Raw genomic sequence first — 54352 nt, forward strand, 5'->3', positions numbered from 1 at the left:
CATCGCTCGCCGCGCCCGGCGACAACACGCGCATGGTGCTGCTGCTCGAGAACCCGTCCGGCTGGGTCAGCGATGCGCAGCGCAACGCCTTGCTGCTGCAGACCTTGCCGCCGGCGATGCAGGAGCTCACCGCCAAGCTCGGGCCCGACATGGCGGCCTGGAAGTGGGGCGCGCTGCATCGTGCGGAATTCCGGCATCCGCTGGGCGGCGTGGTCGATGCGGCCACGCGCAAGAAGCTGGAGGTCGGCGACTGGCCGATGTCCGGTTCCGCATTCACGCCGATGGCTGCGAGCTACCGTGCCAGCGACTACAAGCTGACATCGGGCGCTTCGTTCCGCATGGTGCTGGACGTGGGCAACTGGGATGCCTCGCGGGTGATCAATACGCCGGGGCAATCGGGGAATCCGGACAGTCCGAACTATCGGGACCTTGCGCCGCTGTGGCTCGAGGGCAAGTACGTGCCGCTGGTCTATAGCCGCGGGGCTGTGGAAAAGGAGACAGTCGAGCGCATTCAACTGACGCCGGCGCGGTAGATAGACGCCTTACCAGTCTTCCTTCACCGCGAGCACCACGTCCTTGCCCGCCGCGGCCCGTCCCGCCAGCCAGGCGGTGACGGTGCCGGCCACCACCACCGCGCCGCACAGCACCACCAGCCTCCCCCAAGGCACCAGCAAATCCATGGTCCAGTGAAAGCTCTGCGGATTGACCACCTTCACCAGTACCACTGAAACCGCCAGCCCGAGCACGAGCCCCGCCACGGCACCGATGGCTGTCCATGCGGCACCTTCACCCGCCACCACGGCCAGCACCTGCCGCCGCGTGAAACCCAGGTGCGCGAGCAGCCCGAACTCCTTGCGTCTTGCCAGCACCTGCGCGCTGAAGCTCGCCGCAATACCGAAGAGCCCGATCGCAATCGCCACGGCCTGAAGCCAGTAGGTCACCGCAAAGCTGCGGTCGAAGATGCGCAGCGAGGTCGCGCGGATCTGCCCGACCGATGAAATCTCGATGCTCGAATCGGACCCGGCGCTTCCGCGGCGTGCCGCCAGCTCGCGGATCGCGGCCTGCACGGTGCTTTCGGACGCGCCCGGCGCAAGCCACAGCGACACATCGCTGACTTCGCGCTCGCCTGTAAGGCGTTCGAAATCGCGCGCGTCCATGGTGATGGCGCCGAACTGCCGCGCGTAGTCGCGCCACACGCCCGCCACGAAGAACCCCGCTGGCCCGGAACCTGCGGTGCCCAATGCAGACGAAAGCGGCGCGAAGAGGGCGCCCGGTTTCGCGCCATACAGCTCCACCATCGGTTCGCTCACGTAGATGCCGATCTGCCCCGCAGGCACCGGTAGCGCGGGGCCCACCAGCGGCAACGCCTGCGCCGCGCCGTCTTCGAGGCTTCGCGCAATCAGCGTGACGGCAGGCTGCGCGGGGTCGAGTTGCAGCGACCGGGTTCGCAGCGTGCCGGTGCGTTCCACGCCGGGCAGTTGCGCCAAGGCCTGCACGAAGGCGGGCGAGAAGGTGGCCGTGTCGCTGCTGCTCTGCGTGCCCGAATTGCCGGAGCGGCCGCTCGACGTGGCGCGAAGATAGAGATCGGCTGGCAGCACCACGTCGAGCCAATGCGTGACCGAATCGCGAAAGCTCGCAACCATGACCGTGAGTGCTACCGCGAGGCTCAGGCTGGCGACCACACCGCTGACCGCCACGGCTGCGGTGCCGCGCATGCGCCTTGCACGCTCGATGGCCAGCATCGGCAGCACGCGCTGCGCAAACGCGGGTGCAATGCGGTCGTACAGCAGCGCAATCAGCCAGGGCAACGCCGTGATGCCGCCCACCAGCAGACAACCCACCGAAAGATATGCCGCCACCGGAATGCCGCCCACAGCGGGCATGTTGGCCAGGGCTGCGCTTGCCGCAATGAGGCCGAGCGCCAGCCAATGGCTTCTGCTTTGCACCGGTGCGGCGCCCAGGCCCTTGAGCGTTTGCGCCTCGGGCAGCGCCTGTGCCGCGCGCGCGGGCCACCAGCCGCCCACCAGCGCCGCAAGCACGCCGAGCCCGCCGTACAGCAAGGCCGAGCCGGTGCTCCAGTGCAGCGTGGGCGCCACGCCCTGGAAATAGCCTCCGCCCAGGTCACCGCCGAGCACGCGCAACGCGAAAGCCGCGAGTGCCGTGCCCAGCGCCAGCCCGGCGGCGCTTCCTATCAGGCCGAGCACGAACGACTCCGCCAGCACCAGGCGCAGCCGCTCGCGCGGCGTCAGGCCCAGCACGCCGAGCAGGGCGAATTGCTGCGCGCGCTTGGCCACGCTGAGCGCCAGCACCGAGAACACCAGAAAAGCGCCGGTGAAGAGTGCCACCAGCGCCAGCACCGTCAGGTTGACACGGTAGGCACGCGAGAGATTGCTTACGCGTTCGGCTGCATCACCCGGTTCGGCAAATTGCAAGGCTGCGGGCCAGCCCGGCGACCGCTGCAGCGACGCGATAAAAGTCGCTCGGTCGGTGCCGGGAGCAAGCCTCAAGTCGACGCGGCTGAGCTGGCCGACCTTGTCGAACAGGTCTTGCGCGGCGCCGATATCCATCACCGCGAGCGCCGTGCCGGTGGCGGCGACGTGGCCCGCGACTTCGAGCCGCTGCCAGGAACCACTGCTGCGCAACTGAACGGTTTCGGCATCACCTTCCACGGCTTCGGTCGCCAGGCCCAGCACGTTGCGCGCCGATGCATTGAGAAACACATGGCCCTGCGCCAACATCGCGAAGCGGTCGGCGTCCTTGCCGAGCTGCGGCATCAGCGCCGGTGCGATGGTCGGCAGCGCCAGCGCGTCGACACCGATCACGCGCATCGGCACTTGCCGCTCGCCGGCCGATGCGAGGCCCTGGAACTCGAGCACCGGGCTCGCCAGCGTTACCTGCGGATGCTGCGCGAGGCGCCCGAACACCGCTTCATCGAAGCTGCCTTGCACGGCGCGCACTTCGAGGTCCGGCTGGCCGTTGACCGATCTCACGGCGCTGGAGAACTCGTCGAGGGCCGAGGCGTTGATGAGTTGCACCGAGAACGCCAGCGCCACGCCCAGCATCACGGCCAATACCGCCGCGGCGTTGCGCCAGGGGTGGTGACGCAGTTCCTGCCAAGAGAAGGTGGTGAGCAAGGCACGCATGCCGCCATTGTGGCCTTTGCCGCAATAGTCGATTCAATGCCATCGCCACCGGCGCTCTGCACCGAAAGAGGATGTTTGTCGCCGACGTCCTGCGCACAAGAGCCAGGCTTTGCGATCAGTGCGTTAGTTCGAAAAGCTGCTGTGCCATCTCGCGGATCTCATCGCGCATCGCGAGTTGTTCAAGCCAGTTCATCGGAATGCCTTGGATGCCGTAGAAGGCGCCTGCGAGTTGTCCGCAGATAGCAGCGGTCGTGTCGGCATCATCCCCGAGGTTGGCCGCTGTGAGCACGGCTTCCTCGAATGAATTCGTGTGCGCGAAGCACCAGAGCGCCGCCTCGAGCGACTCGATGCAGTAGCCCGACCCCTTTATGTGCTCGGGAGACTTCGCCACGTATTCGCCGCGCGCCAAAGCCGAAACCTTGGCGCTCAATGGCTCCAAGGGAGTGGTTGCAAGAATAAGGTCCTTCTCTTGTCCAAGCAGCGCTGCGCGCAATTGCAAGGCAAAGAGGCGAGAGCATTCGATTGCTTCCAGTGCACCGTGCGTGGTTCGTGTGCTCTCCCCGGCCTGCTGCCATGTGGCCTCGGCGCTCGACCTGAAGAACATTGGCACAGGGGCAAGCCGCATCAACGCGCCGTTGCCGGCTGTGCGTGGGTCGGGGTCACCCGCGAACGGTTCGCCCGACACGAGGTAGCGGGTGAGGGCATTCGACACTGTAATTCCGATGTCGAAGCACCGCCCGTTGCTGCTCATGTAGCCTACGTTGCGCCAGTTGCAATAGCGGTTCATCTGATCGACGGCATTGAAGCCGCGACGGTAGATCAGGCTGGCTGCGAGGCACAACGCCATCGAGGTGTCGTCGGTCCATTCACCGGGCTCCAGATCGAAGGGGCCGCCGCCATGCATGCCGGTCACCGGCGCGAAGCTGCCGCGTGGGCTGAACTCGACACTGGTGCCCACGGCATCGCCGCAGGCCAAGCCGAGCAGGCAGCCCTGGTAGCGTGCGGCGCTCACCGTATGGTCCTCAGAACATCGCGCGCCGCCATGAGTGCGAAGCCCAGCAGGTTGAGGCCGCGCCATTCGGGAGGGTTTTGGGCCGCGGGATCGGTGGCGGCGCGACCGATGCCCCAAATGGCGTCGACCGGACTGGCTTCCACCAGCACCTGATGGCCGGTGCCCAGCAGGAAGGCGCCGAGCGCGGCGTTCTGCGAGAACTTCTCGACATTGCCGCGCGTGACGATATCGAAACGTGCTTCGACCCAAGCCGCTTCGTCGAAGTTGTGGATCTCGCGGCCAAGCTTCTTGGCTTCGCCAGGTGTGCGCGCCGCGACGATTTGTTCACAGGTTGCGGTGTCGCCGAACAGGCGTGCCTTGCCGGCCATCATGAAATGCTCCGCCGTGCGATACCTCACGCCGTCGACCGTGAACCCAGCCTCGAACCACTGGCTGAAGCAGCTTCTGTTCACGCCGCTCTTCGGCGCCTGGTGGCCCCAGAACAGCAGGTACTCCGGGCGATAGCCGTGCGCGAAGTACGCTGGCAGGTCCTTAGCGCTACGCGGCGTCATGGATGGATTTGTTGTCATTTTCTTTTCCTCATGGCTCGATGTCGAGCGGATGCTCCACTGGCAATTGCAGTTCGGAGTTGTCGTCTTGCGCCATCGGGCGCTGTGCCTCCACAAAGGCGCGCATGTCGATCACTTCGAGCAGCTCTTCTTTTGCGAACGCCGCAAGCGTACGGCCGCGCAGGCCGAGCTGGATCGCACGGCGTTCCAGCTTGTTGCCGCTCGGCGCATGGTCAGGGTCCCATTGCAGGCGCACCTCGGATCGCTCGACCGCCGCCTGCCACGCCTCGCGGCTCGGGTAGTGCGCGGAGTCGAAGGTCGAAGGCACGGCCTCCCGCACCACCCGCTCGAAGAATGCGCGGCGCAGCCGCAGGCCGAGCGTGACTTGCTGGCCTTCCTTGGTGCCCCAGCCGGAGCGATACATCATCCAGAGGAAGTTGGGCTTGATCCAGCTCATGCGCGAAAGACTGAAGTCCGGTCCGTCCAGGCGGCCGTGCCGGATCGCGTACTCACCGATGGCAGGGCGGTAGGCCTGGTAGACGATGACTGACTGCGCATCGCAATGCGCCAGGATGTGCCTGCCGTTCTGCGGCCAGCGCTCGCGCTGGACCACGTGCCGCTCGGTGGGCAAGGGTGGGGTGGTGTTGTTCATTGTTCTTGGTCCTCTGGTTGTAGTTGTTCTTGAACTTTATTTGTTGCTTTGTGCAACTAATTAAGGGTTGTATAATACAACTAATAAATTCGGAGTCAAGCCACCGTTGTGAATACAGCCAAGCCGAACTTTCCCTCGCTGGACTTTCCCCGTCCGTTGGTCACGGTCGACGTGGTGATGTTCACCGTGCTTGACGATGCGCTGCAGGTCTTGCTAGTGCGTCGGCCCGTCAACACGGCCGAGCCGTTTCCGGGAAAGTGGGCGCTGCCTGGCGGCTTCGTGAATGTCGACGACGATGCGAGCCTGCTCGACTGCGCGCTGCGCAAGCTGCGCGAGAAGACCGGCGTAGTGGCGCCCTATCTCGAACAGCTCGGCAGTTGGGGCGGCGCAGGGCGCGATCCCCGCGGGTGGTCGGCTACGCACTGTTTCTATGCGCTGATTCCGGTGCAGGCGATGCAACTGCGCAGCGGCGCCAACGCCGCGGACGTGGCATGGTTCGAAGTGGAGGCCGCATCGCGCAAGCGGCTGGCTTTCGACCACGGCGAACTGCTTGACGCCGCCATCGCGCGGCTGCGCAGCAAGGTCGAGTACACGTCGCTGCCGGCCTTCCTGCTCGAAGAGCCGTTCACGCTGCCGGCGCTGCAGCACACCTATGAGGTGGTGCTCGGCCGGGGCGTGGACAAGAGCGCCTTTCGCAAGCGCATGCTTGATGGCGGGTTCATGGAAGAGGCGGGCATGCTCACCGGCAGTCTCGGCCGGCCGGCCATGAGCTACCGGCTGCGCGACCGTTCGCAGGCGGCACTGTTTCCGCGGACCTTCAACGCGAAATGACGGCTCGTTCAGAGCCGCTCCGACATCCCGTTGAGATATGCGCGCACGGCCGCGCTCGCGCTCAGGCCGATCGCGCGATCGAAAGCCTGGCGCGCGGCTGCACGTGCGCCGCCGGCCGCGAGCAGATGCCCACGTGCCGCCCAGAAGGGTTGGTAGTTCGCCACCCCGCCGGCCGCAATGGCATCGAGCGCCTGCAGGCCGACATCATGCCCGCGCGCTTTCGCGAGGGCGCAGGCGCGGCTCACCTGGGCGCCGAGGCTGGGGCGCAGCGCCAGCAGGTTGTCGTACAGCGCAACCATCGTTTCGGGCGCCACCGGCGCGCCGACCCGGCGTTCGCAATGGGCCGACTGGATGGCGGCCTCCAACTGGCATGCGCCGGGGCTGTTCATGCTCGTTGCCTGCCGCAGATACTGCTCGGCCTGAGCGAGCAGGTCCGGGTCCCAGCGCGCCATGTCCTGCTGGTCGAGCGGCACATAGGCTCCGGCGTCGTTGAGCCGTGCCCCGGCCCGGCTCTGGCAGAACAGCATCAGCGCGAGCAGGCCCAGTGGCTCGGGCTCGTTCGGCATCAGTGCGCACAGGATGCGGCCGAGCTCGATGGCTTCGGCGGCAAGGCCGCGGGGCCGGATGTCCGCGCCATCCACGTCGTCCCAGCCGTTGCCGTAGGCGGCATGGATGCCTTGGAGCACGTCCTGCAAGCGCTGCGGGAGTTCGCGTACTTCGGGATATTCGAAAGAAACGCCGGCGCTGCGGATGCGCGCCTTGGCCCGTACCAGCCGCTGGCCGAGCGTGGAAGGCGAGGTGAGGAACGCCCCCGCCATGCGGGCGGCATCGAGCCCGAGCACAACCTGGAGCATGAGCGGCGCGCGGGCGGCGGCGTCGATGGCCGGATGCGCGCAAACGAAGAGCAGCCGCAAGCGCTCGTCCGGCACCGCAGCGCCGTCGACCGTGCCCACATCGACCTCGCCGGCCAGCAGCAACAGGGCTTGGGTGGCCGCATCCTGGATGCGGCTGTGGCGCCAGGCGTCGAGCTTGCGGTGCCGCGCCACGCTCAGCAGCCAGGCGTCCGGCTGCTCGGGAATGCCGTCGACGGGCCAGCGTTCGAGAGCCCTTGCAAAGGCTTGGGCGAGTGCGTTTTCCGATGCGGCAATGTCGTGCGTGCGCGCTGAAAGAATCGCGAGCAGCCGCCCATACGATTCACGCGCCGCCCGCTCGGCGGCTCGGGGAGCCGCCGGTTCGTTCACGGTGCGCCCGGAGTTCCAGTTGCACAGAAGCTGAATTGCATGGTGTTCTCCGTCGAGGACAAGCTCGCCGAGCAAGATTGCTCACCACAATGACGGCTCGCAGCCCGTCATTTCGACATGCGTATGGCATGCCGAACGATTAATTCTTTCCCTAAAAATGCGCCGGCGCAATGGCAAAAGCCAAGGGCCGCGCGCCGATGAAGTCCGCAGACCGGCTAGGCAGCCCTAGCTTGTGCGGTGGGCGCAAACATGGCCTCCAGCTCGGCGCGCAGTTGGTAGGCGTGGGTCGATGTGTCCATGGCCACGTCGACCCAGCACAGGCTCTGGCCTTTCTTCACCGCGCGCACCAGCTTGACGTTGTGCGCCAGCCCGAGCGGCAGGCCGCCCAGCCGCATGGAGCGCTCGGCTGGCAGCAGCTTGCCCCAGACGGTGTAGCCGCCTTCGCCGTCGAGCATTTCGCCGGGTGCGAGATCGCGCTTGGCGGTGGCAACCACGTCGGCGTTCCAGCAGGTGGCCACGCCGGTGGGCTCGCCGCGCAAGGCCACGCTGGCCACCGACATGCCGACTTCCAGGCCGATGAGATGCCAGCGCTTGTAGAGCGTGAAGTAGCGGCCGCTCGGGTCGGTGTGGGCGTTGTATTCCTCGAAGCAGTTCTTGATGTAGTCGGTCTCGGCCTCGACCGTGACCCACACGCCCATGCGGATGTCGTAGGGAATCTTCCGGCCATTGGCTTCGAGCGATGAAATCACTTCGACCATGCCCTTGCGCTCCAGCACGCCGCCCTCGCTTTGTGGGCGCGTGACGAAGGGAATGTCTTCCACGCTCGCGGGCGGGTAGAGCAGGCCGTCCGAAGGCACGGTGAGGCCGGTGGCGTTGGCGACGGCCGAGCTTTCTATCGAAGGCTTGGAGCCGTCGAGAAAACTGTTGAACATTTTCGGGTTGAGCCCGCCGCGCAGCGCCTGTTCGGGCGTGAGACCGTAGTTGCCCCACACCGTTTCCGGCGTCGATTCGGTGAAGTGCGGCAGCCACTTGTGGCCGCGACCGGCGGCCACCACCGGAAAGCCGCAGGTGCGCGCCCAGTCGACCAGGTCGCAGATGAGCGCGGGCTGGTCGCCGAAGGCCAGCGAATAGATCACACCCGCCTGCTGCGCCTTGCGCGCGAGCAGCGGGCCGCAGAAGGCGTCGGCTTCAACCGTCACGTTCACCACGTGCTTGCCATGCGCAAAGGCATCCAGGCAATGATCGACCGCCGCGACCGGATTGCCGGTGCATTCGACCACGATGTCGATGGAAGGCTCGCGCGTCACGGCCTGCCAGTCGTCTGTGATCCAGGTGCTTCCGGTCTTCAGCGCTTGCTGTACCGAGCCCGCGGCGGTGCGCTCGGCCTGCCAGCCGACGCGTTCGAGGTTGACGCGTGCGGCGGCGGGCGAGAGGTCGGCAATGGCCACCAGCTGCACCCCGGGCGTGCGCGGAATCTGCGCAAGATACATCGAGCCGAACTTGCCGGCGCCGATCAGGCCGATGCGGACGGGGCGGCCTTCGGCGGCGCGCTGCTGCAGGCGGGTGTAGAGGCTCATGAGATCAGGCCTCCACGGTGTCGAGGGTTTCGAGCGAGGTCTGCAGCGCGCTTTCGGGCAGGCCGTTCTTCCACGGCACCTCGACCGGGTAGGGCTTCAGCAGGCAATCGTCGGGCAGCATCTCGATGGGCGTGAAGTCCCGGTGCGCGATGTACCCGGGCCGCTTGTGGCGCCGGATATGGTTGCTGACGGCGCACAGGCTCAGGTACACCGCCACGCGGTTGAAAGGCGAGAGGTTGCTGCCCGATGCATGCACGAGGCAGCTGTGGAACAGGATCATCGAACCGGCGGGCCCCTTGGGCGAAACGATGCCGCCCTGCTTGCCGCCGGCACGGTCCACCAGCTGGCGGATCAGGTCGTTGTCGACCGTCCAGAGCGGGTAGCTGGTGGTCGTGAGGTCGTGCTTCGCATCGACCACGCCCTTGCGGTGGCTGCCCGGAATGAACATCAGCGGGCCGTTGTGCTCGTTCACATCGTCCAAAAAAATGGCGACGTTCATCGCGCGCTCGGTGGGCATCAGGTCGTCGTTGAGCCAGGTGCCGTAATCCTGGTGCCATTGCCACACGTCGCCCTCGAAAGCCATCTTGCCGTTGATCTTGAACTGGTGCATGTAGACCTGTTCTTCGAACAGATCCATCACCGGCTCCACCATGCGCGGATGGCGCGCCAGCCGCGCGAAGGGTTCGCTGATCAGGTGCGCGGCAAAGTTGGTGCGCACCGCGTCAGAGCCCTTCTCGCGCACGTTGAAGGCCTCGCGCCGGCCGTAGAGCTCGGGCACCGCATCGGTCAGCACCTTCGTCTCTTCTGGTGAAAAATGGCCGGGGAAGAACAGGTAGCCGTCGCGCTCGAATTGCGCGCGCTGGTCGGGGCTCAACTTCATGCCTTGTCTCCTTTGCGGTGGGGGGTGTGATGGGTGATCGATGCGGTGCGCGCCAGCTGCTGCGCGAGCCGCCGGCTCAACGCTTCGCTCGCCTGCGCAACATGTTCTTCGCTCAGTTTCGCGGCACGTTGCTCGTTGCCTGCGGCAATGGCGTCGGCAATGTCTTGGTGCTCGTCCCACAGCGATTCGCGCTGCGGCTCGGCCTGCAGCACGGCGCCCATTGCGCGGCGCAGGTGGCGCCAATGCTGGCCGGCGCTCTGGCCGATGAGCGGATTGCCGGACGCCTCGTAGATGGCTTCATGAAAAGCCATGTCGGCGTCGATCATGGCTTCGACATTGCGCCCTCGCGCCGCGCGGCGGCCACGCTCCATCAGCTTGGGGTCGATGCAAAAACGCTGGCCTGCCGCCAGCCGCGCGGCCAGCACGTCGAGCGCGCCGCGCACCTGGTAGACCTTGCGCATCCACTCGGCATCGAGCGGCGCCACCAGCACGCCGCGGCCCGGCGCATCGAGCACGAAGCCGTCTTTCTTGAGCAAACGCAGCGCCTGCAGCACCGGCTGGCGCGACACCGAGAGGCGCTGCGCGATGTCTTCCTGCGTGATGCGTTCACCGGGCGCGAGCGAGCCGCTGCTGATGGCGCCGAGCAGGGCGCGGTAGACCTGGTCGACGAGGTCGGGCGTGGCTTCGATGCTGACGAGGTGGGCTGGCATGGCTGGCTTTCTCTGAACTCTGTATACAGAATACAAAGATGCGGGCTCGGCGTATCCCGGGTTTTTACCCATCGGCCCTGCAAGAAAACGTAAGGCGCCGCTAAGCTCGGCGCATGCAACTACCCACCTACGACGACGTCATTGCCGCGGCCGCGCGGCTCCAAGGCCACGCCCACCGCACGCCCGTGCTGCGCTCGACCACTGCCGACGAGCGCTGGGGTGCCCGGTTCTTCTTCAAGTGCGAGAACTTCCAGCGCATGGGCGCGTTCAAGTTTCGCGGCGCCTTCAATGCGCTCGCGAAATTCGACGCTACGCAGCGCAAGGGCGGCGTCATCGCGTTCTCGTCGGGCAACCACGCGCAGGCCATCGCGCTGTCGGCGCGGCTGCTGTCGATGCCCGCGGTCATCGTCATGCCCAAGGACGCGCCCACCGCCAAGGTGGCGGCCACGAAGGGCTATGGCGCCGAGGTGGTGATGTACGACCGTTTCACCGAAGACCGCGAGGCGCTGACCAGGCGGCTCGCGCAGGAACGCGGCATGACGATGATTCCGCCCTACGACCATCCCGACGTGCTCACCGGGCAGGGCACGGCGGTGAAGGAGTTGATCGAAGAAACCGGTCCGCTCGACCACTTGTTCGTGTGCCTGGGCGGCGGCGGGTTGTTGTCGGGCTCGGCGTTGTCGGCGCGCGCGCTGTCACCCGATTGCAAGGTCTACGGTGTCGAGCCCGAGGCGGGCAATGACGGCCAGCAGTCGTTCCGCGCGGGAAAGATCGTGCACATCGAAACGCCCAAGACCATCGCCGACGGCGCGCAGACGCAGCACCTGGGCGAATACACGTTCGGCATCATCAAGCGCGACGTGGACGATATCTTCACCGTGACGGACGACCAGCTCGTCGAAGCGATGCGCTTCTTTGCGGAGCGCATGAAGATGGTGGTGGAGCCGACGGGTTGCCTTGCGTTTGCGGGCGCCATTGCGGCGCGCGAGGCCATCGCGGGGCAGCGCGTCGGCATCGTGATCAGCGGCGGCAACGTCGACCTGTCGCGCTACGCGGCCTTGCTCGCCTAGCTCGCTCGCTCAGGCGCGGATTCCTTCGGCGGTCAGGTGCAGCAGCCGGTCTGCGCGGGCCGCGGCGCTTTCGGAGTGCGTGACCAGCACCAGCGAGGCGCCGTGTTCACGCGTCTGGACGATGAGCAGCTCCATCACCTTGGCCGCGGTGGTCGGATCGAGATTGCCCGTGGGCTCGTCGGCCAGCAGCAGGGCGGGGCGGTGCACCAGTGCGCGCGCAATGGCCACGCGCTGCAGCTGCCCGCCTGAAAGCGTTTGCGGCAGCCGCGCGCCCATGCCGGGCAGGCCCACCGCATCGAGCATGTGCGCGACACGGCCTTCATCGCGCTGCTGGCCGAGCAGCATCAGCGGCAGCGACACGTTCTGCGCCACGTCCAGGTGCGGCAGCACGTGGAAGGCCTGGAACACGAAGCCCACATGGCGGCGGCGCCAGAGCGCGCAGGCCTCGCCGTCGAGCGCGCCGATGTCGGTGCCGCCCTGCGTGACGGTGCCCGCGTCCCAGCTGTCGAGCCCGGCCATGCAGTTGAGCAGCGTCGACTTGCCCACGCCCGATTCGCCCACGATGGCGACGAACTCGCCGGGCTCGACAGTGAGCGTCACGTTCTCGAAGACGGGCACGTCGCCGTAGTGCTTGGCAAGGTTGGAAATGCACAGTGTCATGCGGCGGTTGCAATGCGTTGAACGGCGGTGCGCACTGCGTCGGGTGCGTCGCAGGCAATGACGGTGCGCTCAGGCATGCTGCGCAGCCAGGTGATCTGCCGCTTGGCCAACTGGCGCGTGGCGGCAACGCCGCGCTCGCGCAGCTCGGCCATGGCCTTGGGGCCCGGTCTCTCGTTGCCGCAGGCGTCGAGCATTTCCCACGCTTGCCGGTAGCCCACGCAGCGCATCGAAGGAAGCTCGGTTGACAAATCGCCGCGCGCGCGCAGCGCCTCGACCTCGTCGAGAAAGCCGGCGGCGAGCATGGCGTCGAAGCGATCGGCAATGCGCGCATGCAGCCAGGCGCGGTCGGCGGGTTCGAGCGAGAAGAGTGCGCCGCCCGCCAGCCCTTTTGCGGCCTTGTTTTCACCCGCGTGAAAACTGGACAACGGCTGCCCGCTGCTTTCCCACACTTCGAGCGCGCGCTGGATGCGCTGGCTGTCTTGCGGCGCTAGGCGCGCAGCCGTGACGGGATCGACCTGGGCGAGCCGCGCGTGCATGGCGGGCCAGCCGAGCGCCGCGGCTTCGGCGTCGATGCGCGACCGCGCTGCAGGGTCTGCGGCGGGCATGGCGTCGATGCCGTCGAACAAGGCCTTGAAGTACAGCATGGTGCCGCCCACCAGGAGCGGCAGCGCGCCGCGTCCGCGGATCTCTTCGATGAGCCGCGTCGCGTCGGCCACGAAAGCCGCCGCGCTGTAGCTTTCGGCCGGGTCGCGGATATCGATGAGGTGGTGCGGCACGCTGGCTTGTTCGGCCTTGCTCGGCTTGGCCGTGCCGATGTCCATGCCGCGGTAGATCAGCGCGGAATCGACGCTGACGATTTCGACAGGCCGCAGTTGCGCCACCGCGAGCGCCACGGCAGTCTTGCCGGAGGCCGTCGGTCCCGCGAGCGCGATGTATTTCAGTTTTTCAGGAAGGCCGGAAGCGGCAACGGAGGGCGGCATAAGCGCCCGAGGGTAACAACAAAACCGAAGCCGGGACTTTCGCTCAGATGGCCTGCGCGCTCGCCGTGGCCTTGCCGCGCGCTTCTTGCGGCAGCACGGCCGAATCCGGGCGAGGCGCCGCCGGCAGCACAGGCACCGGCTGCGCGCCGCGCACGACGGGCGCGCCCTCCGCCTGCCGGGAAGCAAGGGTGGTCTCGGGCTTCATGCGGAACAGCTGCGAGAGCGCCGAACGGTACTGCGCTTCGCCGACCGAATTGGTGTTGTGGTGCGACCCGCCCTCGACCAGCACAAAGAGCTTGGGCACCGTGGCCGCGTCGTAGAGCTTGCGGCCCAGCGTGGGGTTGATCAGGCTGTCGGCGGTGCCATGCACCACCAGGAGCGGCGCGCCGATGTCCTTGACCCGGTTGATGGCCTCGAAACGCTGCGTGATGAGCGGACCGAACGGCAGCCAGCCCCACTTGAAGCCGCTCACCACGTCCGCAATGGAGGTGAAGGTGCTTTCGACGATGGTGCCGCTCTCGTCCTTGACGTTGGCCGCCAGGTCGATGCCGATGGCACCGCCCAGCGAGTGGCCGAAGATGTAGCGGTGCTGGCGCGGGTGGCGCGCGGCCAGCCACATCCAGGCGGCGCGGGCGTCTTCACGCGCGGATTCTTCCGAGGGCAGGCCCTTGGAGCTCTTGCCGAAACCCCGGTAGTCGATGGCCAGCACCGAAAAGCCCAGTTCGTGCATGCGCTGGATGCGCGGGGCCGAGCCGGCCACGTTGTAGCGGGCGCCATGCAGGTACAGCATCACGGGCCGGTCGGTCGTCTCGGGTTCGCCGCCGAGCCACAGGCCGTGCAGGCGCGCGGATTCGCCGGTGATGGACGACTGGAAGTCGATCCAGACGTCCTGCATGCCCTCGGTCATGGTGGCGGTGTTGCCCCAGCTGCGGTCGCTGGGCTGAAAAATCCATTCGCGCTGCTGTTCGTCGAATGTGGAGCAGCCGGCGGCCAGAAGGGCGCACAGCGAAATAACGGAGGCAAGCAGAGACCAGCGTTTCATGGGCTAGAGGGACAGCGAAGCCGGCAGAAAGTTCATACGCTTTCGACTGAAACGCGCCGACACTGCGTTCCAGAACCTCCTCGTAGTGCCTCAGGTGGCACTTTGTTCTACACATGCAACGCCCGTGCCCGCTTCACGGATGACTTCCAAAAACTCCGTAAAAACCCTCAAAACGCCCGGATTTGCTACCTGCCGCGCATAAAAAGCGCGTCCAACTCGCGAATCGACAGCTGCCGCCACGTCGGGCGGCCATGGTTGCACTGGTCGGAACGCTCGGTTGCCTCCATCTGGCGTAATAAAGCGTTCATTTCGTCGATGGTGAGCTTGCGGTTGGCCCGCACGGCGCCGTGGCAGGCCATGGTTGAAAGCAGCTCGTTCTGTGCCCGCTGCACCACAGTGCTGGCGTCGTGCTGCGCCAGTTCGGCCAGCACGCTGCGGGCGAGCTCCACCGGGTCGCCGTCGGCCAGCGTGCCCGGCACTGCGCGCACCGCAAGGGTGCGCGGCGAAAACGGCGTGATTTCGAGGCCCAGCGTGGGCAGCACCGCGGCGCAGGCCTCGGCCGTGGCAACTTCTTGCGGGGTGGCCGCAAAAGTGGCCGGAATCAGCAGCGGCTGGCTGGTGATGGCGGCGCCGTCGAGCTGCGTCTTAAGGCGCTCGTACACGATGCGCTCGTGCGCCGCGTGCATGTCGACCACGATCAGGCCCTGGCTGTTTTCGGCCAGGATGTAGATGCCGTGCAGCTGGGCCACGGCGCGGCCGAGCGGCCACGCCTCTTCGTTGGTGGCCAGCGGCTCGGCGGGGGCGGGGCTCGCCGCCAAGCCGACAGGCGCCCGGAACGACATGGGCGGGGTGCCGATCACGGGCCAGTGGGAGGTTTCGGCGCCGGAGCGCTCCATTACCGATTCATCGGCCCGCCGCGGCCACATGGCGTCGAAATCGCCCACGCCGCGTTCTGCCGCCACAAAGTTGATGGCCGGCTGCGCCCAGGTGGCTCCCGAGGCAGGCACATTGGGCTTGAAGAAAGGCTGCTGCGCCGCTGCCGGCACGACTGCATCGCCCGCACGCGGCGCGGCCAAGGCGTTCTCGATGGCGTGACGCACCGCTTGGTGCACCTCGCGTCCGTCGCGAAAACGCACCTCGATCTTGGTCGGGTGCACGTTCACATCGACTCGTGACGGATCGATTTCGAGGTAGAGCGCATACACGGGCTGGCGCTGGCCGTGCAGCACGTCTTCGTAGGCGCTGCGCACCGCGTGCGAAAGCACCTTGTCGCGCACGAAGCGGCCGTTGACGTAGAAGAACTGCTGGTCGCCGCGCGACCGCGCCGCATCGGGAATGCCCGCCCGGCCGACCACGCGCACCGCGCCGCCGATGTGATCGACCGCCACGCTCTGCGCCACGAAGTCGTCGCTCAGCGCATCGGCCAGCCGCTGCTCGCGCTTGTCGGCGGCGCGCCATTGCTCCATCAGCTTGCCGTCGTGCCAGACCGAAAAGCCAACCTCGGGCCGTGCCAGCGCATGCCGGCGCACGGCCTCGATGCAGTGGGCCAGCTCGGTGGCGTCGGTCTTCAGGAACTTGCGGCGCGCCGGCGTTGCAAAGAACAGTTCGCGCACTTCCACCGTGGTGCCGACGGCGCGTGCCACCGGGCGCAGTTCGCCGGTGCGCCCGTCGAGCGCAAAGGCGCTGTCGGCGCCGGTAAAGCGCGAAAGAATGCTGAGCTCGGCAATCGCGTTGATTGCCGCGAGCGCCTCGCCGCGAAAGCCCATGGTGCCGACCGTTTCCAGGTCGTTCAGGCTCGCGATCTTGCTGGTGGCGTGGCGGCGCAAAGCCACCGTGAGCTCTTCGCGCGGAATGCCCAGGCCGTCGTCTTCGACCGAAATCAGCCGCACGCCGCCCGAAGCCAGCCGCACCGTGACCTGGCTTGCGCCGGCATCGAGTGCGTTGTCGAGCAACTCGCGCACCACCGAGGCCGGCCGCTCGACCACTTCGCCGGCGGCAATCTGGCTGATCAGCTCGTCGGGGAGTTCGCGGATCGGCCGGCGTTCGAGGGCGGGTATGGAGGAGGGAAGGGCGCTCACGCGAGCATTCTAGAAGCCCTGCCGCGATGTATCGACCTGTCATGGAGCGTGTCCGAATCCGTCACGGGACATCGGTCGGCGTGCAGCACGGATAATCCGCCACCATGGAAATCATCAGCTTTCTCGTCGACTTCATCCTGCACGTCGACAAACACCTCGAGGCCTTCGTCGTCGCTTATGGCCCCTGGGTCTATGCGCTGCTCTTCCTGATCGTGTTCGTGGAGACAGGCGCGGTGGTGATGCCGTTCCTGCCCGGGGACTCGCTGCTCTTCATCGTGGGGGCGCTGTGCGGCGTGGGGCTCATGAGCTATCCGATCGCGTGCGCGGTGCTCATCGTCGCGGCCATTCTGGGCGACCAGTGCAACTACAGCATCGGCCGCTACTTCGGGCCCAAGGTGTTCAAGTGGGAGAACTCGCGCTTCTTCAACCGCAAGGCCTTCGACCAGGCGCATGCGTTCTACGAGCGCTACGGCGGCATCACGATCGTGCTTGCGCGCTTCATGCCGTTCATTCGCACCTTCGCGCCCTTCGTGGCCGGGGTGGCCGAAATGAACCGGGCCAAGTTCACGATGTTCAATGTGGGCGGCGCGCTGCTCTGGGTGCTTGGCATTGCAACGGCGGGTTACTTCTTCGGCAACCTGCCTTTCGTTCGCGAGCATCTCGACAAGATCATCTGGGCGCTGATCATCGTGCCCGGGTTGCTTGCAATCTTCGGCGCATGGCGCGCGTCGCGCGCAGAGAAGGCGCGTGAGCAATTGCCTTCGAAGGCCTGAACACCGCGCCCATGAAAAAAGCGCGCCAGTGATGGCGCGCTTCAACATGGGTTGCCAGAGGGTCAGTAGGTCGGGCCGTTGCGCGGGTAGTAGGTGCCCGGCGGGTAGGCGCGCTGGCTCTCGTAGTAGTTGCGCTGGTTGCGTTCGTCGACACTGCGGCCCACTTGGTTGCCGATCACGCCGCCCACGGCTGCACCGCCCAGGGTACTGGCCGTGTTGCCACCGATGGCGTGGCCGACCGCTGCGCCGCCGAGTGCGCCAACGCCCGTGCCCAGGTTCTGGTTGGGACCGGAAGCGCAACCTGCGAGCGCCATGACCGAAGTCGCTGCTGCAGCGGTAATCCAGATGCGTGCTTTCATGATGTCCACCTTTCTAAAGTGATGCCTCATGATGGGCAAAAGCGGCCCGGCTCCCGTGTAGGAGCCTGCCGCGCCTGACTGTGCGGTGCCACGGGCCGCCCCGCGTGGGACAGCAGGGCGGCGCGCAAGGGTTTAAAGCTGACGGCTGCGCGCGAGCGGCGGGTTCTGCGCAAAGTAGCGCTGGATGCCGCGCATCAGCGCATCGGCAAGGCTTTCCTGGTAGCTCACGCTGCGCAGGTTGGCTTCTTCCTCGGGGTTGCTGATGAACGCGGTCTCGACCAGCACGCTCGGAATATCGGGGGCCTTGAGCACGGCAAAACCCGCCTGCTCGACCTGCGGCTTGTGCAGCCGCGCGCCAATGCCGCGAATTTCGCCGAGCATGGCACCGCCGAGCTTGAGGCTGTCGTTGATCTGCGCCGTGGTGCTCATGTCGAGCAGCGCGCGCTGCACCTGCGCTTCGTGGTTGCCCACGTTCACGCCGCCGACCTTGTCGGCTTCGTTTTCCTTGTTGGCGAGCCAGCGCGCGGCGCTGCTCGAGGCGCCGCTCTGGCTCAGCGCAAAAACGCTCGCGCCGCGCGCGGCGGGCGTGGTGAACGCATCGGCGTGGATGCTCACGAAAAGGTCGGCCTGCACGCGCCGCGCTTTTTGCACGCGCACGCCAAGCGGCACGAAGAAGTCGGCGTCGCGCGTGAGAAATGCGCGCATCGGATTGCCGCCGACGCTGCTGGAATTGATGCGGTCGCGCAGGCGATGCGCGATTTGCAGCACGATGTCTTTCTCGCGCGTGCCGTTCGGGCCGATGGCGCCGGGGTCTTCGCCGCCGTGGCCGGGGTCGAGCGCCACGATGATGATGCGGTCGGTGCGGCTTGCGGTGGCGCCGCTGCGCGAGGCCGGGCCGGGCGCGGGAGGCGGCGCCGCCGCCACGGAAGGTGCCGCGGGCGGTGCTGCGGGAGGTACGACAGGCGCCGGCGGCGCGGCGGGGCCAGGCCGCGTGGCCTGCTGCGCCATCAGCTCGCCCAGCGGATCGGGCGCCGGCGCGGACGGCGGCATGGCCACGGCGGGCGGCCGGGCGGGTGGTGCGGGAGGTGCGATGCTGCCGGGCGTGGGGCGCGGCGCGGGCACGTTGGGCGAGGGCCGCACGAGGATCGGCGGGCCGCCGTCGGGTGCCAGGCGCGAAGAAGGTGCTGCGGGCGGCGGCACCGAGGGCGCGGTGGCCACGGCGGTGTCGTTGCTGCTGCTCCCATTGCTGCGCGGTGCCTCGCGCAGGCGCTCGGTGATCAGCGCTTCCATCGGGTCGATGGCTTTTTCCGGGTAGAGGTCGAGCACCAGCCGGTGCTTGTACGCCGCAATGGGCGCAAGCGAGAAGACCTGCGGCACCACGGCCTGCTTCAGGTCGAACACGATGCGCACGACCTTCGGCGCGTTCTGGCCCACGCGCAGACCGTTGATGTACGGGTCGCCGGGCTTGATCTTGCCGACCAGTTCGCGCAGCTCGGGGTTGAGGTCGATGCCTTCGATGTCCACCGCCAGCCGCGGCGGACTGCCGACCACCAGCTGCTGCGAATGCAGCCGCGCATCGGACTCGATGGTGACGCGCGTGTAGTCGGCCGCGGGCCACACGCGCACGGCAAGGATGGTGGCGCCGCGCGCAATCTGGTGCACGCCGAGCATCAGCGCAATGCTGCCGCCCTGCAGCAGCACACGCCGCTTGAGGCCGCCCGCCTTCATGCGGCGATGTGCGTCAGCAGGTCGCTGCCGCGGGGAGTGTTCGCAAGAAGGGTCACGCTGCGTGTGTCGTCTGTCATTGCTTCTATTTTAATAGCGAGGTCCGCAATTGGTGTGCGGCCCGCAGCGTTTTCTGGCCATTCTGCGAGCTTGAGCCCCGGTCCGGCAAAAATGTCACGGAAGCCGGCGTCGTCCCACTCGCGCGGATCGTTGAATCGATAGAAATCGAAATGGAAGATGGCTAGGCCGTCGGGTGCCTCGTGCGGCTCCACCACGGCATAGGTCGGGCTCTTGATGCGGCCCTGGATGCCGAGCGCGCGCAGCAAGTGGCGCACGAAGGTGGTCTTGCCGGCGCCGAGGTCGCCGTGCAGCGCAATGAAGGCATCGCGCAACGCGGGTGCAGCCGCAAGCGCGCGCGCAAAGGCGTCGGTGTCCTCCTCGCTGCGCCAGCGTAGTGTGCGGCCGGCGTTCTTCGGCGTTTCTACAATCGGCAAGTGATCGTCAGCCATCCACTCGTTGCTCGTATTCAGGCATTGGCCCGGGAACTCGGATTCTCCCAAATCGGAATCGCGGGCGTCGATTTATCGAGCGCCGAGGAAGGTCTGATGCAATGGCTGGCCCATGGGTTCCATGGCGAGATGAAATACATGGCAACGCACGGCACGCGCCGCGCGCGGCCCGCCGAACTGGTGCCGGGCACGGTGAGCGTGATCACCGCGCGCATGGACTACCTGCCGCGGGACACGCGCCTGGACAATTGGCAGACCGTTGAATTCGATCGTCTCACGCGTCCCGGCGAAGCCATCGTCTCCGTCTATGCGCGCGGCCGCGACTATCACAAGGTGCTGCGTGCGCGGCTGGCAAAGTTGGCTGAACGCATCGCCGAGGAGGTAGGCCCCTTCGGCCACCGTGCCTTCACCGATTCGGCGCCCGTGCTCGAAGCCGAGCTGGCATCGCGCAGCGGCCAGGGCTGGCGCGGCAAGCACACGCTGGTGCTGGACCGCAGCGCGGGCTCGATGTTTTTTCTTGGCGAGATCTATGTCGACATGGCGCTGCCCGAGAGCGAGCCGGTCACCGCGCATTGCGGCAGCTGCAGCGCCTGCATCGACGTGTGCCCGACAAAGGCCATCATCGCGCCGCACCGGCTCGACGCACGGCGCTGCATTTCGTACCTCACCATCGAGCACAGCGGGCCGATTCCGCTGGAGCTTCGGCCGCTGATGGCCAACCGCATCTACGGCTGCGACGATTGCCAGCTGATCTGCCCCTGGAACAAGTTTGCGAAGAAGAGCGCGCTGCCCGATTTCGACGCACGCGAAGGGCTCACGGGCCAGGCGCTGGCTTCGCTTTTCGCCTGGACGGAGGCAGATTTCTTGCGCTTCACCGAAGGCAGCCCCATCCGGCGCATCGGGCATGAGCGCTGGCTGCGCAACATCGCCGTGGCGCTGGGCAACGCACTGCGCGCGGGGGAGAGCGGCGCCGCGGAAGCCTTGGCCACGCGGGTATCGGATGCGAGCGAGCTGGTGCGGGAGCACGTGGCGTGGGCGCTGGCGCAGCGCCCGAACGCCGAGCAGCCCTAGCGCGGCAAGGCCAGCGCGAACGGCAGGCTCACCACGCCCAGCAGCGTGGACAGGGTCACGAGTCCAGCCACATACGGTCCGTTGTAGCCCATGCGCGCCGCGAGCACATAGGCGCTCGAGGCCGTAGGCACCGCGGAGAATGCCATCAGCACGGAAGCCTGGGTTGCATCGAGCCCCAGCGCACGAGACAGGCCCCAGGCAACCAGCGGCAGCAACAGGTGCCGGATCGACAACACCGAAACCGCCAGCACCTTGCCGCGCCCCAGCGTGGCGAACTGCATGCCCGCGCCCGCAGCCAGCAGGCCGAGCGCGAGTGAGGCGGCGCCGATTCGCGTGAGCGTCGGCGTGGCCCAGTTCGGAACGGTGAAGCCCAGCAGGTTGGCCAGCAGGCCCGCCAGCGTGGCGACGATCAGCGGGTTGCGCACCAGCTGCCGCGCAAAGCCGCTCTGCGCATGCCGCGCCATGGGCCACACCGCCGCAATGTTGAACATCGGCACGCACACGCCGATCAGCACCGCAATCAGCAACAGGCCCTGCGGCCCGGCCAGCCGTTCGGCAAGCGCAAGGCAGATGAAGGAGTTGAAGCGGAACGCGATCTGCGCGCTCGCCGCATGGTCGCGCCGGTCGATGTGCGAGCGCAGGCCCGGCACGTAGGGCAGGGCATAGGCCAGCGCAATGCCGCTGAGCCCCACGCCGACGCCCGCCGTGAGCAGGCTCGAGGTGGCGCCAAAATCGAGCGGGCTGCGCACGATCGAATGGAACAGCAGCACCGGGAAAAGAAAGTAGTACACCAGGCTCTCGACCTGGTCCCACACGCGGCGGTCGAGCGCGGTGTAGCGGCAGAGCAGCCAACCGATGGCAATGAGCGAAAAATCCGGAAAGAGCAGCTGGGCGAAGTTCACCGCTTCGAGCATAAACCGTCGGCGGCCATGGGTAATCCACAGCACCGCCCAGGCGCGAAGCGGCTAGCATCCGGGGCTTTGCTTTTTCGACATCAGTCAATCAAGGAGTTATAGATGCAACGTCGTCAATGGGGCGCCATGGTGGGTGCCGCCGCGCTGGTCGCGGCCGCGGGCCAGAGCTTCGCGCAGGGCTATCCGAACAAGCCGGTCGAACTGAGCGTGCCCTTTGCACCGGGCGGCACCACGGACATCGTGGCGCGCGTGATTTCCGACCCCCTGGGCAAGGTGCTGGGCCAGCCGGTGGTGGTGATCAACCGCGCCGGTGGCGGCGGCATTGTGGGCGCGGCCGAAACGGCGCGCGCCACGCCCGACGGCTACAAGCTCGGCGTTGCCACGGTCTCGAGCACGGCGGCCAACCCGGCCATCAACCCCAAGGTGCCGTACGACCCGGTCAACGATTTCACGCCGATCATCAACATTGCGGCCACGCCGAACATCATTGCGGTGAACCCGAGCTTCCCGGCCAAGAACTACGCCGAGTTCGTGGCCGAGCTCAAGAAGAACCCCGGCAAGTATTCGTACGCCTCGTCGGGCACGGGCGGCATCGGCCACCTGCTGATGGAGCTCTACAAGAGCCTTACCAACACCTTCGTCACGCACATTCCCTACCGCGGCGCGGGCCCTGCGCTCAACGACGTGGTGGCGGGCCAGGTGCCGATCATGTTCGACAACATTCCGTCGGCCATGCCCTTCATCCAGAGCGGCCGCCTGATCCCCATCGTGGTGTCGGCGCCGCAGCGCCTTGCCGCGCTGCCCAACGTGCCGACCTTCAAGGAAGTGGGGCTCGAGCCGGTCAATCGCATGGCCTACTACGGCATCCTCGGCCCCAAGGGCCTGCCGAAGGAAGTGGTCGACAAGATCAACGCCGGCGTGAAGAAGTCGGTGGAAGACCCGGCCGTGAAGAAGCGCATCGAAGACACCGGCTCGCTGATCGTGGCCAACACGCCTGAGCAGTTTGCCGCGCAGATCAAGGCCGAATACGACGTCTACAAGCAGGTGGTCGCCAAGCAGAAGCTGAAGCTCGACTGATCCTGCTTCTTGCGAACAGGCCGCCCGCGCCACGGGCGGCCTTTTTCTTTGGCAGATCTTCTTTTTGATATCTTGCGAGCATGACCGAGGCGGCCGCCGTACAAACCCCTGAAATCGACGACTTCATCGATGCCCTCTGGCTGGAGGACGGGCTGTCGAAGAACACGCTCGCCGCCTATCGCCGCGACCTGGCATTGTTCGCGCAGTGGCTTCGCAAGGAGCGCAGCGGCGCGGCGCTCGACACCGCGAAGGAAAACGACCTGCAGGCCTACATGGGCGTGCGTCTTTCCACCAAGGGCAAGGCCACGTCGGCCAACCGGCGGCTGACCGTGTTCAAGCGCTATTACCGCTGGGCATTGCGCGAGCGGCGCATTTCGGCCGACCCCAGCCTGCGGCTCGCGCCGGCACGGCAGATGCCACGTGCCATCAAGACCCTGTCGGAAAAGCAGGTGGACGACCTGCTGGCCGCGCCCGATGTGGAAACACCGCTCGGGTTGCGCGACCGCGCCATGCTCGAGCTGATGTATGCGAGCGGGCTGCGCGTGAGCGAACTCGTTTCGCTCAAGGCCATCGACATGAGCCTGAACGACGGCGTGCTGCGCGTGCTGGGCAAGGGCAACAAGGAACGCCTGGTGCCGTTCGGCGGCGAGGCGCGGCGCTGGATCGAGCGCTACCTGGAGGAGTCGCGGCCCGTCATCCTCGATGGGCAGCAGACGCCCGACCTGTTCGTGACCTCGCGCGGCGCGGGCATGACGCGCGTGATGTTCTGGGTCATCGTGAAGAAGCAGGCCGCGGCCGCGGGCATTCACGTGCCGCTGTCGCCGCACACCTTGCGCCATGCGTTTGCCACCCACCTGCTGAACCATGGCGCCGACCTGCGCGCGGTGCAGCTGCTGCTGGGCCATGCCGATATTTCGACGACGACCATCTACACGCACGTGGCGCGCGAGCGGCTCAAGCAGCTGCATTCCCAGCATCATCCGCGGGGCTGAGGGCCGGGCGAATGGACCGCGCAATGCCGCTGCCGCCACTGCACATCGGTTGCGCCGGCTGGAGCCTGCCGCGTGCGTTGTGGCCGGAGTTTCCAGCCGCCGGCTCGCACCTGGAGCGCTATGCCCAACGCTTCGATGCGGTGGAAATCGACACCTCGTTCTACCGGCCGCACCGGCGCGAAACCTACGAGCGCTGGGCCGCGAGCACTCCCGAGGGCTTTCGCTTTGCGGTCAAGCTGCCGCAATCCATCACGCACGAGAAACGGCTGCTCGATGCCATGCCGGAGTTCGATGCTTTTCTCGAACAGGCCGGTGGATTGGGTGCCAAGCTCGGCTGCCTCGTCGTGCAGCTTCCGCCCAGCCTGCCTTTCGATGCCGGCGCGGTGAAGCGTTTTCTTTCGGCGCTGCGGCGGCGGCACCGGGGCGCGGTTGCGCTCGAGCCGCGGCATCGCAGCTGGTTCACGCCGCAGGTGGACGCGTTGCTGTCGCAGTTCCAGGTGGGCCGTGTGCTGGCCGATCCGGTCCTGTTCGACGAGGCGGCGGCTCCGGGCGGGTGGCCGGCGCTGGCGTACCTGCGGCTGCACGGCTCGCCACGGCGGTATTGGTCGGCTTACGACAACGCGCTCCTTGTGCGGCTTGCAAAGCGGCTGAGGCAGGCGCGTGAAGACGGCGCGGCATGCTGGTGCATTTTCGACAACACGGCAGGCGGCGAGGCCGTGGGCAACGCGCTCACGCTGCTGCGCATTGATTCAGAATCGGCGGTCTCTTCAGACCGTCAGCCATGACTTTTTCCGGACCCGATATGCATTTTTCGTTCAAGCCGTCGCGGCTATTTGCCACCTTGGCGCTTTGTTGCGCAGCCGCCGCGGGCGCGCAGGCCCAAACCGTTCCCAAGACCATCCGCCTCATCGTGGCGTACCCCGCGGGCGGCGTCAGCGACGTGGTGGCGCGCGCGCTCGGCGACAAGCTTGCTGCCCAACTGGGCACCACGGTGGTGGTGGAAAACCGCGCCGGCGCCAGCGGTGCCATCGGCATGGACGCCGTGGCCAAGGCCGCGCCCGACGGCGCCACGCTCGGCTTCTCGGCCATCAGCCCGCTGGTGCTGAGCCCGCACCTGGGCAAGCTGCCGTTCGATCCACTGAAAGACATCGCGCCCGTTTCGAGCGTCATGTATTCGCCGGTGCTGCTGATTGCCACGCCCGCCAGCAAGTCGAAGGATTTCCGTGCGCTCATCGCCGATGCCAAGGCACAGCCGGGCGCCGTGCGCTGGGCCACTTCGGGCCCGGCGTCGCTCGGCCACATCGTGCTGGAGCAGGTGAGGGCAACCGCGGGCGTGGACATCACGCACGTGCCCTACAAGGGCGGCGGCCAGCAGCTCAACGATGCGCTGGGCGGGCAGTTCGAAATTCTTTCGACCAACGCGAGCCCCACGCTTTCGTCGCACATCCAGTCGGGCAAGCTGCGTCCGCTGGCGGTGGGCGCACCCGCGCGACTCGAGAGCCAGCCGCAGGTGCCCACGCTGGGCGAACTGGGCTACAACGCCGCAAACATCAACTCCCTGTTCGGCGTGTTCGCGCCCGCCGCAACGCCGCCCGCTTTGATTGCGAAATACAACGCCGAGATCAACAAGGCACTGGCCAGCCCCGAGCTGCGCGCCAAGCTCACGGCCACCGACAACGTGCCCACCGGCGGCGCCCCGGCCGCCTTTGCGAAGGAGATCGCCTCGGAGTTCGAGAGCAACGCGCGGATCATCAAGGCGGCGAACATCAAGGCCGATTGACCCTGCCGCTTGCAGGCTGGCGGCTCCCTACCTTATAGTAGGTAGATGTCCAGCGCCACAGCCCTTGCCACCGGCAGCACCCGCGAGCAGATCCTCGCAGTGGCGCGCTCATTGATCGAAACGCGCTCCTATCTGGGCTTCAGCTTCCAGGACGTGGCCGATGCGGTCGGCATACGCAAGGCGAGCCTGTATCACCACTTTCCCACCAAGGAAGCGCTGGGCATCGCGGTGATACGCGAGGCCACCCAGCTCTTCAAGAACTGGGAAGCCGCACGAGTGCGAGCGCCGAAGGACGCACTCGAATCCTATTTCCGCATGTACCGCAACACGCTCAAGGCGGGCTCGGGCATGTGCCCGGCAGGGGCATTGACGCCCGGCTGGGACTGCATCAACGACGAACTGCGCCAGGCCGTGCAGGAGTTGCGCAACACGCAGGTGCTGTGGCTCACCGGCGTGCTCGGCGCGCTGGCGCCGGCCGGGCACAAGAAGGGCGCATCGGCGGCCTCGCTGGCGGCATATGTCTTTTCGGTGTGCCAGGGCGCGCTGCTCGCGTCGCGCATGACGGGCCGCGCCGAAGACTTCGACGAAGCCATCGCGCAGCTCAGGAGTTCATTGCCCGGTTGACGCCGGGCGGATCGCAGGCACGCATCGACGTGCTTATTTTTTGACCCTCTTGCCTACCGATTGGATGGTAGGCTTGCCACAAGGAGCATCTTCATGAAAGCCGTCATTTCCGCCTACGCCCGCTCGCCGTTCCACTTCGCGAAGAAGGGCGCACTTGCGGAGGTTCGCCCCGACACGCTGGCCGCGGGTGTGGTGAGCGGCCTGCTGCAGCGCACCGATCTCGACCCGGCGCTGCTCGAAGACATCGTTCTCGGATGCGCCTACCCTGAAGCCTCGCAGGGCAACAACCTTGCGCGCATCGTCGGGTTGCTGGCGGGGCTGCCGCAAGAGGTGGGCGGCATGACGGTGAACCGCTTCTGCGGCTCGTCGATGCAGGCCGTGCACATTGCCGCGGCGCAGATCGAGGCGGGCATGGGCGAGGCCTTTTTGTGCGTGGGGGTGGAGTCGATGACGATGGTGCCGCAGGGCGGCTTCAACTTCTCTCCCAACGCCGAGCTGAAGGAAAGCACCGACGCCTACATCTCGATGGGCGAGACGGCCGAGAACGTTGCGCAGCGCTGGAACGTGAGCCGCGCCGACCAGGAGGCCTTTGCGGTCGAGTCGCACCGCAAGGCCGCGGCCGCGCGCGCTGAGGGCCGCCTGGCAGGAGAGATCGTGCCGGTGCGGCTGGCATCCGGCGACGTGATCGATGCGGACGGCTGCATTCGACCGAGCACCTCGCCCGAGGCGCTGGCGGGCCTGAAGCCGGCGTTCCGCCCCGATGGCGTGGTAACGGCCGGCACCTCGTCGCCGCTCACCGACGGCGCTGCGGTCGTTCTCGTGACCAGCGATGCCTTTGCCGCAAAGCACAACCTGCAGCCGCTGGCCCGCATCAGGTCCTTCGCAACCGTGGGCGTAGACCCGGCAATCATGGGCATCGGCCCGATTCCCGCGACGCGCAAGGCGCTGGCACGCGCGGGCCTGAGCGCCGCCGATCTCGACGTGATCGAACTCAATGAAGCCTTCTCGTCGCAGGCGCTGGCCTGCATTCGCGACCTGGGGCTCGATCCGGCCAAGGTCAATCTCGACGGCGGAGGGCTTGCCATCGGCCATCCGCTGGGCGCGACGGGTGCGCGCATCACCGGCAAGGCCGCGGCCCTGCTGGCGCGCGAGAAGGGCCGCTACGCGCTGGCCACGCAATGCGTCGGCGGTGGGCAGGGCATTGCCACCATCCTCGAACGCGTCTGAAGGTTGGAGAATGCGCGCAGGCACTACAAGGAACCCTCATGGCGGCACTCCCTGACGACCCCGGCGCCAAGCGCGCGCTGTACCTCGAAGACCTGTCGGTCGGCGACCGTTTCCGCAGCGGCGAGCACACGCTGGACGCGGCGCAGATCAAGGCCTTTGCGCTCCAGTTCGATCCGCAGCCTTTCCACACCGACGAAGAGGCCGCGAAGAACACCTTCTTCGGCGGTCTCGCGGCAAGCGGCTGGCACACGGCGGCGCTTACCATGAAGCTGCTGGTGGAGAGCGGCATTCCATTGGCCGACGGCATCATCGGTTCAGGCGGCGAACTGCAATGGCCCAAGCCCACGCGGCCAGGCGACGTGCTGCATGTGGAGGGCGAGGTGGTCGAAATCGTTCCGTCGCGTTCCAAGCCCGGCCGCGCGATGGTGACGATGCGCTGCCGCACCCTCAACCAGAACGGCGATGTGCTGCAGAACTTCGCGCCCAAGCTGGTGGTGCACGCCAGGCCTGCGTAGGCCTGTCTCTTCTTCTATTCGGTCTTGCTGCCGGCCGACAGCGCGCGCATCTCTTCGGCGCTGAAGCCGGCGCGTTCGCGTGCCTCGAAGTTGAAAGGCGGCTTCAGGCGAGGCGCTTCGTAGTGCGCCACGAGCTCCGGGTAGGTCTGCTCGGGGTCGCGGCCAGCGCGATCGCAAAGCCAACGGTACCAACGGTTGCCGATCGCAACATGGCCCACCTCGTCGCGCAGGATGATGTCGAGGATCTCGACCGCGCGCAGCGCATCGGGCGTGTTGACGCGCTTGAGCTTCGCCTGGATGAGCGGCGTGGCGTCGAGTCCGCGGGCCTCGAGCGTGCGCGGCACCAGCGCCATGCGCGCGAGCACGTCGTCCTTGGTCTTCTCGCACATGCTCCAGAGCCCGTCGTGGCCCGGAAAGTCGCCGTAGCGGTATCCCATGCCCTGCAGGTGCGCATGCAGCAGCGTGAAGTGCTGGGCCTCCTCGTCGGCCACGCGGAGCCAGTCGCGGTAGTAGGCCTCGGGCATGCCGTCGTAGCGCCACACCGCGTCGAGCGCCAGGTTGATGGCGTTGAACTCGATGTGGCAGATCGAATGGATCAGCGCGGCGCGGCCTTCGGGCGTGAAGGGCGAGCGCTTTTGCACGGCGGTGGCGGCCACGCGCACCGGCCGTTCGGGGCGGCCCGGCACGCCGACATCGTCCCCTTCGGTCCGCAGGGGTTCAAGTGCTATGGATTCGGTAGCTGCCAGTGCAGCCGTGGCGCGCGTCGCAGCCACCTTGGCTTCAGGGTCGGTCAGTCGCAGCGCGGCCAACGCGCTCAATCGGGGGTGCATCCCTACAATTCTAGTTTTTGCCCCGTTCGGAGACCTTCACGATGGCCCTTTATGAACTCGACGGCGTTGCGCCGCAACTCGGCACCGGCGCATGGGTGGCCGACAGCGCGGAAGTGATCGGCAACGTGAAGTTGGGTGAAAACGCGAGCATCTGGTTTGGCGCGGTGCTGCGCGGAGACAACGAGACGATGACCATCGGCCGCAACAGCAACGTGCAAGACATGTCGATGCTGCATTCGGACCCGGGCAGCCCCCTGACCATCGGCGAGAACGTCACCATCGGCCACCAGGTCATGCTGCACGGCTGCACCATCGGCGACAACTCGCTGATCGGCATCCAGGCCGTGGTCTTGAATAACGCGAAGATCGGCCGCAACTCGATTGTCGGCGCCGGCAGCGTCGTGACCGAAGGCAAGGAGTTTCCGGACAACTCGCTGATCTTCGGTTCGCCCGCCAAGGTCATGCGCACGATCAGCGACGAAGACGCCGCCCGCTTGCGCCACGGCTCCGACCATTACGTAGCAAACGCCGTTCGTTATGCGAAGGGCTTGAAAAAAATCGCCTGACCCCATTCAGGCACAACCGAAAGAAATCCGTTTTGAGCGAGCTGCACAAATTCCTGTTCGATGGCCTGCCGGTGCGCGGCGTGATCGTGCGCCTGACAGATGCGTGGCAGGAAATCCTGGCGCGGCGCGCCTCCAACACCACCACCGGCGCCTATCCGCCGCCCGTGGCCGAGCTGCTCGGCGAAATGACCGCCGCGGCCACGCTGATGCAGGCCAACATCAAGTTCAACGGTTCGTTGATCCTGCAGATCTTCGGCGACGGCCCGGTCAAGGTGGCCGTGGCCGAGGCCAAGCCCGACCTGAGCCTGCGTGCCACCGCCAAGGTCATCGGCGAGCTGCCGGCCGATGCGCGCCTGCCCGACATGGTTAACGAGAACAACAAGGGCCGCTGCGCGATCACGCTCGACCCCAAGGACAAGCTGCCGGGCACGACGCCCTACCAGGGCGTGGTGCCGCTCTTCGACGACGACGGCGAGAAGCTCGGCAAGCTGAGCGACGTGCTGCAGCACTACATGCTGCAGAGCGAGCAACTCGACACCACGCTGGTGCTCGCGGCCGACGACAAGGTGGCCGCGGGCCTCTTGATCCAGCGCCTGCCGGTCAAAGGCGAGGGCAATCTCGAAGGTTCGTCAGGTGGTACTTCCGACAAGGACCACGATCAGGCCAACGAAGACCAGATCGGCCGCAACGAGGACTACAACCGCATCTCGATTCTGGCGTCGACCCTGACGCGCGACGAGCTGCTGACGCTCGACGTCGAGACCATTCTTCGCCGCCTGTTCTGGGAAGAAAAACTGCTGCGCTTCGAACCGCAGATGGGCTTGCTCGGCCCGCACTTTGCCTGCACCTGCGGACGCGACCGCGTGGCGCAGATGATCCGCGGTTTGGGCGTGCAGGAGGCCGAGGAAATTCTGGCCGAGCGCGGCGACATCGAGGTGGGCTGCGACTTCTGCGGCAAGCAGTACCGCTTCGATGCGGTCGACACGGCGCAGATATTCACGCCGCCGGGCGACCAGGTGCCCGCGAGCCCCGTGGTGCAATAGGTCGCGGGGCCTTCCTCGCGCTCGTCGCGCTCGCTCAGGCGGGCTGCCGCAGCACCTTGATCATTGCGGCCAGGCGCTCGTTTGCAAAGCCTGCGCCCAGCGCGCGGTCGAACAAGCCCATCATGAAATCCGGAAAGCTCGCGTCGAGCTTTGCCTCGCGCGCCTGCTTCACGAAGAGCCGGCCGGAGCCCGCGCAGGTGGCCATCGAGCTTTCGGGCTCGCCGTAGCGGCCGGCGTGGATGGCTTGTCCCTCGGCATCGATCATTTCGCCGAGCACCGGAGAAATCGCGCCGATCATCTGCGAGAACTCGTTCACCTTCAGTCCTTCGGATTCGCAGATGCGCACGCCGTGGAAAAACCCGCTCATGGCGCCGAACATGCACGAGAGCGTGGCCAGGTCCCAGGCCGCCGCGTTGCCGATGGGCTCGCCCATGTACAGGATGTTTCCTGCGATGGCTTGGAGCACCGGCCGGCAACTCGCCAGCGCGCGCTCTTCGCCGGAGATGAAAAGCGGCGTGTCGGGCCGGCCGATCTGGCCGGGCGTGGCGAGCAGGGCTCCGTCGAGGTAGGCCACGCCGCTCAGGGCGGCCCAGTCGTCGCGTGCATCCTGCGGCGTGCCGGTGCTCAACTGCACCAGCACCTTGCCGCGCAGCGCATCGGCGACGCCGGGCGTGGCCAGGATCGACCGGGACGCCGCATAGTCGGCCACGCAGACCAGCACCACGGGGCTGGCCTGGACAGCCGCAAGGGCGCTGGGCGCGAGCACGGTGCCTTGGTTGAGGATGGGGTTGGCGCGCTCGGCGGTGCGGTTCCACACCGTGAGCGTGTGCCCGGGTTGAAGCGCTCGCGCGAGCGCAATGCCCATGGGGCCGAGGCCGATGAGAGAAACGTCGGTCATGTGTTCGTTCGTTCTTTCTTTTTGATTGCAATTCAAGTTCAGGCCGCGGCCGGCGTGAGGTTCTGGCCCAGCCCGCCATCGACCGTGAGCCGCGCACCGGTCGTGAAGGTCGCCTCGAAGGCGAAGAAGAGCACCGCGCGGGCCACCTCTTCGGCCGTGCCGTGGCGCCGCATCGGCGTGATCTGGTCGCCCAGGCGGATGAACTCGGCGCGCTCCTCTGCCGTCGCATCGGCGATGCCGAGCGTGGGCGTGTCGATGAAGCCGGGGCTCACCACGTTGACCCGAATGCCGCGTCCCACGAGCTCTGCCGCAAAGACCGAGGCGAAGGAACGCAGTGCGGCCTTGGTCGCGCTGTAGACGCTCAGGCCATGCATGCCGCCCTTGTCCGCGATGGACGAGGTGACGACGATCGCGCCGCCCGCGCGCATCAGCGGCACGAGGCGCTGCACGGTGAAGAACGGGCCCTTGGTGTTGATCGCGAAAGCGCGGTCGTAGCCGGCTTCGGTCACCTGCTCGAAGGGCTCCAGCGTCGAGATGCCCGCGTTGATGTGCAGCAGGTCGATGTGGCCGAGCTTTTCGCGGGCGAGCGCCGCGAGTGCGTCGATGTCGGCTAGCGAGCCGGTGTCCGACGCCACGACATGGGCGCGGGGCCCCAGGGTGCGGCGCGCGGCTTCGAGGTTCTTCGGGTTCAGGCCGGTCACGAGCACTTCGGCACCGCCTTCGAGCAGCGCCTGGGCGGTGGCCAGGCCCATGCCGATGGTGCCGCCGGTAATGACGGCCTTCTTGCCAGCGTATTTGTTGTTCGCAGGGGCGTCCATGGATCGGGGTTCTTGAGTGGTTGTATTCATGGCATCGGATGATCCGGAAAGCGGCCGACCCGGTCGCGCACATTCGGCCGCGGTGCAGCACGAACGGACGAAGGCGCGCGAGCATGCTTTGCCGGCACGCCGGATAATTGCCCGATGAGCGATCGCGCCCCCTCCGACACCCATCTGAACGTGCACGTGCGCCACACGCCCGGCGGCGTGGTCGGCTTCGAGGCCGTGCCCGACCACCGCATCAAGGTGCATGCCGGGGCGCCCGTCAACGGCGCCTGCAAGCTGCACAAGTTCCGCTACACGCGCGGCGACATCGACATCCTGCCCGCCGGCAGCTCCGACGTCTGGCACGAGGAAGCCGCGAGCACTTCGCTGGTGGTGCACATGCCGCCTTCGCTGCTGCGGCGCACGGCCGAGGAAATGGGGCTGCCGGCCGACCGCGCGAGCCTGGCGGAGCGCCATCAGCTGCGCGATGCGCATATCGAACACATTGCATGGGCGCTTGATGCCGAGCGGCGTGCTGGCTTTCCCAACGGCACGCTCTACGCCGACAGCCTGGGCACCGCGCTGGCGGCGCACCTGCTCGGCGGGCACCGGCTTCATGAAACGGCGCCGGTGCAGGGGCTCACACGGCCGCAGCTGCGCCGCGTGACCGACTACATCGAAACCCATCTGGAGGGCGATCTTTCGCTGGCCAGGCTGGCCGAGGTGGCGGGCCTCAGCGCATCGCACCTGAAGACGCAGTTCAAGCGCTCCACGGGCCTGCCGGTGCACGAGTACGTGGTTCACCGGCGTGTCGACCGAGCGCGCGGCCTGCTGTTGCGCAGCGGCATGGCTGCGAGCCAGGTGGCGCTGGAAAGCGGCTTTGCGCACCAGAGCCACATGGCGCGCTGCATGCGCCGCGTGCTTGGTGCCACGCCCAGCGAGGTTCGGCGCGCCGGCTAGGCCGCGCTGCCAGTCATAGGCGCCCAGCGGGCGCGTCGATCAGCGTGGAACCGCGTCGTCGAAATCGCTGAACGAGATATCGGGTGCACTCGTGTTGTGGCGCGAAGGCAGGCTGCGCCCGAAGCGCATCTGCGTGCCGCTCAGCGTCTTCACTTCAGGCAGGGGCAGCACCTGCTCTGCGGCATCGGAGGATTCCCGCCACTGCACTTCGCTCACGTCGGCGTTGTCCGCCGCAACGTACATCGAGCGCAGCACTGCGAAGGGCCGTGCATCGCCGGTCGGCGTCGAGAGCCTGACATCGAGCGCGGTGCGCGTGCGGCTGATTTCGGACACCTTGGCCACGGCGCTGCCGCCCCTGGCAAAGCGCAGGTGAATGGCCAGCGGCTTGGGCACGATGCGGATCGATGCAATATCGACCACCGGCCGGCTGCCTTGTTCGACCGGGCCGAGCAGGAACGACGAGCCATAAACGCCGTCGCCGAAGCGTTCTTCCGGCAGCGGCTTGATGCGCCAGTAGCCGTCCGCGGGATAGAGCACCAGCGCCTCGAGCACCTTGCCTTCTTCCTTGCGGAAGATCTGCAGCAGGTGAAATCCGCGGTCGGTGCGCGCGCCCACGCGCACCGGCACCTGCTGCGGGCGCCAGAAGCTGGGCAGCGTCATGCCGACGATGCGCCACTGCGCGTCGTCGAGCAGTACCACGCGGCGCGGCTTGAACTTGTGCGCGGGATCGGTGGGGTGCGCACCGCCGTCGAAGTTGCAGCCCGAAAAGTCGGGCGCGGTGATGTCCTTGCCGATGCTGTCCAGGTATGCCGGCTGCAGCGCCTCGATGCGCATGCGCCGGATGCCTTCGCCGCTCAGCACCAGCGAGACGTTGTCTTCTTCGGCACAAGCGGTGGTCGTGGTGGCGTTTTCCACGGTGGCGGCAACCGGCGCCGCCGTAGCGGTTCCGGCTGCCAGCAGGGCCGGGCCGACGAGACAAAGAAGACGGGCAAGACGAGAGATACCAAGCGGGAACATCAGATCTCCGAGTTGGGTTTTGACGGGTTATCGCGGCGGCCAAGGAGGTCGCTGAACAGACGATGTTCGCATTCCGGGTCGGAGCATTTCTCGCAAGGCCATGACCAGGAGGTGGGTTTCGCGTCGCCGCGGCTTCCTCGTGCCCGGGCCTGGCCTTCGTTGCCGGCGATGGAGTTGATGGCGTTCCAGGCATTGGAGAGCCTTTCACCGCCGCTGCCATGCACCACGGCGAATGAAAGCCCGGCGCCCGACAACGCCGCGCGCACCAGCGTGTCCGTCGGCTCGCGCGCGTGGTCGCCGTCGCGCATCGCATCGGCAACCCAGGGGATGTCGAGCGCGGTGAGCAGCGTGATGGCATAGCGCCGCTGGGCAGCGAGCGCATCGGCGTAAAGGGATGTGTCGCCGAACAGCTGCTCGCTGTACACCGCGGTCATGAGCGCCGTGGTGTCGGCCACCACCACGCCCGAGGCGGCCGCGGCGTCGATGCGGCGCGTTTGCTCGTTGGCGATGGCGCGTTGCTCATCGGGGCGAGGCGTGCGGCCTTCGCGTTCGCACCACTCGCGCAGGTATTCCGCCACCAGCGTGGCTGCAATGCCGCGCTCTTGCAGGCGCTGCACGAGCGCGCGGGCGAGCTCGGTCTTGCCCGTGCTCTCGGCGCCCAGCAGTGCAATGACGCAGCCAACCGGCAGCATGGGCGTCATGCGCGCGCGGCCTCATCGTGCATGCGCGAGCGCCATGCAAGAAAACCCGCCACGCTGAGCACCGCGAACACCGCGTAGAGCCCGACGGTGAGCCACAGGCCCTTGTGGACGAACAGGCCCACGCTCACGATGTTCACCGCCAGCCACACCAGCCAGTTCTCGATGAACTTGCGCCCGAGCAGGAACTGGCCGACCAGGCTGAGCCCGGTGGCGAAGCCGTCCCACCAGGGCACGTCGCTGTCGGTGAAACGGTGCAGGAAGAGGGCGACCGCCGGCCACGCCACCGCGCAGGCCATCAGCGCAAAAGCAATGCCGCGCGGCGACAGCCGGCTGACGCGCAATGCGCTGCCGTCGGCGCGATGGCCCCGCAGCCATTGAAACCAGCCCCAGAACGCGACGACCGCGAAGAACACCTGAAGCGAGGCGTCGCCATAGATTCGCGCCTCTGCAAACACCGCCACGTAAAGCAGCGAGCTGACGATGGCGAGCGGCCAGCCCCAATGGATTTCGCGCATGTTGCAGCCGACCATGGCCAGCGCCAGGACGGCAGCCACGAGTTCGAGCCAGCTGACCGGAGAGCCCCAGAGCGCGAAGGCGGGGGCCGAGAAGAACTCGGGCATCGAGAGTGCCGTTTCGATCAGTGTGTGACTTGAACGAACACTTCGTTGGGCTTGACCATGCCCAGTTCCTGCCGGGCACGCTCCTCGACCATTTCGAGCCCGACCTTGAGGTCGTTGACCTCGGAGGCCAGCCGCTCGTTGGTGACGGCGGCCTTGGCATTGGCCTCTTTCTGCGCAGCCAGCTTGGTCTGCAGCTGCGACACATCGCGCACGCTGCCGCGCCCGTTCCACAGCTGCCACTGCAGGACGACCAGCAGCAGCAACAGCACGATGGGTGGAACGAGGCGCGAGCGCATGCCGCGGAGCCGGGCGCTACTTCAGGTTGTAGAACGCGCCGCGGCCAGGGTAGCTGGCGATGTCGCCCAGGTCTTCCTCGATGCGCAGCAGCTGGTTGTACTTGGCGATGCGGTCGGAGCGCGAGAGCGAACCGGTCTTGATCTGGCCGGCGTTGGTGCCCACCGCAATGTCCGCAATGGTGCTGTCTTCGGTTTCGCCCGAGCGGTGCGAAATGACGGCCGTGTAGCCGGCGCGCTTGGCCATCTCGATGGCGGCGAAGGTTTCGGTCAGCGTGCCGATCTGGTTGATCTTGATCAGGATCGAGTTGGCAATGCCCTTGTCGATGCCTTCCTGCAGGATCTTGGTATTGGTGACGAACAGGTCGTCGCCCACCAGCTGCACGCGCTTGCCGAGGCGTTCGGTGAGCAGCTTCCAGCCGTCCCAGTCGCCTTCGTGCATGCCGTCTTCGATGCTGATGATCGGGTACTTGTCGACCCAGGTGGCCAGCATGTCGGCCCAGTTGCCGGCCGACAGCGTGAGGTTCTCGCCGGAGAGCACGTAGTTGCCGTCCTTGTAGAACTCGCTGGCGGCGCAGTCGAGGCCGAGCGCAATCTGCTCGCCCGCCACGAAGCCGGCCTTGTCGATGGCTTCGAGAATCAGCTGGATGGCCGCTTCATGGCTTTCGACGCTGGGCGCGAAACCGCCTTCGTCGCCGACCGCCGTGCTGATGCCGCGGTCGCCCAGGATCTTCTTGAGCGCATGGAACACCTCGGCGCCGTAGCGCACGGCTTCGCGGAAGCTCGGGGCGCCCACGGGGATGATCATGAACTCTTGCAGGTCGAGGCTGTTGTTGGCGTGCGCGCCGCCGTTGATGACGTTCATCATCGGCACCGGCAGCTGCATGCCGCCCATGCCGCCGAAGTAGCGGTACAGCGGCAGGCCCGACTCTTCGGCCGCGGCGCGTGCCACGGCCATCGAAACGGCGAGCGTCGCATTGGCGCCCAGGCGGCCCTTGTTGTCGGTGCCGTCCAGGTCGATCATCGTGCGGTCGAGGAATGCCTGTTCGCTCGCGTCGAGGCCGAGCACGGATTCCGAGATCTCGGTGTTGATGTTCTCCACCGCCTTGAGCACGCCCTTGCCGAGATAGCGCTTCTTGTCGCCGTCGCGCAGCTCGATGGCTTCGCGCGAGCCGGTCGATGCGCCCGAGGGCACGGCTGCGCGGCCCATGGTGCCGGATTCGAGCAGCACGTCGCACTCGACTGTGGGGTTGCCTCGGCTGTCGAGGATTTCGCGGCCGACGATGTCTACGATTGCACTCATGCGTTTCTCTTTCTTTGCAGTCTCGAATTCAGATGATCAAACGCCTTCGACCGCGACCATGCGCATGACGGCGGCACCGGCGCGCGCTTCGCGGGCCTTCAGGTATTCGGGTGTCTCATAGAAAGCCTTGGCCTTCTCGAAGCTGGGGAACTTGAGGATGACGATGCGCGAAGGCGACCAGTCGCCCTCGAGCACTTCGACCTGGCCGCCGCGCACGCACACTTCGGCACCGTGCGCCTGCATGGCGGCACTCGACCATTTCTTGTATTCCTCGTACTGCGCCGGGTTGGTGACCTCGACGTGGGCGATGACATAACCACTGCTCATGATTGAAAGACATCCTCTAGAAATGCGTTTTTCTTGGTGACCCGGTCGAGCGCCAGCAGGGTTTCGAGCAGGGCCTTCATGTGCTTGAGCGGCACGGCGTTGGGGCCGTCGCTCAGTGCCTTGGCCGGATCGGGGTGCGTCTCCATGAAGAGGCCGGCCACGCCCACGGCCACCGCCGCGCGCGACAGCACCGGCACCATTTCGCGCTGGCCGCCCGAGCTCGTGCCCTGGCCGCCCGGCAATTGCACCGAGTGCGTGGCGTCGAACACCACGGGGGCGCCAGTCTCGCGCATGATGGCGAGGGAACGCATATCCGACACCAGGTTGTTGTAACCAAAGCTCGCGCCGCGCTCGCAGGCCATGAAGCTGTCTTCGGGCAGGCCCGCTTCCTTGGCGGCCGCGCGCGCCTTGTCGATCACGTTCTTCATGTCGTGCGGCGCAAGGAACTGGCCCTTCTTGATGTTCACCGGCTTGCCCGACTGCGCCACCGCGCGAATGAAGTCGGTCTGGCGGCACAGGAAGGCGGGCGTCTGCAGCACGTCGACCACCTTGGCGGCCTCGGTGATGTCGTCTTCGGTGTGCACGTCGGTCAGCACCGGCAGGCCGAGTTCGCGCTTCACCTTGGCCAGGATTTCGAGGCCCTTTTCGCGGCCTGGGCCGCGAAAGCTGGTGCCCGAAGAGCGATTGGCCTTGTCGAAGCTGCTCTTGAAGATGAACGGAATCCCGAGCGAGGAAGTGATTTCCTTCAGCGTGCCGGCCGTGTCCATCTGCAGTTGCTCGGATTCGACCACGCAGGGGCCGGCGATCAGGAAGAAGGGCTGGTCCAGCCCGATGTCGAATCCGCAGAGTTTCATGCCACTGCCTTCAGGTTTTTGGTACCGCCCGCGCTGCGGGCCTTGTGGTCGAGCGCCGCCTTGATGAAGGCGTTGAAGAGCGGATGGCCGCTCCACGGGGTCGACTTGAATTCGGGGTGGAACTGCACGCCCATGTACCAGGGATGCACGTCCTGCGGCAGCTCGACGATTTCGGTCAGGTGCTCGCGCTGCGTGAGTGCGGAAATCACCAGGCCTGCGGCGCGCAGTTCGTCCAGGTAGTTGACGTTGGCTTCGTAGCGGTGGCGGTGGCGCTCGGTCACCACGTCGCCGTAGATGCTGTGGGCCAGTGTGCCGGCCGAAACGTCGGAGCTTTGCGCGCCCAGGCGCATGGTGCCGCCGAGGTCGGACTTTTCGTTGCGCGTCTTCACGGTGCCGTCGGCGTCCTTCCACTCGGTGATCAGCGCGATCACGGGGCAGGGCGTCTCGGGGTCGAACTCGGTGCTGTTGGCGTTCTTCAGGCCTGCCACGTGGCGCGCGTACTCGATGGTGGCCACCTGCATGCCCAGGCAGATGCCGAGGTAGGGCACCTTGCCTTCGCGCGCAAAGCGGGCGGCCGAGATCTTGCCCTCGACACCGCGCTGGCCGAAACCGCCGGGCACCAGGATGGCGTCGTACTTGGCAAGGCGCGAAACGTCTTGCGGCGAAATGGTTTCGGAGTCGATGTAGTCGATCTTCACGCGCGCATGGTTCTTCATGCCGGCGTGGCGCAGCGCTTCGTTCAGCGACTTGTAGCTGTCCGACAGGTCGACGTACTTGCCGACCATGGCAATGCTCACTTCCTGCTGCGGATGCTCGACCTCGTAGACCAGCTCGTCCCAGCGGTTGAGCTTGGCCGGCGGCGTGTTGATGCGCAGCTTGTCGCAGATGAGGCCGTCCAGGCCCTGCTCGTGCAGCATGCGCGGCACCTTGTAGATAGTGTCCACGTCCCACATCGAGATGACGCCCCATTCGGGCACGTTCGAGAACAGCGAGATCTTGGCGCGCTCGTCGTCGGGAATCGGGCGGTCGGCGCGGCACAGCAGCGCGTCGGCCTGGATGCCGATGGCGCGCAGTTCCTTGGCGGTGTGCTGCGTGGGCTTGGTCTTGAGCTCGCCGGCGGCGGCAATCCAGGGCACGTAGCTCAGGTGCACGAAGGCCGAGTTGTTCGGGCCCATGCGCAGGCTCATCTGGCGCACAGCCTCCAGGAAGGGCAGCGATTCGATGTCGCCCACGGTGCCGCCGATTTCGACGATGGCCACGTCGACCTCATGCGGGGTGCCGAGGCCGGCGCCGCGTTTGATGTATTCCTGGATCTCGTTGGTGATGTGCGGGATCACCTGCACCGTCTTGCCGAGGTAGTCGCCGCGGCGCTCTTTTTCGAGCACGGTCTTGTAGATCTGGCCGGTCGTGAAGTTGTTGGCCTTGCGCATCCGCGTGGTGATGAAGCGCTCGTAGTGGCCGAGGTCGAGGTCGGTTTCGGCGCCGTCGTCGGTAACGAACACTTCGCCATGCTGGAACGGTGACATCGTGCCGGGGTCGACATTGATGTACGGATCGAGCTTGATGAGGGTGACCTTGAGGCCGCGCGATTCGAGGATCGCGGCGAGGGAGGCGGAGGCGATTCCCTTGCCAAGGGAAGATACGACACCACCGGTGACGAAGACAAATTTGGTCATGCCAGTTCCGGACCATAGATCCGGGCAGTGGGAAATTCCGATTATAGGTGTCCCCTTTGCGTCCCTTCAGAGCAGGGCCATCCCATTCCTGATCTTGTCGGTATGTGAGCAACAATATGACTCATGCAAGATCTCGCCGGCAAACACATCGTCCTGGGCCTTACCGGTGGTATCGCCTGCTACAAGTCGGCGGAGCTGTGCCGCCTGTTCGTGAAGGCGGGCGCCACCGTCCAGGTCGTGATGACCGAGGCGGCCGAGCAGTTCATCACGCCGGTCACGATGCAGGCGCTCTCGGGGCGCACGGTCTACACCTCGCAGTGGGACACGCGCGAGCCCAACAACATGCCGCACATCAACCTGAGCCGCGAGGCCGATGCCATCGTGCTCGCGCCCTGCAGCGCCGACTTCATCGCGCGGCTGGTGCAGGGCAGGGCCGACGACCTGCTGAGCCTGATGTGCCTGGCTCGCCCGATGGACCGCGTGCCGCTTCTGATTGCGCCGGCCATGAACCGCGAAATGTGGGCGCACCCCGCCACCCAGCGCAACCTGATGCAGGTGGCGGCCGACGGTGCCACAGTGCTGGGCGTGGGCAGCGGCTGGCAGGCCTGCGGCGAGACGGGCGACGGCCGCATGCTGGAGCCGGCGCAGCTGCTCGAAGACATCACCGCTTTCTTCGCGCCCAAGCTTCTTGCGGGGCACAAGCTGCTCGTCACAGCCGGGCCCACTTTCGAGCCGCTCGATCCGATACGCGGCATTACCAACCATTCGTCCGGCAAGATGGGTTTTGCCATTGCGCGCGCCGCGCATGAGGCCGGCGCCCAAGTCACGCTGGTGGCCGGCCCGGTGCATCTGCCGACCCCGCGCGGCGTGAGCCGCATCGACGTGCTCTCGGCGCAGGACATGCTCGACGCGACCCTGCGCGCGGCGCAGTCTGCTAGCATTTTTGTAGCGACGGCCGCTGTGGCCGACTGGCGCCCTGCCACGCACAGCGAACACAAGATCAAGAAGGACGGCAGCGGCAAGACGCCGGTGCTGAATTTCGTCGAGAACGCCGACATCCTGCTTGCCGTGGCCAAGAGCGAGCGGGCCCAGTCGCGCAAGCTGTTCTGCGTGGGATTCGCGGCCGAAAGCGAAAACCTGGCCGAGCACGCCAAGGCCAAGCGCCAGCGCAAGGGGATTCCGCTCCTGGTCGGCAACATCGGCCCGCTGACCTTCGGCCAGGACGACAATGCGCTGCTGCTGGTGGATGCCAACGGCACCCGCGAGTTGCCGCGCGCACCCAAGCTCACCCTGGCGCGCGAACTCATGACCGAGATTGCCGCACGCCTGCCCGACTGGAGAGTCTGATGAATCCCCAATGGAACACGCCGCCGAACGGCGATTTCGCCAGCTACGTGGAACGGCTGTCGGCCCAGGCCGCATTGCCCAAGCGGGCCGCGCACGACGGCGACCATGGGCTGGACGTCGGCATCACGCCCGCGCCGGGCGCGCAGGGCACCGCGGCGGCGCAGCGGCGGTCGGCTTCGAACGAAGACACCGCCGCGCCGGCCGGCGCGTTCACGCCCGGGGCGCTCAAGGTGATGGCCGCGGTGGGCGGACTGGTGCTGCTGGTGCTGTGGTCGGCCGGCGTGCCGTTTTTCGCGCTGGTCTTGCTGGCAGGGGCTGCGTTCTGGCTCTTCAGCAAGTTCAAGGGCCTGAAGCTCACGCCCGGGGTGGCCAAGTGGCAGCAGGTGCTCGAGGAAGCCGCCCGCAAGCAAAGAGAACAGCAACAAAAGCAAGGCAAGTAGAAGTGAAAGTAGACGTTCGTATCCTCGATCCACGCATGGTGGATCAATTGCCCGCCTATGCCACGCCCGGCAGCGCAGGGCTCGATCTCAGGGCCTGCCTCGATGCGCCGATCACGCTGGAGCCCAACGCCTGGCAGCTCGTGGGCACGGGCATCGCGATCCACCTGGCCGACCCAGCCTATGCCGCGCTGATCCTTCCGCGCTCGGGCCTCGGCCACAAGCACGGCATCGTGCTGGGCAACCTCGTGGGCCTGATCGACAGCGACTACCAGGGCGAGCTGAAGATCAGCGCCTGGAACCGCAGCGACACGCCGTTTGTGCTGCAGCCGATGGAGCGGCTCGCGCAGCTCGTGATCGTGCCGGTGGTACAGGCGCAGTTTCGCGTGGTCACAGAATTTGCAGCCTCGCAACGCGGCGAAGGCGGCTATGGGTCGACCGGCAAGCACTGACAGCCTTGCTGGCCACTCCCTCGTAGCCCGGATCGTATCGGGCCAGTAAAGATCGGAACCCACCAGCTCGCGGCGCGCTCCTACATGCCGGTGTGTGTCGGGCGTCATCCCGCTTGCGGGAAAGGCGTTAAACACAAGCTTAGGCTGGGTGCATTCGGATGCACCGGCTATTTCCGAGGAGCCATCAACATGAAAATCTCAACGCGCTTCGTTTCCATCGGCGCTTCCGTGCTGGCACTTGCCACGCTCACGGCCTGCGTCGCTCCCGCGCCGGTCTATCACACGACGCGCTATCCCTACCAGGCACCGCCGCAGGCCGTTCCGTACCAGGAAGCGGCGTACGTCGAATACGGCCATGTGGCCAACATCGAAGTGCTGCGCAGCGAAACCCGGGGCACCGGCACCACCGGCGGTGGCGCGGTGGCAGGCGGTGTCGTCGGCGGTGTGGTGGGCAATCAGTTTGGCCATGGCAGTGGCCGCGCCGCAGCCACCGCCCTGGGCATTGTGGGCGGTGCGCTCCTGGGCAACACCATCGAAGCCCAGAACAACGGGCCTCGCGCCTACGAGAGCTATCGCATCTCGGTGCAAACCGACCGCGGCGGCTACCGTGCGTTCGACGTGCAGCATCCGGGCGACCTGCGCATCGGCGACCGCGTGCGTATCGACAACGGCCAGCTCTCGCGCATGTAGGCCGTTTTTCAGGGCGCTTTCGCGAGCAGCAAAAAGCCGGGCAGTGCCCGGCTTTTTGTTGGCTGCAGCGGTTTTCCCGTTCGCCGGTTTCAGTGCAGCAGATCGTTGCCGGGGGCGGTCGGCGGCACCTTGAAAAAGGCCGTGCCTGCCGTTCCGCTGCCAACTTCTTCTTCGGTGGCTTCGCGCACCGAACGCACCGTGATGTCGAGCCGGATCGCAATGCCCGCGAGCGGATGGTTGCCGTCGAGCACCAAGTGGTCGGGGTAGATCTCGGCCACGGTGTAGATCACGTCCTTGGGCATGTCTTCGCTCACGCCCTTGGGCAGAGCGGCGCCGTCGAAGGTCATGCCTTCTTCGGTGCCTTCAGGAAACAGCGAACGGGGCTCGAGAAAGAGCAACTGGTCGTTGAAGTCGCCAAAGCCCTGCTCGGGCTCCAGCTGCAGTTGCACCCGGGCGCCGGGCTCATGGCCCTGCAGGGCGGCTTCGATCACGTCGAAGAGGTCGTCGCCACCCACCATGAATTCCACGGGCTCATCGAGCACGTCGAGCACTTCGCCCAAAGTGTCTTTCATCGTCCAGGTCAGGCCGACCACGCATTGTTCAGAGATTTCCATTGCAGAATTCTCCCATGGAGATTACACAACCGCTGCCGTTGCTCGGCGGCCTGAGCGCCGCGCAGTTCATGCGGCGGTATTGGCAGAAAAAGCCCTTGCTCGTGCGCCAGGCCATACCCGGCATGGTGCCACCGATCGAGCGCAGCGCGCTCTTTGCCCTGGCCGAGCGCGAGGACGTGGAATCGCGCCTCATCCGCCATGGCAAGACCGGCTGGACACTCAAGCACGGCCCGCTCGCACGCCGCGCGCTGCCGCCGCTCAAGCAGCCCGAATGGACGCTGCTGGTGCAGGGTGTCGACCTGCATCACGACGGCGTGCATGCGCTGCTGCAGCAGTTTCGCTTTCTGCCCGATGCGCGGCTCGACGACCTGATGATCAGCTACGCCAGCGACAAGGGCGGCGTGGGCGCGCATTTCGACAGCTACGACGTGTTTCTGCTGCAGGCGCAGGGCACGCGGCGATGGTCGATCGGCAAGCAGAGCGACTTGCGCCTGCAGCAGGGCGTGCCGCTCAAGATCCTCGAGCAATTCGAGCCCGAGCAGAGCTTTGTGCTCGAGCCGGGCGACATGCTCTATCTGCCGCCGCGCTATGCGCATGACGGCGTGGCCGTCGGCGACGACTGCATGACCTGCTCCATCGGCTTGCGGTCGTCCGCCGCGGGCGAGCTTGGCGCCGACCTGCTGGCGCGCATGGCGCAGGCCTACTCGGAAGCCCTGGAAGACGCCGGCCCCGCCGAGCTGGCGCGCTACCGCGATCCGACGCAGCCCGCCGTCGATGCGCCGGCCGCCATGCCCGCCGCGCTGCAGGCCTTTGCGCGCAAGGCGGTCGATGCCGCGCTGCGCGACCCCGACGCCATCGACCGTGCACTGGGTGAATCGCTCACCGAGCCCAAGGCCAATGTCTGGTTCGATGAAGGCACTGAAGCGCCGAACGTGCTGCGCAGCGTGGCGCTCGACCGCCGCACGCGCATGCTTTACGACGCGCGGCATCTCTACATCAACGGTGAGAGCTTTCGCGCCGGCGGCGCCGATGCAACGCTGATGCGCAGGTTGGCGGACCAGCGCGCGCTCGGCCCGCGCGAACTGGCGCGCGCAAGCAGCGGCGCGCTCGCGCTGTTGGCCGAGTGGTGCGAGGCAGGGTGGCTGCATGCCGATTGAACCTACGACGGGGGAGCCGCTCTTGCCCGAAGGCCGGTTCGATGGCCGCGAAGCCTTCGAAGGGCTTGTGCGGACAGCGCTTTCCGCCGCAGCCCGGCAAGGCTGGAGGGAACTGGTCTTGAGCGACCCCGACTTCGCCGATTGGCCCCTGGGCGAGCGCGCGAGCATCGAGGCGCTTCAGGCCTGGTCGGCCTCCGGCCGCCGCTTCGTTCTGCTGGCACAGCGCTTCGATGTAGTCGAACGTATTCATGCGCGCTTCGTTCCCTGGCGCCGCATGTGGGATCACATCATCGAGTGCCGCGCGGTGCGCGCGGAAGGCAGTAATGCGGTGCCCAGTGCCATATGGACGCCCGAGTGGTGCGCCCACCGCACCGACCCCGAGCGCAGCCGCGGCGTGAGCGGCTTCGACCCGCGTGCGCGGCGCGAGTTGCGGGAAGCCATCGATGAGTCATGGCGAGCGGGGCGGCCCGCCTTTCCGGCATCGACACTGGGCTTGTAAGCCAATGCCGCGAATGAGGGCGCGAGACACAAACGGGCAGTGATGCGGGTCTAGAATTTTTTCGTCCAGACATTCATTGCAAAGGAGTTTCCATGAAGAAGCCGTCATCCGTCCTGCTGGCCTCGTTGATCGCCGCTGCCGCACTCGTGGCTTGCGGAAAGAAAGAGGATGCTGCGCCGGCGGTTGTGACCCCGCCGCCCGCACCGGTGACCGAACCGGCTCCCGCACCGCCCGCGGCTGCTCCGGCACCCTCGACGACCACCGATCCGTCGGCTGCAACAACGCCTTCGCCGGGTGCTTCCTCTGCCCTCGATGCGGCCAATGCCGCCACCGAGGCTGCCAAGAAGAACGAAGCGCCGAAGCAGTAAGGACGAACGCCCAGCGGGCTTTCATTCACCCAGCAAAAAAGCCGCCTCACGGCGGTTTTTTGCATGGTGCCCCACAGCGGGCAAGAGGCGAACGATCAGACGTCCAGCCAGGGCGAACCTTCCGATGCACTGGCCGTGAGCATCTCGGCCTCGTGGCCCCCGAGGGCCTCGGCCATGAGGCGCCGCACGATGTCGGGCCGGTTGTTCTGCTCGCTCAGGTGCGCCGCAACCACGTGGCGCAGGCCCTCGTGCCGAACCGCGCGCGCAATGTCCGCAGCGGCTTCATTCGACAGGTGGCCGTGCTTGCCGCCGACGCGCAGCTTCAGAAAGGCCGGATAGGCCGAATTGGCGAGCAGTTCGCTGTCGTGGTTGAACTCGAGCAGCAGCGCGTGCACGCCGCTGAGCCTTGAGAGCACATGGGCTGTGGCATGGCCGAGGTCGGTGAGCACGCCCAGCGTTCGCGCGCCGTCGGAGCAGCGCAGCTGCAGCGGCTCGCGCGCGTCGTGCGGCACGGTAAAGGGCTGCACCGCAATGTCGCCGACCGCAAACTCGGCGTCGTCGCGTGCCAGGTTGAGCCGGCCTTCGAAGTCGCGCCCGCCGGTGGCAAGCCAGGTGCCTTCGCTCATCCACACGGGAATGCGGTTGCGCCGCGACAGCGAATGGGCACAGCCGATGTGATCGCCGTGCTCGTGCGTGACGAAGATCGCGTCGATATCGGTGGCTGCGAGGCCTGCCCTGGCAAGCCGCAGATCGAGTTGCCGCAGGCCGAAGCCGCAGTCGATCAGGAGCCGGGAGGTGCGGCCGCCGCTGGTCGCTTCGACCAGCGCGGCGTTGCCCGTGCTGCCGCTGCCGAGGCTTCGGAAGCGGAGCATGCGGATTACTTCAGGTCGTCTGCAATGACCTGGACGATGCGCTGCGCATTGGCCGAGGTTTCGGGTGCGCCGGATTCGTTCAGCACCGAGACGGTGGTCGATTCGCCCTGGCCCTTCACGAGGATGCGGAACTTGATGGGTGCTTCGTTCTTGCTGGAGCTGCTGCCGAACAGCTTGCCGAAGAAGCCGGGTTCCTTCTTGTCCGCGTTGGGCGTCACGTAGCGCACGTAGTAGATGCCGGCGCTGCGATCGCGGTCTTCCACGGTGAAGCCGGTGCGGTCGAGCGCCAGGCCCACGCGGCGCCATGCGCGGTCGAAGCCCTCGCTGATCTGCACCACTGGCTGGCCGCCGGCGTTGGAAACCGTGGCGGTCTTGGTCGGTGCGCTGGTGGCGGCCAGGATCTTCGACTGTTCTTGCGAAACGCCGAGCTTGACCATCAGGCGGCGCAGGAACTCGGTTTCGAGTTCAGGGTCGCTTGGGCGGGGTTGCCACACGGTCTGGTCCTGGCGGCTGTTGTTGTAGACCTCTTGCATGCCGCGGTGGCTCACGAAGATCTCGGTGCCATTGGGCGTGCGCTCCAGGCGGGTGCGGAAGCGGTCGAGCTCGCCGGTCGAATAGACCGAGTCGACCAACTTGCCCAGCGTGCCGCGGATGATGTCCTGCGGCAGCTTGGCGCGGTTTTCGGCCCAGTCGGTTTCCATGATGCCGAGGTTGCGCTGCTCGGTGGTCAGCAGGAAGCCGCTCTCTTGCCAGAAGTCCTTCACCGGATCCCAGAGCTGGTCGGGCGTACGGTTGATGACGATCCAGCGCTGCGTGCCCGAACGTTCCATGCGCACGTCGCCGATGTTGGCCACCGCCGTCGGAATGCCCGGTGCATTGGTTGCGCCGGCCTGGTAGGCGTTGGCGGTGACCGCGCCGCCCGGAACCGCATAGCGGTTCTCGCGCGAAAGCTGAGACAGGTCGGGCGGGACTTCGAGCGTGGGGGCCTTGCCGGCGCTCTTGTAGTCGATCTTGTCGCCCTCGAGAACGGAGCAGGCGGCGAGGCTGACAACGAGGGCCAGCAGTGCGAATCGCGAGATGTGCGAAAGGTTCTTCAACGTCGTCTTCCTTGTTGGAATGGGTTCGATCAATCTATGGGGCCGCATTGCCCGCACTCTCTGAGCACGGTTCAGGCAAAAGGTTGCGTAACCTCGATGCGGCAGGGAGAAAAGAGATGGGAGTATTGGGGAGGAGGAAGCGGGCTCAGCCCTTGAGCAGGCCGCAGGCGCGCAGGGCGGCCTCGACCACGGGTTGGTTCGTTTCAGCCAGTTCGGTGAGCGGCAGGCGCAGGGTGCCGCCGCAAAGGCCGAGCCTGGACATGGCCCACTTGAGAGGAATCGGGTTGGGTTCGACGAACAGGTTGCGGTGCAGCGGCATCAGCTCGAACTGGATCTGCATCGCCTTGCGCACGTCGCCCGCAATGGCCGCAACGCACAGCTCGTGCATCTTGCGCGGGGCAATGTTGGCCGTGACGCTGATGTTGCCTTGCCCGCCGCAGAGCATGAGCGCCACCGCCGTCGGGTCGTCGCCGGAATACACGGCAAAGTGCTTGGGCAGGTCGCGAATGAGCCACTGGGCACGCTCGATGTTGCCGGTCGCTTCCTTGATGCCGATGATGCCGGGCACCTGGGCCAGGCGCAGAACGGTGTCGTGCGCCATATCGGCCACGGTGCGGCCGGGCACGTTGTAAAGCACGGTAGGCAGGTCGCCCACGGCTTCGGCAATGGCCTTGAAATGCTGGTACTGGCCTTCTTGCGTCGGCTTGTTGTAGTAGGGCACCACCTGAAGCTGGCAATCGGCGCCCACGCCCTTGGCGAACTTGGCAAGCTCGATGGCTTCCTTGGTCGAATTGGCGCCGCAGCCGGCCATCACGGGCACGCGGCCCTTGGCCTGCTCGACCGACACGCGGATGATTTCGCAGTGCTCTTCCACGTCGACCGTGGGCGATTCGCCGGTGGTGCCGACCACGCCAAGGCAGTCGGTGCCTTCGTCGATGTGCCAGTCGATCAGCCGGCGCAGGGCGGGATAGTCGACACTGCCGTCGTCGTGCATCGGCGTGACGAGAGCGACGATGCTGCCTGTCAGTTGCTCCAAGGGGGAATCTCTCTGTCGGTGGACGAAAGCGCCGATTCTACTTACTCCGGCGCCCCCGGAAACAGCCGCGCCGGCGGGGTCAGTTTGCCCGCAGCAGGCGGCGTTCGGGCGCACCCGAGGCGGCGCTGCCGGCACGAACCGCGGCAATGCGCTGCACGAAGCGATCCGGCTCCGCAAGAAAACCGTCTTCGTAGGCCACCACGCGCAGCTCCTGGCAGGCGTCCAGCAGCTCGCCCGGCTGCAGCAGGAAGTCCGGGCGCGAGGGCTTGCCCACCGTTTCGTTGCCGGCGGCAAAGGTTTCGTAGAGCAGCACGCCACCCGGCGCGACCGCGGCCACGATGTCGGCCATGCGCGGCCGCCACAGGTAGTTGGTGACGACCACCGCGCCGAAAGACTGGCCCGCGAAAGGCCAGGGGCCCGTTTCGATGTCGGCGGTAAGGGTGCGGCCGAAGGCGCTTGCGGCTTCAGTCGCTTCGGTGGAGCGGTCGACGCCCATCACTGCATGCCCGCGCCTGGCAAACCACTGCATGTGGCGCCCCTGGCCGCAGGCCACGTCGAGCACGGTACTGCCGGGCACGAGCAGGTGCGACCACCGCACGATCCATTCCGACGGAGCAAGTCCGCCGTGCAAGGCTGCTATGTCTTTCATAGCAGTCAGAAGCACGACCAAACCTGGTCGACCAGCGTCACCAGGAAGTCCGGATGGACGTAAAGCGCGAAAACGCCGCCCAGCACCGCCACTGCGGCAGCGAGCCAGCCGGCGTGCGAAAGGTGATGGCGCATTTGCGGAGTCATGGAGCGATTGTCCGCCGTTGGATCAGCCCGGCACAACGGCCGGGCGCGCCGCCCGCGCAATGGCGCCTTCCTTGACCGGCAGGTTGATCAGCGCTGCGAACACGCCAAGGGCAATCGCGATGTACCAGACGATGTCGTAGCTGCCCGTGGTGTCGTACAGGTAGCCGCCAAGCCACACGCCGATGAACGAGCCGACCTGGTGGCTCAGGAACACGAAGCCGCTGAGCATCGACAGGTGCGCCACGCCGAAGATGCCCGCGATGATCGCGTTGGTTGCGGGCACCGTCGAAAGCCACAGAAAGCCCATGGCCGCCGAAAAAACATACACGCTGAGCGGCGAGATCGGCACCAGCAAAAACAGCACGATCGAGACCGCCCGCGCAAAGTAGATGGCCGCCAGGATCTTGCGCTTGGCCAGCTTCTGGCCCAGCAGTCCCACGGTATAGGTGCCGAATACGTTGAAGAGCCCGATCAGCGCCAGTGCGTAGCCCGCCACCTCGACCGGCAGCTTCTGGTCGCGCAGGTAGGTCGGCATGTGGATGCCGATGAATGCCAGCTGGAAGCCGCATACGAAATAACCCGCCATCAGCAGGCCGAAGCTGGGGTAGCGGAATGCCTCGCCGACCGCCTGCAGCACCGATTGCTCGCGGTGTCCGGCCAAGGCCCCTTGCCGCGGCTCACGCAGGCCGAAGGCTAGCGGCACGATCACCAGCACCAGCACGGCCACCACCGCCAGCGCGGTTTGCCAGCCCAGGTGGCCGATCAAGCGGCCTTCGATCGGCGCCATCAGGAACTGCCCAAACGAGCCCGCGGCCGCTGCCACGCCCATGGCCCACGAGCGCCGCTCGGCCGGAATCTGGCGCCCGATCACGCCATAGACGACGGCATAGGTCGTGCCCGCCTGCGCCGCGCCGATCAGCACGCCGGCGCTCAGGGTGAACAGCAGCGGCGTGGGCGAATACGCCATGCCCAGCAGGCCCAGTGCATAGAACACCGTGCCCGCCACAAGGACCCGGAATGCCCCGAAGCGGTCGGCCACCATGCCCGCGAACACGCCGAAGATGCCCCACGAGAGGTTCTGCACCGCAAGCGCGAACGAGAAGGTCTGGCGGCTCCAGTCCTGCGCCTGAGTAATGGGCTGCAGCCAGAGCCCGAAGCCGTGGCGGATGCCCATCGAGAGCGTGACGATCATGGCGCCGCAGATCAGCACCTGCTTGACCGAGAGAGTGGGGGAAGAGGCTTGCATGTCTTTGAATGTACTGATTTGCTACTTGGGCAGGCGGTGCGGGGGCAAAGGCCATTGATGATTTGTTGGGGCCAGATCGATGCGCCGTACGCATCAAGGCAGCGACGCGTCTCCTGCCGGATTTTGCTTGTAATTGGTTACATTTGCGCTTCCTCCACGCCACTGCCTGCAAGGATTCCGATTCATGAGAAGAACCATCCTGAAGTTCGCCGCCCTCTCGGTGCTGGCGCTTGCGGTTGCCGGCTGCGCCAGCACCCCGAGCGGCCCCAAGTTCCAGGAGATGGGCAACGTCATCCCCAAGCTCAAGCCGGGCAACGGCCGCATCTATTTCTTCCGTGCCGCGGGTCCTTTCGGCGCAGCGCTGCAGCCTGGCGTCCGCATCGACAAATTCGGCGTCGGCTCCTCGAAGCCCGGCAGCTTCTTCTTCGTGGACCGTCCCGCGGGCACCTACCAGGCCGCCACGACCAGCGACCTGCGCAAGACGCTCGAAGTGCCGCTGGCAGACGGAGAGACGAAGTACGTGCGCATGTCGCCCTCGTTCGGGCTGGCGGTCGGGAGCATCGTTCTCAATCTCGAAGCGCCCGAGAAGGCCCGATCCGAAATGGGCTGGCTCGCCTACGCGGGCCAGGTCATCGTCGACAAGTAAGTCCGGGCGGGTGGGCCGTCGACCGGGCCGGGGCGGTGTTCCTGTATGGGTATCCAGTCATTTCGCATCGACTGACTACAATCCGCCCCCATGGCGACTCCCCCCAAGACTCCCCCCAGTTCATCGTCCGCGTCCTCCGGGTACTCGGAAGGTTCCATCCGCGTGCTCAAGGGCCTCGAGCCCGTGAAGCAGCGCCCGGGCATGTACACCCGGACTGACAACCCGCTGCACATCATCCAGGAAGTGCTGGACAACGCTGCCGACGAGGCGTTGGCCGGCCACGGCAAGAAGATCAAGGTCACCCTGCACGCCGACAACTCGGTCAGCGTCGAGGACGACGGCCGCGGCATTCCCTTTGGCTTGCATCCCGAAGAAAAGGCGCCCGTGATCGAGCTGGTCTACACCCGGCTGCATGCGGGCGGCAAGTTCGACAAAGGCTCCGGCGGCGCCTACAGCTTCTCGGGCGGCCTGCACGGCGTGGGTGTGTCGGTCACCAATGCGCTGTCGAAGCGGCTCGAAGTCACTTCGCACCGCGAAGGCTCCGTGGCCAGGCTGGCCTTCAGCGCCGGCGATGTGATCGAGGCGCTCGAAATCCGCAAGCTCGAAGCCGGCGAACGCAAGCAGGGCACCACCGTGCGCGCCTGGCCCGATGCCAAGTACTTCGAAACCGCGGCCTTGCCGATGGGCGAGCTCACCCACCTGCTGCGCAGCAAGGCCGTGCTCATGCCCGGCGTGAGCGTCACGCTCACGATCGAGAAGACCAAGGAAACGCAGCAGTGGCTCTACAAGGGCGGCCTGAGCGACTACCTGATGCAGACGCTCAACGGCGACCCGGTGATTCCGCTGTTCGAAGGCAGCGGCCATGCCGACAAGAACGCCGACAACTTCGCCGAAGGCGAGGGCGCCGACTGGTGCGTCGCCTTCACCGAAGACGGCCAGCCGGTACGCGAGAGCTACGTCAACCTCATTCCCACCAGCGCCGGCGGCACGCATGAAAGCGGCCTGCGCGACGGCCTCTTCACCGCGGTGAAGGGCTTCATCGAACTGCATTCGCTGCTGCCCAAGGGCGTAAAGCTCTTGCCCGAAGACGTGTTCGCACGCGCTTCGTATGTGCTGAGCGCCAAGGTGCTCGATCCGCAGTTCCAGGGCCAGATCAAGGAACGCCTCAACTCGCGCGACGCGGTGCGGCTGGTGTCGAGCTTCGTGCGCCCCGCGCTCGAGCTGTGGCTCAACCAGCACGTCGACTACGGCAAGAAGCTCGCCGAGCTCGCCATCAAGGCCGCGCAAACGCGCCAGCGCGCTGGCCAGAAGGTCGAAAAGCGCAAGGGCTCCGGCGTGGCTGTGCTGCCCGGCAAGCTGACCGACTGCGAAAGCAAGGACACGAGCCACAACGAAGTCTTCCTGGTCGAGGGCGACTCCGCCGGCGGCAGCGCCAAGATGGGCCGCGACAAGGAAAGCCAGGCCATCCTGCCCTTGCGCGGCAAGGTGCTCAACACCTGGGAAGTGGAGCGCGACCGGCTCTTTGCCAACACCGAAATCCACGACATCTCGGTGGCCGTGGGCGTCGACCCGCACGGCCCCAACGACACGCCCGACATGAGCGGCCTGCGCTACGGAAAGATCTGCATCCTTTCCGATGCCGACGTGGACGGCTCGCACATCCAGGTGCTGCTGCTCACGCTGTTTTTCCGGCACTTTCCGAAACTCATCGAAGCCGGCCACGTGTATGTCGCAAAGCCGCCACTTTTCCGTGTCGATGCCCCGGCGCGCGGCAAGAAGCCGGCTTCCAAGGTCTATGCGCTTGACGAAGGCGAACTGACCGCCACACTCGACAAATTGCGCAAGGACGGCGTGCGCGAAGGCGCCTGGAGCATCAGCCGCTTCAAGGGCCTGGGCGAAATGAGCGCGGAACAATTGTGGGAAACCACGCTCAATCCGGATACCCGGCGCCTCATGAAGGTACAGCTGGGGCGCTTCGACTTCACGTCCACCCAAGGGGAGATCACCAAGCTCATGGGCAAGGGCGAGGCAGCCGCGCGGCGCGAACTCATGGAACTGCGCGCCGACGATGTCGATATCGATGTTTGACCATCCTCGTGAAAATTTCAGATTTCATGCGTCCGTTGCTCCTGGCCTTGCTGCTGTGCACGCAGCAGGGGCTTGCGCACGCCGCTGACATCTACGGCTACATCGACAGCAAGGGCGTTGCGCACTTCGCTTCCGAGAAGATCGACGAGCGCTACCAGCTCTTCTTTCGCGGCGGGCAGAGCTTCGACACGGCCAAGGGAATTTCGCCGCTCGGCCGCGGTGGGCGCAAGCTCGACGGCAAGGTGCCGCCGGCTTCGCAGACCTTGCTTGCGCTCTTCGAAGCCTCGCCAAGCTACAAGACCGCGAAGGCCGCGCTTCGCGATGCGTCAAACAAGCATTCGATCGACTACGAGTTGCTGCAGGCGCTCATCGCCACCGAATCGGGCTTCGACGCGCAGGCCGTTTCGCCCAAGGGCGCGATGGGACTCATGCAGCTCATGCCGGCCACCGCGCAGCGCTACGGTGTTGCGGCGGACAAGCGCGGCACCATCGAGAAGAAGCTGTTCGATCCGCGCATCAACATTGCCGCCGGCTCCCGCTACCTGCGCGACCTGATCGCGATGTTCCCGGGCCAGATCGAGCTGGCGCTTGCCGCCTACAACGCCGGCGAGGGCGCCGTGCAGCGCGCGGGCAACAAGATCCCGAACTACAAGGAAACGCAGAACTACGTGCAGACGGTGCTGCGGCTCTATGCGTACCTGAAGCCATCGGCAGCGTTGGCGGCGGATGGCGGCGGCAGCGCGAGCGGCGTGCGCGGCGGCAAGGCGCCGGGCCGCATCCGCATGGAACTGGTGGTTCCAAAGGGCGGGGCGATGGGCCGTGGCAACATGCCGTCCGACTCGCCAAGCAGCATGCCGGCCATGCCCGAGGCTTCCGAGCAGCCGGCGGTGCCGGACGGCGCAGCGGAAATGCCGGTGTCCTGATGCCGAGTTCCCGCCTTTATTCGTCGATGGAGGAGTCCGTCATGCAACGCCGACGCTTCGTTCTTGCGACCGCCGCTTGCGCGGTGAGCGGCGCTGCGCGCGCGCAGCATGCGGCCTCGCACGACACGCTGCCGGTGGTGCCTTCGTCGAAAGAGCCGTATGCGCGGCTGCAAGGCGGCGTGCCGCATCACATGACGCCCGAGC

The 54352-nt window shown here is 66.5% G+C and carries 60 protein-coding genes (2 of these 60 running past the window's edge); 26 read left to right on the forward strand and 34 right to left on the reverse strand.

Features of this window, described 5'->3' with window-relative positions:
- Positions 1-533, forward strand: the 3' portion of a protein-coding gene (locus V9L20_RS07965) for a penicillin acylase family protein (RefSeq protein ID WP_337296164.1). The gene continues 1984 nt to the left of window position 1, outside the view; 533 of the gene's 2517 nt are visible here — the last part of the coding sequence; its start codon lies off the left edge, out of view; the stop codon is at positions 531-533.
- Between the two features lie 9 nt (positions 534-542).
- Here V9L20_RS07965 and V9L20_RS07970 read toward each other — a convergent pair whose 3' ends face one another.
- From V9L20_RS07970 to V9L20_RS07985, 4 genes are all read right to left on the reverse strand, one after another.
- The gene (locus V9L20_RS07970; RefSeq protein WP_337296165.1) at positions 543-3143 is read right to left on the reverse strand and encodes an FtsX-like permease family protein; all 2601 of its coding nucleotides are present in this window, start codon (positions 3141-3143) and stop codon (positions 543-545) included.
- A gap of 115 nt (positions 3144-3258) precedes the next feature.
- Positions 3259-4155, reverse strand: coding sequence for an ADP-ribosylglycohydrolase family protein (locus V9L20_RS07975; protein ID WP_337296166.1), 897 nt, complete (start codon positions 4153-4155; stop codon positions 3259-3261).
- Positions 4152-4724, reverse strand: coding sequence for an NADAR family protein (locus V9L20_RS07980; protein ID WP_443098556.1), 573 nt, complete (start codon positions 4722-4724; stop codon positions 4152-4154). Before V9L20_RS07980 ends, V9L20_RS07975 begins: the two co-directional genes overlap by 4 nt.
- 10 nt (positions 4725-4734) lie before the next feature.
- The gene (locus V9L20_RS07985; protein ID WP_337296168.1) at positions 4735-5355 is read right to left on the reverse strand and encodes a DUF4291 domain-containing protein; all 621 of its coding nucleotides are present in this window, start codon (positions 5353-5355) and stop codon (positions 4735-4737) included.
- Between the two features lie 177 nt (positions 5356-5532).
- On the opposite strand from V9L20_RS07985, the gene V9L20_RS07990 reads away from it, so the two are divergent.
- Positions 5533-6186: an NUDIX hydrolase gene (locus V9L20_RS07990; protein ID WP_337296422.1), complete on the forward strand. Its 654-nt coding sequence runs from the start codon at positions 5533-5535 to the stop codon at positions 6184-6186.
- A gap of 8 nt (positions 6187-6194) precedes the next feature.
- Here V9L20_RS07990 and V9L20_RS07995 read toward each other — a convergent pair whose 3' ends face one another.
- From V9L20_RS07995 to V9L20_RS08010, 4 genes are all read right to left on the reverse strand, one after another.
- Positions 6195-7427: an RNA polymerase sigma factor gene (locus V9L20_RS07995; RefSeq protein WP_337296169.1), complete on the reverse strand. Its 1233-nt coding sequence runs from the start codon at positions 7425-7427 to the stop codon at positions 6195-6197.
- 215 nt (positions 7428-7642) lie between these two features.
- Positions 7643-9004: an NAD(P)H-dependent oxidoreductase gene (locus V9L20_RS08000; RefSeq protein WP_337296170.1), complete on the reverse strand. Its 1362-nt coding sequence runs from the start codon at positions 9002-9004 to the stop codon at positions 7643-7645.
- 4 nt (positions 9005-9008) lie between these two features.
- On the reverse strand, positions 9009-9884 hold the full coding sequence (locus V9L20_RS08005; RefSeq protein WP_337296171.1) for a phytanoyl-CoA dioxygenase family protein: 876 nt from the start codon (positions 9882-9884) through the stop codon (positions 9009-9011).
- A complete protein-coding gene (locus tag V9L20_RS08010) occupies positions 9881-10594 on the reverse strand; it encodes a GntR family transcriptional regulator (RefSeq protein WP_337296172.1) in 714 nt (237 codons plus the stop codon). The genes V9L20_RS08005 and V9L20_RS08010 overlap by 4 nt, the downstream gene beginning before the upstream one ends.
- 113 nt (positions 10595-10707) lie before the next feature.
- Here V9L20_RS08010 and V9L20_RS08015 point away from each other — a divergent pair, with 113 nt between their 5' ends.
- Positions 10708-11664, forward strand: a complete 957-nt coding sequence (locus V9L20_RS08015; RefSeq protein ID WP_337296173.1) for a threo-3-hydroxy-L-aspartate ammonia-lyase — start codon at positions 10708-10710, stop codon at positions 11662-11664.
- A 9-nt stretch (positions 11665-11673) separates the two neighbouring features.
- Here the strand turns inward: V9L20_RS08015 and V9L20_RS08020 are convergent, their stop codons facing one another.
- The 4 genes from V9L20_RS08020 to mutL form a co-directional block, all read right to left on the reverse strand.
- Positions 11674-12324, reverse strand: coding sequence for an ABC transporter ATP-binding protein (locus V9L20_RS08020; RefSeq protein WP_337296174.1), 651 nt, complete (start codon positions 12322-12324; stop codon positions 11674-11676).
- Positions 12321-13304, reverse strand: coding sequence for a tRNA (adenosine(37)-N6)-dimethylallyltransferase MiaA (miaA, locus tag V9L20_RS08025; RefSeq protein ID WP_337296175.1), 984 nt, complete (start codon positions 13302-13304; stop codon positions 12321-12323). Before miaA ends, V9L20_RS08020 begins: the two co-directional genes overlap by 4 nt.
- A gap of 43 nt (positions 13305-13347) precedes the next feature.
- Positions 13348-14346 (reverse strand): alpha/beta hydrolase, encoded by a 999-nt coding sequence (locus V9L20_RS08030; protein ID WP_258507877.1) that lies wholly within the window; start codon positions 14344-14346, stop codon positions 13348-13350.
- Between the two features lie 185 nt (positions 14347-14531).
- Positions 14532-16424, reverse strand: coding sequence for a DNA mismatch repair endonuclease MutL (gene mutL / locus V9L20_RS08035; protein WP_337296176.1), 1893 nt, complete (start codon positions 16422-16424; stop codon positions 14532-14534).
- Between the two features lie 104 nt (positions 16425-16528).
- On the opposite strand from mutL, the gene V9L20_RS08040 reads away from it, so the two are divergent.
- Entirely contained in the window at positions 16529-17197 is a 669-nt protein-coding gene (locus V9L20_RS08040; protein WP_337296177.1) for a DedA family protein, read from the forward strand.
- Between the two features lie 62 nt (positions 17198-17259).
- Here the strand turns inward: V9L20_RS08040 and V9L20_RS08045 are convergent, their stop codons facing one another.
- From V9L20_RS08045 to tsaE, 3 genes are all read right to left on the reverse strand, one after another.
- Complete coding sequence (locus V9L20_RS08045; RefSeq protein WP_126748955.1) at positions 17260-17556, reverse strand: glycine zipper domain-containing protein; 297 nt, start codon at positions 17554-17556, stop codon at positions 17260-17262.
- 132 nt (positions 17557-17688) lie between these two features.
- A complete protein-coding gene (locus V9L20_RS08050) occupies positions 17689-19284 on the reverse strand; it encodes an N-acetylmuramoyl-L-alanine amidase (RefSeq protein WP_337296178.1) in 1596 nt (531 codons plus the stop codon).
- The gene (gene tsaE / locus V9L20_RS08055) at positions 19281-19790 is read right to left on the reverse strand and encodes a tRNA (adenosine(37)-N6)-threonylcarbamoyltransferase complex ATPase subunit type 1 TsaE (RefSeq protein WP_337296179.1); all 510 of its coding nucleotides are present in this window, start codon (positions 19788-19790) and stop codon (positions 19281-19283) included. Before tsaE ends, V9L20_RS08050 begins: the two co-directional genes overlap by 4 nt.
- On the opposite strand from tsaE, the gene queG reads away from it, so the two are divergent.
- Positions 19776-20861 (forward strand): tRNA epoxyqueuosine(34) reductase QueG, encoded by a 1086-nt coding sequence (gene queG, locus V9L20_RS08060; protein WP_337296180.1) that lies wholly within the window; start codon positions 19776-19778, stop codon positions 20859-20861. The genes tsaE and queG overlap by 15 nt on opposite strands.
- Here the strand turns inward: queG and V9L20_RS08065 are convergent.
- Positions 20858-21775 carry an AEC family transporter gene (locus tag V9L20_RS08065; protein ID WP_337296181.1) on the reverse strand — a complete coding sequence of 306 codons (918 nt, stop codon included), beginning with the start codon at positions 21773-21775 and terminating at the stop codon, positions 20858-20860. The genes queG and V9L20_RS08065 overlap by 4 nt on opposite strands.
- A gap of 102 nt (positions 21776-21877) precedes the next feature.
- Between V9L20_RS08065 and V9L20_RS08070 the strand changes: the two genes are divergently transcribed.
- The 7 genes from V9L20_RS08070 to V9L20_RS08100 all read left to right on the forward strand — a co-directional run bounded on the left by V9L20_RS08070 (position 21878) and on the right by V9L20_RS08100 (position 27990).
- Positions 21878-22852 carry a tripartite tricarboxylate transporter substrate binding protein BugE gene (locus tag V9L20_RS08070; RefSeq protein ID WP_258507853.1) on the forward strand — a complete coding sequence of 325 codons (975 nt, stop codon included), beginning with the start codon at positions 21878-21880 and terminating at the stop codon, positions 22850-22852.
- A gap of 80 nt (positions 22853-22932) precedes the next feature.
- Positions 22933-23844, forward strand: coding sequence for a site-specific tyrosine recombinase XerD (gene xerD, locus V9L20_RS08075; protein WP_258507852.1), 912 nt, complete (start codon positions 22933-22935; stop codon positions 23842-23844).
- 23 nt (positions 23845-23867) lie between these two features.
- On the forward strand, positions 23868-24629 hold the full coding sequence (locus tag V9L20_RS08080) for a DUF72 domain-containing protein (protein WP_337296182.1): 762 nt from the start codon (positions 23868-23870) through the stop codon (positions 24627-24629).
- A gap of 17 nt (positions 24630-24646) precedes the next feature.
- Positions 24647-25624, forward strand: coding sequence for a Bug family tripartite tricarboxylate transporter substrate binding protein (locus tag V9L20_RS08085; RefSeq protein WP_337296423.1), 978 nt, complete (start codon positions 24647-24649; stop codon positions 25622-25624).
- Between the two features lie 45 nt (positions 25625-25669).
- A complete protein-coding gene (locus V9L20_RS08090) occupies positions 25670-26248 on the forward strand; it encodes a TetR/AcrR family transcriptional regulator (protein ID WP_337296183.1) in 579 nt (192 codons plus the stop codon).
- Positions 26249-26341: 93 nt separating this feature from the next.
- On the forward strand, positions 26342-27475 hold the full coding sequence (locus V9L20_RS08095; RefSeq protein ID WP_337296184.1) for a thiolase family protein: 1134 nt from the start codon (positions 26342-26344) through the stop codon (positions 27473-27475).
- Positions 27476-27513: 38 nt separating this feature from the next.
- Entirely contained in the window at positions 27514-27990 is a 477-nt protein-coding gene (locus V9L20_RS08100) for a MaoC family dehydratase (RefSeq protein ID WP_258507834.1), read from the forward strand.
- Between the two features lie 14 nt (positions 27991-28004).
- On the opposite strand, the gene V9L20_RS08105 is transcribed toward V9L20_RS08100, so the two are convergent.
- A complete protein-coding gene (locus V9L20_RS08105) occupies positions 28005-28820 on the reverse strand; it encodes a ferritin-like domain-containing protein (protein WP_337296185.1) in 816 nt (271 codons plus the stop codon).
- 41 nt (positions 28821-28861) lie between these two features.
- Here V9L20_RS08105 and V9L20_RS08110 point away from each other — a divergent pair, with 41 nt between their 5' ends.
- Both V9L20_RS08110 and hslO read left to right on the forward strand, forming a co-directional pair.
- On the forward strand, positions 28862-29386 hold the full coding sequence (locus V9L20_RS08110; RefSeq protein WP_337296186.1) for a gamma carbonic anhydrase family protein: 525 nt from the start codon (positions 28862-28864) through the stop codon (positions 29384-29386).
- A 32-nt stretch (positions 29387-29418) separates the two neighbouring features.
- On the forward strand, positions 29419-30429 hold the full coding sequence (gene hslO, locus V9L20_RS08115; protein WP_258507828.1) for an Hsp33 family molecular chaperone HslO: 1011 nt from the start codon (positions 29419-29421) through the stop codon (positions 30427-30429).
- Between the two features lie 34 nt (positions 30430-30463).
- Here the strand turns inward: hslO and V9L20_RS08120 are convergent, their stop codons facing one another.
- Both V9L20_RS08120 and V9L20_RS08125 read right to left on the reverse strand, forming a co-directional pair.
- The gene (locus V9L20_RS08120) at positions 30464-31327 is read right to left on the reverse strand and encodes an NAD(P)-dependent oxidoreductase (protein WP_337296187.1); all 864 of its coding nucleotides are present in this window, start codon (positions 31325-31327) and stop codon (positions 30464-30466) included.
- 38 nt (positions 31328-31365) lie between these two features.
- Positions 31366-32145 carry an SDR family oxidoreductase gene (locus V9L20_RS08125; protein WP_337296188.1) on the reverse strand — a complete coding sequence of 260 codons (780 nt, stop codon included), beginning with the start codon at positions 32143-32145 and terminating at the stop codon, positions 31366-31368.
- 144 nt (positions 32146-32289) lie between these two features.
- On the opposite strand from V9L20_RS08125, the gene V9L20_RS08130 reads away from it, so the two are divergent.
- Positions 32290-33090 (forward strand): AraC family transcriptional regulator, encoded by an 801-nt coding sequence (locus V9L20_RS08130; RefSeq protein ID WP_337296189.1) that lies wholly within the window; start codon positions 32290-32292, stop codon positions 33088-33090.
- 39 nt (positions 33091-33129) lie between these two features.
- Here the strand turns inward: V9L20_RS08130 and V9L20_RS08135 are convergent, their stop codons facing one another.
- From V9L20_RS08135 to V9L20_RS08170, 8 genes are read right to left on the reverse strand one after another with little or no spacing between them, the layout of a single operon-like run.
- Entirely contained in the window at positions 33130-34107 is a 978-nt protein-coding gene (locus V9L20_RS08135) for a hypothetical protein (protein WP_337296190.1), read from the reverse strand.
- Positions 34107-34808: an ATP-binding protein gene (locus tag V9L20_RS08140; protein ID WP_337296191.1), complete on the reverse strand. Its 702-nt coding sequence runs from the start codon at positions 34806-34808 to the stop codon at positions 34107-34109. The genes V9L20_RS08135 and V9L20_RS08140 overlap by 1 nt, the downstream gene beginning before the upstream one ends.
- A complete protein-coding gene (gene pnuC, locus V9L20_RS08145) occupies positions 34805-35428 on the reverse strand; it encodes a nicotinamide riboside transporter PnuC (RefSeq protein ID WP_337296192.1) in 624 nt (207 codons plus the stop codon). Before pnuC ends, V9L20_RS08140 begins: the two co-directional genes overlap by 4 nt.
- Before the next feature lie 17 nt (positions 35429-35445).
- Entirely contained in the window at positions 35446-35724 is a 279-nt protein-coding gene (gene ftsB, locus V9L20_RS08150; RefSeq protein ID WP_281146611.1) for a cell division protein FtsB, read from the reverse strand.
- Positions 35725-35740: 16 nt separating this feature from the next.
- Entirely contained in the window at positions 35741-37024 is a 1284-nt protein-coding gene (gene eno / locus V9L20_RS08155) for a phosphopyruvate hydratase (protein WP_012748543.1), read from the reverse strand.
- Positions 37025-37060: 36 nt separating this feature from the next.
- Entirely contained in the window at positions 37061-37351 is a 291-nt protein-coding gene (locus V9L20_RS08160) for a DUF1330 domain-containing protein (RefSeq protein ID WP_258507807.1), read from the reverse strand.
- A complete protein-coding gene (gene kdsA / locus V9L20_RS08165; RefSeq protein ID WP_258507805.1) occupies positions 37348-38205 on the reverse strand; it encodes a 3-deoxy-8-phosphooctulonate synthase in 858 nt (285 codons plus the stop codon). Before kdsA ends, V9L20_RS08160 begins: the two co-directional genes overlap by 4 nt.
- Positions 38202-39881, reverse strand: a complete 1680-nt coding sequence (locus V9L20_RS08170; protein WP_157614687.1) for a CTP synthase — start codon at positions 39879-39881, stop codon at positions 38202-38204. Before V9L20_RS08170 ends, kdsA begins: the two co-directional genes overlap by 4 nt.
- A 123-nt stretch (positions 39882-40004) precedes the next feature.
- Here V9L20_RS08170 and coaBC point away from each other — a divergent pair, with 123 nt between their 5' ends.
- The 4 genes from coaBC (at position 40005) to V9L20_RS08190 (ending at position 42807) form a co-directional block, all read left to right on the forward strand.
- Positions 40005-41228, forward strand: coding sequence for a bifunctional phosphopantothenoylcysteine decarboxylase/phosphopantothenate--cysteine ligase CoaBC (gene coaBC / locus V9L20_RS08175; protein ID WP_337296193.1), 1224 nt, complete (start codon positions 40005-40007; stop codon positions 41226-41228).
- Complete coding sequence (locus V9L20_RS08180) at positions 41228-41668, forward strand: hypothetical protein (RefSeq protein ID WP_258507795.1); 441 nt, start codon at positions 41228-41230, stop codon at positions 41666-41668. Before coaBC ends, V9L20_RS08180 begins: the two co-directional genes overlap by 1 nt.
- Positions 41669-41670: 2 nt before the next feature.
- Entirely contained in the window at positions 41671-42117 is a 447-nt protein-coding gene (gene dut / locus V9L20_RS08185) for a dUTP diphosphatase (protein ID WP_021008098.1), read from the forward strand.
- 189 nt (positions 42118-42306) lie between these two features.
- A complete protein-coding gene (locus V9L20_RS08190; protein ID WP_126748983.1) occupies positions 42307-42807 on the forward strand; it encodes a glycine zipper 2TM domain-containing protein in 501 nt (166 codons plus the stop codon).
- 89 nt (positions 42808-42896) lie between these two features.
- On the opposite strand, the gene V9L20_RS08195 is transcribed toward V9L20_RS08190, so the two are convergent.
- Positions 42897-43421, reverse strand: coding sequence for an FKBP-type peptidyl-prolyl cis-trans isomerase (locus tag V9L20_RS08195; protein ID WP_258507792.1), 525 nt, complete (start codon positions 43419-43421; stop codon positions 42897-42899).
- A 14-nt stretch (positions 43422-43435) separates the two neighbouring features.
- On the opposite strand from V9L20_RS08195, the gene V9L20_RS08200 reads away from it, so the two are divergent.
- The 3 genes from V9L20_RS08200 (at position 43436) to V9L20_RS08210 (ending at position 45445) form a co-directional block, all read left to right on the forward strand.
- Positions 43436-44578 carry a JmjC domain-containing protein gene (locus V9L20_RS08200; RefSeq protein ID WP_337296194.1) on the forward strand — a complete coding sequence of 381 codons (1143 nt, stop codon included), beginning with the start codon at positions 43436-43438 and terminating at the stop codon, positions 44576-44578.
- Positions 44568-45077, forward strand: coding sequence for a hypothetical protein (locus V9L20_RS08205; RefSeq protein ID WP_337296195.1), 510 nt, complete (start codon positions 44568-44570; stop codon positions 45075-45077). The genes V9L20_RS08200 and V9L20_RS08205 overlap by 11 nt, the downstream gene beginning before the upstream one ends.
- Before the next feature lie 92 nt (positions 45078-45169).
- Positions 45170-45445, forward strand: coding sequence for a hypothetical protein (locus V9L20_RS08210; RefSeq protein WP_157614681.1), 276 nt, complete (start codon positions 45170-45172; stop codon positions 45443-45445).
- Positions 45446-45540: 95 nt separating this feature from the next.
- On the opposite strand, the gene V9L20_RS08215 is transcribed toward V9L20_RS08210, so the two are convergent.
- From V9L20_RS08215 to V9L20_RS08240, 6 genes are all read right to left on the reverse strand, one after another.
- Positions 45541-46317, reverse strand: coding sequence for an MBL fold metallo-hydrolase (locus V9L20_RS08215; protein ID WP_337296196.1), 777 nt, complete (start codon positions 46315-46317; stop codon positions 45541-45543).
- Between the two features lie 5 nt (positions 46318-46322).
- The gene (bamC, locus tag V9L20_RS08220) at positions 46323-47414 is read right to left on the reverse strand and encodes an outer membrane protein assembly factor BamC (RefSeq protein WP_258507788.1); all 1092 of its coding nucleotides are present in this window, start codon (positions 47412-47414) and stop codon (positions 46323-46325) included.
- Between the two features lie 145 nt (positions 47415-47559).
- Positions 47560-48486: a 4-hydroxy-tetrahydrodipicolinate synthase gene (gene dapA / locus V9L20_RS08225; protein ID WP_443098559.1), complete on the reverse strand. Its 927-nt coding sequence runs from the start codon at positions 48484-48486 to the stop codon at positions 47560-47562.
- Between the two features lie 43 nt (positions 48487-48529).
- Entirely contained in the window at positions 48530-49099 is a 570-nt protein-coding gene (locus tag V9L20_RS08230; RefSeq protein ID WP_337296197.1) for a class I SAM-dependent methyltransferase, read from the reverse strand.
- Positions 49100-49104: 5 nt separating this feature from the next.
- Positions 49105-49245: a hypothetical protein gene (locus V9L20_RS08235; protein WP_165442097.1), complete on the reverse strand. Its 141-nt coding sequence runs from the start codon at positions 49243-49245 to the stop codon at positions 49105-49107.
- Positions 49246-49267: 22 nt separating this feature from the next.
- Entirely contained in the window at positions 49268-50491 is a 1224-nt protein-coding gene (locus V9L20_RS08240; RefSeq protein ID WP_337296198.1) for an MFS transporter, read from the reverse strand.
- A 184-nt stretch (positions 50492-50675) separates the two neighbouring features.
- On the opposite strand from V9L20_RS08240, the gene V9L20_RS08245 reads away from it, so the two are divergent.
- From V9L20_RS08245 to V9L20_RS08260, 4 genes are all read left to right on the forward strand, one after another.
- Entirely contained in the window at positions 50676-51137 is a 462-nt protein-coding gene (locus tag V9L20_RS08245) for a DUF2846 domain-containing protein (RefSeq protein ID WP_337296199.1), read from the forward strand.
- A gap of 90 nt (positions 51138-51227) precedes the next feature.
- Positions 51228-53225: a DNA topoisomerase IV subunit B gene (locus V9L20_RS08250; protein ID WP_337296200.1), complete on the forward strand. Its 1998-nt coding sequence runs from the start codon at positions 51228-51230 to the stop codon at positions 53223-53225.
- 26 nt (positions 53226-53251) lie between these two features.
- Positions 53252-54148, forward strand: a complete 897-nt coding sequence (locus V9L20_RS08255; protein WP_337296201.1) for a lytic transglycosylase domain-containing protein — start codon at positions 53252-53254, stop codon at positions 54146-54148.
- A 41-nt stretch (positions 54149-54189) separates the two neighbouring features.
- Positions 54190-54352: the 5' end (the start) of a Kelch repeat-containing protein gene (locus V9L20_RS08260; protein WP_337296202.1), read on the forward strand. The gene runs 959 nt beyond the window's last position; the window shows 163 of its 1122 coding nt (coding positions 1-163); the start codon lies at positions 54190-54192; its stop codon lies off the right edge, out of view.

Source organism: Variovorax sp. CCNWLW225 (assembly GCF_037204045.1).
Taxonomy (GTDB): domain Bacteria; phylum Pseudomonadota; class Gammaproteobacteria; order Burkholderiales; family Burkholderiaceae_C; genus Variovorax.

Coding starts and splice junctions, on each gene's coding strand:
- V9L20_RS08015 (WP_337296173.1), top strand. CDS start 10,708: ATGCAACTACCCACCTACGACGACGTCATTGCCGCGGCCGCGCGGCTC.
- V9L20_RS08010 (WP_337296172.1), bottom strand. CDS start 10,594: ATGCCAGCCCACCTCGTCAGCATCGAAGCCACGCCCGACCTCGTCGAC.
- V9L20_RS08205 (WP_337296195.1), top strand. CDS start 44,568: ATGCCGATTGAACCTACGACGGGGGAGCCGCTCTTGCCCGAAGGCCGG.
- V9L20_RS08095 (WP_337296184.1), top strand. CDS start 26,342: ATGAAAGCCGTCATTTCCGCCTACGCCCGCTCGCCGTTCCACTTCGCG.
- V9L20_RS07990 (WP_337296422.1), top strand. CDS start 5,533: ATGTTCACCGTGCTTGACGATGCGCTGCAGGTCTTGCTAGTGCGTCGG.
- V9L20_RS08255 (WP_337296201.1), top strand. CDS start 53,252: ATGCGTCCGTTGCTCCTGGCCTTGCTGCTGTGCACGCAGCAGGGGCTT.
- V9L20_RS08100 (WP_258507834.1), top strand. CDS start 27,514: ATGGCGGCACTCCCTGACGACCCCGGCGCCAAGCGCGCGCTGTACCTC.
- V9L20_RS08125 (WP_337296188.1), bottom strand. CDS start 32,145: ATGGACGCCCCTGCGAACAACAAATACGCTGGCAAGAAGGCCGTCATT.
- V9L20_RS08105 (WP_337296185.1), bottom strand. CDS start 28,820: ATGCACCCCCGATTGAGCGCGTTGGCCGCGCTGCGACTGACCGACCCT.
- V9L20_RS08030 (WP_258507877.1), bottom strand. CDS start 14,346: ATGAAACGCTGGTCTCTGCTTGCCTCCGTTATTTCGCTGTGCGCCCTT.
- V9L20_RS08080 (WP_337296182.1), top strand. CDS start 23,868: ATGCCGCTGCCGCCACTGCACATCGGTTGCGCCGGCTGGAGCCTGCCG.
- V9L20_RS08140 (WP_337296191.1), bottom strand. CDS start 34,808: ATGACGCCCATGCTGCCGGTTGGCTGCGTCATTGCACTGCTGGGCGCC.
- V9L20_RS08050 (WP_337296178.1), bottom strand. CDS start 19,284: ATGAAGGCGGGCGGCCTCAAGCGGCGTGTGCTGCTGCAGGGCGGCAGC.
- V9L20_RS08040 (WP_337296177.1), top strand. CDS start 16,529: ATGGAAATCATCAGCTTTCTCGTCGACTTCATCCTGCACGTCGACAAA.
- ftsB (WP_281146611.1), bottom strand. CDS start 35,724: ATGCGCTCGCGCCTCGTTCCACCCATCGTGCTGTTGCTGCTGCTGGTC.
- V9L20_RS08250 (WP_337296200.1), top strand. CDS start 51,228: ATGGCGACTCCCCCCAAGACTCCCCCCAGTTCATCGTCCGCGTCCTCC.
- V9L20_RS08180 (WP_258507795.1), top strand. CDS start 41,228: ATGAATCCCCAATGGAACACGCCGCCGAACGGCGATTTCGCCAGCTAC.
- V9L20_RS08230 (WP_337296197.1), bottom strand. CDS start 49,099: ATGAAAGACATAGCAGCCTTGCACGGCGGACTTGCTCCGTCGGAATGG.
- V9L20_RS08120 (WP_337296187.1), bottom strand. CDS start 31,327: ATGACCGACGTTTCTCTCATCGGCCTCGGCCCCATGGGCATTGCGCTC.
- V9L20_RS08045 (WP_126748955.1), bottom strand. CDS start 17,556: ATGAAAGCACGCATCTGGATTACCGCTGCAGCAGCGACTTCGGTCATG.
- V9L20_RS07980 (WP_443098556.1), bottom strand. CDS start 4,724: ATGACAACAAATCCATCCATGACGCCGCGTAGCGCTAAGGACCTGCCA.
- V9L20_RS08245 (WP_337296199.1), top strand. CDS start 50,676: ATGAGAAGAACCATCCTGAAGTTCGCCGCCCTCTCGGTGCTGGCGCTT.
- V9L20_RS08005 (WP_337296171.1), bottom strand. CDS start 9,884: ATGAAGTTGAGCCCCGACCAGCGCGCGCAATTCGAGCGCGACGGCTAC.
- pnuC (WP_337296192.1), bottom strand. CDS start 35,428: ATGCCCGAGTTCTTCTCGGCCCCCGCCTTCGCGCTCTGGGGCTCTCCG.
- V9L20_RS08200 (WP_337296194.1), top strand. CDS start 43,436: ATGGAGATTACACAACCGCTGCCGTTGCTCGGCGGCCTGAGCGCCGCG.
- V9L20_RS08160 (WP_258507807.1), bottom strand. CDS start 37,351: ATGAGCAGTGGTTATGTCATCGCCCACGTCGAGGTCACCAACCCGGCG.
- V9L20_RS08110 (WP_337296186.1), top strand. CDS start 28,862: ATGGCCCTTTATGAACTCGACGGCGTTGCGCCGCAACTCGGCACCGGC.
- tsaE (WP_337296179.1), bottom strand. CDS start 19,790: ATGGCTGACGATCACTTGCCGATTGTAGAAACGCCGAAGAACGCCGGC.
- V9L20_RS08000 (WP_337296170.1), bottom strand. CDS start 9,004: ATGAGCCTCTACACCCGCCTGCAGCAGCGCGCCGCCGAAGGCCGCCCC.
- V9L20_RS08065 (WP_337296181.1), bottom strand. CDS start 21,775: ATGCTCGAAGCGGTGAACTTCGCCCAGCTGCTCTTTCCGGATTTTTCG.
- miaA (WP_337296175.1), bottom strand. CDS start 13,304: ATGCCGCCCTCCGTTGCCGCTTCCGGCCTTCCTGAAAAACTGAAATAC.
- V9L20_RS08020 (WP_337296174.1), bottom strand. CDS start 12,324: ATGACACTGTGCATTTCCAACCTTGCCAAGCACTACGGCGACGTGCCC.
- V9L20_RS08235 (WP_165442097.1), bottom strand. CDS start 49,245: ATGACTCCGCAAATGCGCCATCACCTTTCGCACGCCGGCTGGCTCGCT.
- xerD (WP_258507852.1), top strand. CDS start 22,933: ATGACCGAGGCGGCCGCCGTACAAACCCCTGAAATCGACGACTTCATC.
- kdsA (WP_258507805.1), bottom strand. CDS start 38,205: ATGAAACTCTGCGGATTCGACATCGGGCTGGACCAGCCCTTCTTCCTG.
- V9L20_RS08130 (WP_337296189.1), top strand. CDS start 32,290: ATGAGCGATCGCGCCCCCTCCGACACCCATCTGAACGTGCACGTGCGC.
- V9L20_RS08090 (WP_337296183.1), top strand. CDS start 25,670: ATGTCCAGCGCCACAGCCCTTGCCACCGGCAGCACCCGCGAGCAGATC.
- V9L20_RS08195 (WP_258507792.1), bottom strand. CDS start 43,421: ATGGAAATCTCTGAACAATGCGTGGTCGGCCTGACCTGGACGATGAAA.
- V9L20_RS08170 (WP_157614687.1), bottom strand. CDS start 39,881: ATGACCAAATTTGTCTTCGTCACCGGTGGTGTCGTATCTTCCCTTGGC.
- V9L20_RS08190 (WP_126748983.1), top strand. CDS start 42,307: ATGAAAATCTCAACGCGCTTCGTTTCCATCGGCGCTTCCGTGCTGGCA.
- eno (WP_012748543.1), bottom strand. CDS start 37,024: ATGAGTGCAATCGTAGACATCGTCGGCCGCGAAATCCTCGACAGCCGA.
- V9L20_RS08070 (WP_258507853.1), top strand. CDS start 21,878: ATGCAACGTCGTCAATGGGGCGCCATGGTGGGTGCCGCCGCGCTGGTC.
- V9L20_RS08135 (WP_337296190.1), bottom strand. CDS start 34,107: ATGTTCCCGCTTGGTATCTCTCGTCTTGCCCGTCTTCTTTGTCTCGTC.
- V9L20_RS08215 (WP_337296196.1), bottom strand. CDS start 46,317: ATGCTCCGCTTCCGAAGCCTCGGCAGCGGCAGCACGGGCAACGCCGCG.
- V9L20_RS07970 (WP_337296165.1), bottom strand. CDS start 3,143: ATGCGTGCCTTGCTCACCACCTTCTCTTGGCAGGAACTGCGTCACCAC.
- V9L20_RS08210 (WP_157614681.1), top strand. CDS start 45,170: ATGAAGAAGCCGTCATCCGTCCTGCTGGCCTCGTTGATCGCCGCTGCC.
- V9L20_RS08085 (WP_337296423.1), top strand. CDS start 24,647: ATGCATTTTTCGTTCAAGCCGTCGCGGCTATTTGCCACCTTGGCGCTT.
- coaBC (WP_337296193.1), top strand. CDS start 40,005: ATGCAAGATCTCGCCGGCAAACACATCGTCCTGGGCCTTACCGGTGGT.
- V9L20_RS07985 (WP_337296168.1), bottom strand. CDS start 5,355: ATGAACAACACCACCCCACCCTTGCCCACCGAGCGGCACGTGGTCCAG.
- V9L20_RS08240 (WP_337296198.1), bottom strand. CDS start 50,491: ATGCAAGCCTCTTCCCCCACTCTCTCGGTCAAGCAGGTGCTGATCTGC.